Consider the following 54,209-nt stretch of genomic DNA (forward strand, 5'->3'; position numbering starts at 1 on the left):
GGCAAGGCGCCCAGCGCGCTGCAGCTTGCCGGCCGCGCCAGGAATGGAATGCACGGGGGCCGCCTGACCGGGCGGCCCTTTTGCTGTCGGGCGCCGGGACGGCGCAGCTCAGCCGTCGATTTCGCGTCCGATGATCGCGATGGCCTGCTGATAGACGCTTGCCGCGTTCCAGCCCTGCAGGGCGCGGAAGTTCGGCTCGCCGGGCTGATAGCCGGCGCCGGGACGCCAGCCATGGGCGCGCAGGAAGTTGGCGGTGGAGGCAAGCGCATCCGCCGATGAGCCGATCATGTCCACCCGCCCGTTGCCATCGCCGTCGACTCCGTATTTCAGCGCGTTGCCGGGCAGGAACTGGGTCTGGCCGATCTCGCCATGGGCGGCACCCACCGCGCGGGGGTCGAGCATGCCGCGCTCCACCAGCGTCAGCGCCGCATAGAGATGGCCGGTGAAGAACTCTGATCGCCGGCAGTCATAGGCAAGCGTGGCGACGGATGAGAGGATGTGCTGGTTGCCGAGAAACCGTCCAAAGCCGGTCTCCATGCCCCAGATGGCAATCAGCGGTCCCGGCGGCACGCCATAGCCGCGCTCGATGGCGGCGAGAAGGCCGGCATGGCGCTGCTTGAGCTTCCGGCCCTGCGAGATGATGACATTGGCGCCGCGCTTCTTCATGAAGGCGTCAAGGGTGAGCTTGAAGCTTTTCTGGCTCCGGTCGGCGGCGATCGTCTTGGAGGCATAGCGCGTGCGCCCCAGCGCATCGAGCGCGCGGGGGCCGACGCCGCGCGCGGCTGCCTCCTGCGTGAACTGCGCCTTCCAGTGCTCGAAGCCGCCGGCGCCATTGCCGCAGCTGGCCGCTTCCGCCGCGCCAAGCGCCCACGCATATGCAAGCAGCGCGGCCGCCAGCAATCTCCCTCTGCCTGCCATTCCCCTCTCCGTCGAATCGCGCAAAACCGCCCGCGCGGACTATGCCAGCATGGCGCGCTCTTGTCACCCGCTGCAGGTCGCCAGGGTTGCAGCACCTGCCCGGGCCATGCACCGGCGCGGCAGAGCGCCGCCATTGGCTCTCGAAACTGCCACAGGAAAACGCTATATGCGCGGCAAAGGACAGGCAATGATCCACATGTACCAGACACGCGCCTGGCACGACCAGCTTTCCCCCTCTCTCGCCGAGTTCGAGCGGCTGGCGATGGAGACCTATGCCAATCTGCCGGAAGAGTTCCGCCGGCTGACCGGGGACATCATCATCCAGGTGGCCGAGTTCCCGACCGAGGAGATCATGGACGATCTGGCGCTGGAAACGCCGTTCGACCTGCTCGGCCTGTTCGAGGGACGCGGCATCGCCGAGCGCTGGAACCCGGCCACCGGCGAGGGCCCCAACCGCATCACGCTCTATCGCCGCGCCATTCTGGACTATTGGGCCGAGAACGAGGAGACCCTGGGCGACATCGTGGCGCATGTGCTGATCCACGAGATCGGCCACCATTTCGGCCTGTCGGACGAGGACATGGAGCGCATCGAGGAAGGCGCGGGGGACTGGCCGTCACCCGGCTCGTGACCCTCGCGGCACCGCGCTTCGCCCAATCGGCCTGCCCTTGCCGGGCCGATGCACCGGGGCGGGAGATGCCCCGCGAGGGGTCAATAATCTCCCAGCTTCATCTCCGGCGTGTAGTCCACGCCTTCCACCTCCTTGTAGACGGCCTGGCCGCAGCGCATGGTCTGCGTCTTTGCGTCGAAGGCATAGGTCGGGCCGCCGTGCAGCAGCCAGCCCTTGTTGAGCGCCGCCGTGACCTTGTGGCAGAAGCTGGAATCATCCGGTCCCGTCAGGAAGCGATAAAGCCTCATCCGTCCTTCTCCTCGATCCGTTTTGCGCGGGCGATCAGCGCCTCGGCCATCCTGAGATGCAGTCGCTCGACCATCCGCCCGCCCAGCGAGACGACGCCGCGCCCCTGGTTCTCCGGTCTGGCGAAGGCGGCGACGATGGCCTGCGCCTCCGCCACTTCCGCCGCCGTCGGCGCGAAGGCCGAGTTGGCCGCGGCGATCTGTGCTGGGTGGATGAGCGTCTTGCCGTCGAAGCCCATGGCGCGGGCGGCCGCGCACTCGCCGGCAAAGGCGGCGAGGTCGCGAAAGTCGTTCGACACGCCGTCGAGCACGCCGAGAGAGCCGGCGCGGGCGGCCAGCACGATCTGCATCAGCCACGGCTTGAGGTTGGCGCGCTCGGGGCCGGGGTCGATGCCTGTTTCCTTCACCAGGTCGTTCGTGCCTGCCACCAGGCAGGAAAGCCGCGCATCGGGCGCGCGGCCGAGCGCGGCGATGGCGCCCGCCTGCATGAGCCCGCGCGGCGTTTCGATCATCGCCCACAGGCGGATTGCGCGCGGCGCGTCGGTCTCCTCCAGCGCCGTCTCGGCCTGCGCGATGTCGGCCGGCTCCTCCACCTTGGGCAGCAGGATGGCATCGGGCCTGACGGCACGCGCGGCCAGGAAGTCTTCCGTGCCCCATGCGCCGGAAAGGGCATTGATGCGCACGGCGATCTCGCATTCGGGGCGGCGGGGGCCGGCGAGGAAGGCGCGCAGACGCTCGCGCGCCGACGCCTTCTCTTCCGGGGCCACGGCATCCTCCAGATCGAAGATGATCGCATCGCAGGCAAGCGCAGCACTCTTGAGCAGCGCTCGTTCGTTGCCGGCCGGCACGTAAAGGACGGAGCGGCGGAGGGGAAGGGCGGGGTCGTGCATGGCTGTTTCATGGCCGAGCGGGCGCGCCGAGGCAAGAGTCTTTGCTTGGGCCCGCGCATGATGTAAATGGGAGCCGACCCACTCTGCAAGCTTCAGACAGGCATCAGGCCCATGGAAAAGTTCACCACGCTCACCGGCGTCGCCGCCCCTCTGCCCATCGTCAATGTCGATACCGACATGATCATCCCCAAGGATTACCTCAAGACGATCAGGCGCACGGGGCTCGGCAAGGGCCTTTTCGCCGAGATGCGCTACATGGAGGACGGTTCGGAGAACCCGGACTTCGTGCTCAACAAGCCGGCCTACCGAAACGCCAAGATCCTGGTGGCCGGCGACAATTTCGGCTGCGGGTCGAGCCGTGAGCACGCGCCCTGGGCGCTGCTCGACTTCGGCATCCGCTGCGTCATCTCGACGAGCTTTGCCGACATCTTCTACAACAATTGCTTCAAGAACGGCATCCTGCCGATCACCGTGAGCCCGCAGGAGCTGGAAAAGCTGATGGACGATGCCGAGCGCGGCTCGAACGCCACGCTGACGGTGGATCTGGAAGCCCAGGAGATCCGCGGACCCGACGGCGGCGTCATTCGCTTCGAGATCGACGCCTTCAAGCGCCACTGCCTGCTGAACGGCCTCGACGACATCGCCCTGACGCTGGAGAAGGCGCCGGCGATCGACTCCTTCGAGCGCCGATATTCCGAAAACAGGCCCTGGGCATAGAGGGCGGCCCCTTGCGCCGCCTCGTTTCAACCGGCTCGCCCTTCGAGAAGACCGCCGGCTACAGCCGGGCGGTCGTGGATGGTCCGTGGTGCTTCGTCTCCGGCACGACCGGCTACGACTATGCCACCATGCAGATGCCGCCGGGCGTCGAGGAGCAGGCGAGAAACTGCCTCGCCACCATCCGTGCCGCGCTCGAAGAGGGCGGCTTTGCCATGGAAGACGTGGTGCGCGCGCATTACTACGTGACCGACCGCGCCTATGTTGACCGTGTCTTTGCCATCGTGGGCGAAGCCTTCGGCGACATCCGCCCGGCGGCCACACTGGTGGTGTGCAAGCTCGCCCGGCCCGAGATGAAGATCGAGATCGAGGTCACGGCGCTGAAGCGCGACCGCGAAGGCGGCTGAGAAGACCGCGCGGGCGGCGGCATCTTGCGCAAAGCCGCACTGCCGTTTAGCAAAGGCGCCACGTCAACCTGCAAGAGGCACCCATGGCAACGCGCAAGCTCCTCCTTCTTCCCGGCGACGGCATCGGCCCCGAGGCGATGGCCGAGGTCTCCAAGCTCATCGCGGTGATGAACGCGGAATTCGACGCCGGCTTCGAGACGGAGTCAGGCCTTGTCGGCGGCGCGGCCTATGACGCGCACGGCCAGGCCATTTCGGATGCCGATATGGAGCGCGCGCTCGCCGCCGATGCGGTGCTGTTCGGCGCCGTCGGCGGGCCGAAATGGGACGGCGTGCCCTATGAGGTGCGCCCCGAGGCCGGGCTGCTGCGCCTGCGCAAGGAGCTGGAGCTGTTCGCCAATCTGCGCCCGGCCATCTGCTATCCGGCGCTGGCCGCCTCTTCCTCGCTGAAGAAGGAGCTGGTGGAAGGGCTCGACATCCTGATCGTGCGGGAGCTGACGGGCGGCGTCTATTTCGGCGAGCCGAAGGAGATTGTCGATCTCGGCAACGGCCAGAAGCGCGCGGTGGACACCCAGGTCTACGACACCTTCGAGATCGAGCGCATTGCCGGCGTCGCCTTCGAGCTTGCGCGCACGCGGCGCAACAAGGTCTGCTCGATGGAAAAGCACAATGTGATGAAGTCGGGCGTGCTCTGGAAGGAGGTGGTGGCCGCCACCCACCAGGCCAAATATGCCGATGTCGAGCTCACGCACATGCTGGCCGATGCCGGCGGCATGCAGCTCGTGCGGCAGCCCAAGCAGTTCGATGTCATCGTCACCGACAATCTGTTCGGCGACATGCTTTCCGACGTGGCGGCGATGCTGACGGGCTCGCTCGGCATGCTGCCGTCGGCCTCGCTCGGCGCGCCGGACCCGGCGACCGGCAAGCGCAGGGCGCTCTACGAGCCGGTGCACGGTTCGGCGCCGGACATTGCGGGCCAGGGGATCGCCAATCCCATCGCCATGATCGCCTCCTTCGCCATGTGCCTGCGCTACTCCTTCAACATGATCGAGGAGGCCGATCGCCTGGAAGGGGCGATCGCCGCGGTCCTTGAGGATGGCCTGCGCACCCGCGACATCCTTTCCGAAGGCGGCCGGGAGGTCAGCACCAGCGCCATGGGAAGCGCCATCGTGGAGAAGTTCCGCGCGCTCGCGGCCTGAGCCCGGCACAGGCGGTTTTCAGACAAAGGCGATTCAGCGCCCGGCGAGCAGTGCTGCAAGCCAGATCGAAAGCGAAAACGCTGCGCCGAGCTTCAGCCCGGCGCCGATCTCGCCTTCGGTCGTTGCCTGGCGCCAGCCGGCGCTGCAGCGCACCGCAAGCGCATTGGCCGTGCCAAGGGCCACGAGGGAGACCTTGGCGAGGAAGGCGGGGTTGGCGGCATATTCCAGCGGCTGTACCGAGAACAAGAGAAAGCCCGTCACCGCGGCAAGCAGCAGACCGAAGGCGGAGACCGCCGCCATCGCCCGCAGAAAGGGGGCGGCGGCGAGGCGAGGAAACAGGCCCAGAATCCTCAGATCGGCCGGCAGGATGGCGCCGATGAGAAGCGCCAGGGCCAGGATATGGGCCGCGTTGACCAGCGGATAGACATAGAGCGAACGGCGCAGCAGCGCCGCCACCGGCCAGTCGCCGAGCGCCTGCAGCCACTCCACCGGCATGGCCGCTCAGTGGCCCGGCACTCGGGCCGGATAGACGTCATAGGTGTTGCCGCCGACGATGACGCGCGCCGCCTTCATGCTGAGCGTCGAGGGATCGCGCGAGCGGAAGCCGATGCACGTGACGGCCTCGCCGATCTCGGCCGCGTTTTCGTCGAACCCGGCCCGCAGGCTGCGCGCCAGGGGCGCCAGATCGACATGCCACACGCCTTCCGCGGTCCGCACCTGCAGGGTAACATGCGGGTTGCCGACATAGATTTCCTCGATCGTGCCGGTCAGCTCGAAGGGTTCGTCCTCGGTCCACGCCCAGCCATGGTGGGCGAGCGCCGGTGGTGCCGCACCCGCGGCAAGGCCCGCTGCCAGGGCAAGGACGCAAAGCGCCGACTGTCTTCCAGACCTCATGGCCGTCTCCCGATCTCGTCCCGCCGGCGGCCAGCCTATGACGGGTCGGCGCATGGCCAAAATCACGTTCCGGCGAGCAGCCGGCCAAGGATACAATTGACTCCGCGACAATTCAGCGTAAAACGCTCACGCGGAAACGGAGACTGGACGGCTCATGCGCGCTCTTTCATCTGCGCACCTCATTGCCAGCCTGAATCGTGCCGCCGGAAACGGCGGCGCCGGTTTCGCTCTTGCCAAATCGACGGCCAAAACGACCGCCAAGACGGTCTGATCTTCCTTGGCCCGCTCGCTCTCTCCCCGAGCCAGGCCGGGGAGGCAAAGCCCGCGTGGCCGGCGGGCCTCAGCAGAAGCCAAGCGGAGAGAGACAGGAGTTCACCCCATGGGTTTCAAGATAGCCGTTGCCGGCGCCACCGGAAATGTCGGCCGGGAAATGCTCAACATTCTTGAGGAGCGCGGCTTTCCCGCCGACGAGGTGGTGCCGCTTGCCTCGCGCCGCTCCGTCGGCACGGAGGTCTCCTATGGCGACAGGACGCTGAAGGTGAAGGCGCTCGACACCTATGACTTCTCCGACACGGATCTCTGCCTGATGTCGGCGGGCGGCTCCATCTCCAAGGAGTTCGCGCCGAAGATCGGCGCTCAGGGCTGTGTGGTCATCGACAATTCCTCCGCCTGGCGCTACGACCAGGACGTTCCCCTGATCGTGCCGGAGGTCAACCCCGATGCGGTGGAAGGCTTTTCCCGCAAGAACATCATCGCCAATCCCAACTGCTCCACCGCGCAGCTCGTGGTGGCGCTGAAGCCGCTGCACGACAAGGCGCGCATCAAGCGCGTGGTCGTTTCCACCTATCAGTCGGTCTCCGGCGCCGGCAAGGAGGGCATGGACGAGCTTTTCGAACAGACGCGCGCCGTCTTCGTGGCCGATCCGATCTCCAACAGGAAGTTCACCAAGCGCATCGCCTTCAACTGCATTCCCCACATCGACGTCTTCATGGAGGACGGATACACCAAGGAGGAATGGAAGATGGTGGCCGAAACCAAGAAGATGCTCGACCCGAAGATCAAGCTCACGGCCACCTGCGTGCGCGTGCCGGTCTTTATCGGGCATTCGGAGGCGGTCAACCTGGAGTTCGAGCAGCCGATCTCGGCCGAGGAGGCGCGCGACATCCTGCGCGAGGCGCCGGGTTGCCTGGTCGTCGACAAGCACGAGGATGGCGGCTACGTCACGCCCTACGAGAGCGCCGGCGAGGACGCCACCTACATCAGCCGCATCCGCGAGGATCCGACCGTGGAGAACGGGCTCGCCATGTGGGTGGTCTCCGACAATCTGCGCAAGGGCGCTGCCCTCAACACGGTGCAGATTGCCGAGCTGCTCGTGGCGCGCGGCCTCATCACCCCGAGGAAGCAGGCGGCCTGAGGCGCGCCTGCCTTGCACCGGCAGGCCCCGCGGCCTCGTTTGAAAAGCAAAGCCCGGCAGGGAGGCAAGCCATGGCTGAGGAGGCGCTCGTCGTCGTCGATGTCCAGAACGATTTCTGCCCCGGCGGCGCCCTTGCCGTCGAGGCAGGCGACGAGGTGGTGCCGGTCATCAACCGCCTCATCCAGCGCTTCGATCATGTGATCCTGACGCAGGATTGGCATCCTGCCGGGCATTCCAGCTTCGCCTCCTCGCATCCCGGCAGAAGGCCCTTCGAGACAGTCGAAATGCCCTACGGCCCGCAGACGCTCTGGCCGGACCATTGCGTGCAGGGCACGCCGGGCGCGGCCTTCCATGCGCAGCTCGAATGGACGCGCGCCGAGCTGGTCATCCGCAAGGGGTTCCGCAGGGCGATCGACAGCTACTCGGCCTTTTTCGAGAACGATCATCGGACTCCCACGGGCCTCACCGGCTATCTGCGCGAGCGCGGCATCGCGAAGGTGACGCTGGCCGGCCTCGCCACGGATTTCTGTGTCGGCTTCTCGGCGCTCGATGCGCGCCGCCAGGGCTTCGAGGCGACGGTCGTGCTGGAGGGCTGCCGGGGGATCGACATCGACGGTTCCCTGGATGCGATGATGCAGCGGATGCGCGAGGCCGGCGTGGTGCTGGCATAGGGCGCCGGCGCGCGGGCCGTACCCGACGATTGACTGGGGAGGAAAAACGGGCAAAGTTTGCGCGTCCCGCGGCAGAAGCGGCGGGACGCTTTTTCCAGGCGGACGGGAGGAGGCTGCCTTTGCTGCGGCACGCTTGGATCGTCCGCGCTCCTTGACACCAACCAGCTTCGACCGAGGGGCGGTCTCTTGAAATATGCAATCGTAGGCACGGGCGCGCGGCATCAGATGTTCCGGCGCGCCATTACCGAAACCTATGGCCACCAGAACGCACTGGTGGGCCTGTGTGACACCAATGACAGGCGGCTGGCGCTTTCGGCCGCGGCCGTTCCCGACCAGCGGGGTAACGGCATCCCCACCTACAAGGCGCCGCAGTTCCTGCTGATGCTGGAGGAGCAGAAGCCAGACAAGGTGGTGGTGACGGTGCCGGACCATCTGCACCACGAATACATCGTTGCCGCCATGCGCGCAGGCTGCGACGTCATCACGGAAAAGCCCATGACGACGGATCTCGGCCGGCTGAAGGCCATCCTCGACGCGCAGGAGGAGACCGGCCGCTCGATCGCCGTCACCTTCAACTACCGCTACACGCCGGCGCGCACGCAGATCAAGGACATGCTGCAGGCGGGCGCCATCGGCACCGTCACCGCGGTCGATTTCAGCTGGCATCTGGACCGCGTTCACGGGGCCGACTATTTCCGACGCTGGCACCGCTACAAGGACAGGTCCGGTGGCCTTTTGGTGCACAAGTCGACTCACCATTTCGACCTGGTCAACTGGTGGCTCGATTCCTCCCCGCGAACGGTCAGCGCGCAGGGCAAGCGTGCCTTCTACCGGCCGCAGACGGCGCGGCATCTGGGCCTTGAGGACCGCGGTCCGCGCTGTCACGGCTGCCCGGCGGCGGCGCGCTGCGATTTCCGCCTCGATCTGGCCGCCGACGAGGCGCTCAAGGCGTTGTATCTGGAGGCGGAGGAGATCGACGGCTACTTCCGCGATCGTTGTGTCTTCGACGACGACATCACCATCGAAGACACGATGCAGGTGCAGGTGGGATATGAAAGCGGCGCATCGCTCAACTACACGCTGTGCGCCTACAGCCCCTGGGAGGGACTGGAGGTCCGCTTTCACGGCACCAAGGGGGAGATCGTTCACCGCCATGTGGAGGTTCACGGCGTCTTCGGCGGCAAGCGCGAAAGGCCATCCGAGGATGCCATCACCACCGTCCTCCATGAGGCCGGCAAGCCGCCGCAGAAGATCGAGGTGTGGACCGGTGAGGGCGACCATGGCGGCGCAGACCCCATCATGCTGGGTTACCTCTTCAGCCCCGACAGCATGGAGGAGGACCGCTACGGCCGCTCATCCACCCATGTGGATGGCGCCTGGTCGATCCTCACCGGCATCGCCGCCAACGCCTCCATCGCCAGCGGCGAGACCACCCATGTTGCCCGGATGTTGAGCGAGAGCGGAATCGCGCTGCCGCGGCGCTGAGGCCGCCTGCCCGCCCCTCGGAAGGGGGGCACAATGCGGCGCCGGGAATCGGCTATGCGGGCGAGGGGTTGTCGAGCTGGCCGCCAAGCCTCTCGCTCCAGCGCAGAAGCCTTGCGGACTCCAGGCGCTCGGCGACGAAGCGCGCGGCCTTGATCTCGGTTTCCGCACCTGCCGGATTGCCCTGTTCGACCAAGCGCTCGGCCAGCCGCAATCGCACCTCCGCGGCGTTGTAGGCAGCGCCCGCCCTGCTCCACAGATGGCGGGCGATCTCGAGTTGTTCGATGGCTGCCGCCAGAGTGCCCTCCTGCGCGAAAAGATCCGCCTTCGCCTCGGCGACGACGGCCCGTATCGATGGCGTCGTCCAGCGGCCGGGCTCGCTTTCGATCTCCCTGATGACGTTCCATGCCCGCGCGTCCATCCCGTTGCGCGCCGCGATGAGCGCCAGATGCGCAAGAAGCAGCCCCCGGCGCTGCAATGTGGGCCAGGCTCGGCCCACCATGGCGCGCTCCAGCCCCGACAGGGCGGCGGCGCCATTGCCCTTCTCGTGCTGCAGCAGCGCCAGTCCGGGCTGCGGGTCCCAGCCGACCGCACAGGCGCTCTCATAGGCGCGTTCCGCCTTGTCCAGTTCCCCCTTGATGCGGTGGATGTCGCCCAGCACGCGATAGGCGTCGCCGATCGCCCAGGGCGCATCGCAGGAGAGCGTCTCCAAGGCACCCGCGATGAGCTGCTCGGCCTGCGCAAGGGTTCCCTGGACGCCCAGGAGTTCGGCGCGGTGAAGCTGGCACGATCCCGTGAAATTGTGGATGCCGCAATCGCTGCACCACTTCTGATAGCCCAGCGTCCACTGGCTGGCGCGCTCCCAATCGCCGAAATTGCGGCACGCCCACAGGATGTTACAGTAGATCGTGCTGCCGGTGACCGGGTCCAGACCGCTCGAAAGCGCAAGGGCCGCGGCATGGTCCTGATCCTCAAGGCCGCTTTGCGTGTCTCCCAGGCACAGCTTGTAGAAGCCGCGATAGATGAGCCCCAGCGCCTCGATTTCCGCCTCGCCCAGGGAGCGGCCGATTTCATAGGCCTGGTTGCTGAGTGCCAGCGCGCGCTCGGGTTCGCCGTCCGCCGCGGCGAGGCGGGCCCCCATCCAGCACAGCAATCCGTATTCGCGGTTGTCGCGCTCCTCGCCGATCAGCTTCGCGGCACGGGCGTGCCATCCCCTGGCGGCCGCCGTTTCGTTGCGCTCCAGGTGGATTTTGGCGATGGAAAGTGCCGCCTTGGCCGCTGCCCGGTGGTTGCCGCCCATGTCATGGGCGATGGCCGAACGCCTCAGAATGTCGATGGCCATTTCCGGCGTGCCGGCACATTCGAGCGCCAGCGCCCATTGCTCCAGATCGGCCGCGTTCAACTGGTCCGCCAGATCTGCCTTCTCAAAGGCGGCCGCCGCTTCCGCCCAGCGGCGTTGGCGCATGAGGGAGCGCGCCAGCCCGGCAGGCCCGATCTTTTCATCCGCCGCTGCCGCGGTTTGGACAGGGGCATCCTCCCTCGCGTCGGTGACGGTTTCGCAGAAGCGGTATCCGATTTTCGGAAAGCTGCGGATGGCACCATCCATCCCGCCCTCGCGCAGGGCATTGCGGGCCAGGCTGACGAGGCGCTGCAGCGACGCCTCGGTAACGGTGACGCCCGGCCACAGGGCGGACATCAGCTCGTCCTTCGTGACGACGCGGTTGTGGTGGCGCAGAAGAAACGTCAGCAGATCGAACACGCGCGGCTGCATCGGCACTTCGACGCCCCGGCAATGGAGCGCGCGGCCCTCCTCGCTCAACTCGTAATCGCCAAAGCGAAACGACGCCATTCCTCCGCTCCTGACGGGAGTCCCATGCCTTCAGAATAAAAGCTCAGGAGAAGATCAGCAAACGATCAGCGCGCGATAAGGACTTCGCCTCGCCCCCGGCGCTACGTTCATCCTGCATCGCAACCGCCCTGCCGGTCGCTCCTTGAGCGGCCGCCGGCCCGGCGGTCTGCGACGAACCCCTCAGGAGGCAGCGATGGAACGGCCGCACACAGAGCATGAACCGATGACGATTTTTTCCGTGCGTCGCCGCCGCGCCTGGGTGGAGCCTTCGCAGCTGGAGGCCACGGCCGTCAAGTCCGAGCGCATCGCCAATGGGCAGATGCGCGGGCGGTTGCGCTGGATTCGCAGCTACATCCTGCAGGAGGCCGACGGCAGCCTGGGCAGCATATGCATCTACGAGGCGCACAGCGCCGAGGTGATCGCGCAGCATGCCCGCCTGGTCGGCATGCCGGCCGACGAGATCACGCCGATCCGCAACACCGTGATCGTTCAAGACGACCCGATCCGCCGTTCCAGGCCCGAGACGGATGCCTGGAGCACACGCAATCCAAACCGACAGGAAAGGACCGAACCATGACGAAAACCGCAACTTTACTATGCGCCGCGGCGATGGCCGCGCTGGCCTGCGGCGGCACGCTGGCCGACGAGGCGGCGCACCGGGAGATCGACACGGCGCGCCAGGCGGCCGCCCGCTACGCCGACATCGAGGTGGCGCTGGCGGAAGGCTTCGAGCAGCTCTTCGAGTGTACGGCCCACGAGAAACACGGCACCATGGGCGTGCACTTCATCCATCCGGGGCGGGCCGGAGACGGCAGGCTGGTCCTCGAGGAGCCCGAGGTCCTGATGTACGAGCCCCAGCCTGACGGCTCGATGCAGCTCGTCGGCGTCGAGTACATCGTCTTCGAGAAGGATTGGACGGGCCGGGATGCCCCACGGTTCCTCGGTCAGACGCTCAAGCGCAAGACGGCTGTCGGCAGGCACGAGGTCGATCCGTTCTACGAAGTCCATGTCTGGCACTGGCGGCACAACCCGCTCGGCATGTTCGCCGACTGGAATCCGTTCGTGAGCTGCGCGCACGAGCGCGGCTGACACACCCATCTGCCGCCGCAGGCGGCCGATGCCCGAGGGGCCTTCGGGCCCCTTCCAACCTTGAAACCGAAAGGAGAACCATGATGAAACGGTATGTCATCGAGCGCGACATTCCCGGCGTTGGAAGCCTCAATGCCGAGCAGCTCAAGGAGGCCGCACGGACCTCGAACGCGGCGCTGGCCAAGCTCAACGGCAAGGCCCAATGGGTGCAGTCCTTCGTGGCCGGCGACAAGACCTTCTGCGTCTATCTCGCCGAAAGCGAGGAGGCGGTGCACGAGCATGCGCGCGTCAGCGGCTTTCCCGCAAGCCGGATCACGGAGGTCAACGGCGTCATCGACCCGATGACCGCCATCTGAAGGGCGGCGCCCGCCGCGTCGCCGGCGGGCGCGCTGCCCGGCGCCAGAAAGCAGAGGAGGGCACAAGGATGAACGGCGATGAGAAAACAACCGTGCCGGCGCGCGCGGGGGGCGTGCGCTGGGCCGATCTGGCGACCGGCGATCCCGATCGTGCGGCGGCCTTCTACTGCGCGTTGTTCGGTTGGAAGGCCCACGAGCACCGGGCGAACGGAGGCACGCTGACCAAGCTTTGCCGTGGGACAGATCCCGTCGCCTCGATCTACCGGCTGAGCAAGATGCAGCTTCAACAGGGCATCCCGTCCCACTGGACGCCATATATGGGCGTTCCAGACCTGGAGGCGGCGGCCCGGCGGGCCGAAGCGCTCGGCGGCACCGTGCTGGTCGCACCCTTCGCCGTGGACGGCATGGCGCGCATCGCACTGATTCTCGATCCGGTCGGAGCGGCCATGGGGCTGTGGCAGGACGACGCCCCCCGATCCCGCGATTGAGAAACAGACATTCCGTCGCGTTTCCCGGCTTCCTTCGCCGCCCCGCCGATGCCCGCGTCTCGGGATGCGCTGGATCGCGACCGCAACCAGCAGCCTTGCCCGCCCGTTTTCGCAAGGCTGAAAAGCACGAGAAGCCTCAAGCAGAAGGCCACCAAGCGACTGATTTTCTTAGGATAACTGGAGCGGGCGAAGGGATTCGAACCCTCGACCCCAACCTTGGCAAGGTTGTGCTCTACCCCTGAGCTACACCCGCTCGTGCGGCAACGCCGCAAGCGGCGCTTATATGGCCGATGTGGCGGCCGATTGCAACAGGGAATTCGCGGTGTTTTCACATTCATCGGCGGCGGCGGGGCAAGGTGCCGTGCCGCCGCCGCTGCGGCGCTTGCAAAAGGGCCGCAGGAAAGCCTACATCGGCATGGCGCGAAACCGTTGGAAGCGAGGGGCCATGGCAACGTCGCCGGAAGAGGAACTGATGCGCTGTCTGGCGGAGCTCGGCATTGCGGTGACGATGCACCGCCACCCGCCGCTCTTCACGGTGGAGCAGTCGCGCCACCTGCGGGGGGAAATCCCCGGGGCGCACACCAAGAACCTGTTCCTGAAAGACAGGAAGGAGCGCTATTTCCTGGTGACGGCGGAGGAGGATGCCGAGCTGGACCTCAAGTCCATCCATCGCCTCATCGGGGCATCGGGCCGTGTCTCCTTCGGCAAGCCCGACATGCTGATGGCGCTGCTGGGTGTGGTCCCCGGCGCCGTCACCCCGTTCGGGGTGCTGAACGACCACGAGGGCAGGGTAACGATGGTTCTGGACGAGGCGCTGATGGACAGCGAGATCATCAATGCGCATCCTCTCCACAACGAGGCCACGGTTTCGCTGCGCAGGGACGACCTGCTGCGCTTTCTGGAGGCTACCGGGCACCCGCCGCTGATCTTGAAAGTTTCGCAATGATCGCCACATCACGCTCTCTGCCCATGCCCGCAAGGATGACGCCCGGGTGGCGTGCGGGCGGGCAGGAGCGCCAGGCATTGAGAAGGGGCAGAGGATGAACAATCACGACAATCCCTATGGCGGCGCCAGCGGCCCGATGACGGCCGGCGTCAGCTTCGGCGAGGCGGGGCCTGAGCGGGGGGCGGACGGGCTCATCAAGGACACCTCCACCGCCTCCTTCGCCGCCGACGTGATCCAGGAATCGCGCCGCCAGCCGGTGCTGGTGGACTTCTGGGCCCCATGGTGCGGCCCCTGCAAGCAGCTTGCCCCGGCGCTGGAGAAGGTGGTGCGCGAGGCGGGCGGCGGCGTGAAGCTGGTGAAGCTGAACATCGACGAACATCCGGCCATTCCCGGCCAGCTCGGCATTCAATCGATTCCCGCCGTCATCGCCTTCAAGGACGGGCAGCCTGTCGACGGCTTCATGGGAGCGGTGCCGGAGAGCCAGATCCGCGCCTTCGTCAAGCGGCTTTCGGGCGGCGGCAACCGCATCGAGGAGGCGCTGGCGGCAGCGGCGGAGATGCGCAAGGCCGGTGATGCCCAGCAGGCCGCGCAGCTCTATGCGGCCATCCTGCAGCAGGAGCCGGAGCATGTGGAGGCCCTGGCCGGGCTCGCCGATCTTCTCTTCGAGGCGGGGCAGGTGGAGGAGGCGCGCGCCACGCTGGAGCGCGTGCCGGAGGCCAAGCGGGAGGCCGCATCCGTCGCTGCGGTGCGCGCCAAGATGGCGCTGGCGGAGCAGGTGGCCGGGCTCGGCGACCCGGCGGAACTGGAACGGCGGCTCGAGGAAAACCCCGCCGACCACCAGGCACGTTTCGATCTGGCGCTCATCCGCAACGCCCAGGGAAGGCGCGAGGAAGCGGCCGATCACCTGCTTGCCATCGTCAGGGCAGATCGCGGCTGGAAGGAGGATGCGGCACGCACCAAGCTTCTGGAGCTGTTCGATGCCTGGGGCATGAGCGATCCGGCGACCCTGTCGGCGCGGCGCAGGCTTTCCTCGCTGCTGTTTTCCTGAGCCGGCCGCGGCATGACGGTGGCGAGGGGGCAGACAGGGGAGGCCGCTTCCAATGGCTGAGGGGGAGCGCCGAGCTTCCATCGAGCCGAAATTTCTGGAGCTTCTGGTCTGTCCGCTCACCAGAGGGCCTCTTACATGGGATGCGCAGCGCAGCGAGCTGGTGTCGAAGAAGGCGCGGCTTGCCTATCCGGTGCGCGATGGCATTCCCGTCATGCTGCCGTCGGAGGCGCGCCCGCTCGACATGGAGGAGAGCTGAGAAGCGGGGCGCTTCGTCCTCCGCCATGTGACTGCGCGCCTGCGCCGCTCTGCCCGGTGTCGGCGGCCGCTCGCACATGCCCGTCAATGAAAGTTCCGCCCCTTGGGCATGACGGTCGCGGCCTGCAGAGGAGATGAAAGCGCGGGCCTTGCCGGCGGCTGCTCCCCGGCGTGCCGGGCTTCCTGCGGCGGGCCGTTTTCGAGCAGGCTGTCGAGCCTGGCGCTCAAATCCTCGATCCTTTCGGCGATGAGGTGAACGACGCCCGAGGCGACCTGCAGGCGGCCGGTCACGCGCACGAAGCGGGCACCCAGAACCTGAGGGCGGAAGCGCTCGAAGATCTTCTTCCAGACCACGATATTGGCGATGCCGGTCTCGTCCTCCAGCGTCATGAAGATGACACCCTTGGCGGTGCCGGGGCGCTGGCGGACGAGCACCAGGCCGGCCACGGCGAGGCGGCGGCCATTGCCGATGTCTGCGAGGCGGGCATTTGCGATCGTGTCTTCCGCCGCGAGCCGGGCGCGCAGGAAAGAGACCGGGTGGGCGCGGAGCGACAGGCCCAGCCAGCGATAGTCGTGCACCACATGCGTGCCCGGCGGCATGGCGGGCAGCGGCATCCGCGGCTCCTTGCCGGCGGCGCTCGGGCCCGGCCCGTCGAAAAGCGGCATCCGCGCGGCAAGCTCGCCCTCGTCCAGCGCCTGCACGGCCCAAAGGGCGCTGCGCCTGTCAAGGCCGAGGGAGCGGAAGGCATCGGCCTCTGCCAGGCGGACGAGGACTCCCTTGCGCAGGCCGGAGCGCAACCAGACGTCGCGCACCGAAGCATAACCCCTGCCCCGGCCCCGCACGAGCTGCTCCATCTCCCCTTCCGACAACCCCTTGACCTGCCGAAAGCCGAGGCGCACGGCATGCCGCGTCCTGATCGAGCCGCGCATCGCGGCGTGCCGCTTCTGCACCCGCGCCGGATCAAAGGGCGCCTCCTCCAGCGTGCAGTCCCAGGCGGAATGGTTGACATCCACGGGGCGCACCTCGACACCGTGTTCGCGCGCATCGCGCACGAGCTGCGCCGGCGCATAGAAGCCCATGGGCTGGGCGTTGAGAAGCGCGGCGCAGAAGACGTCCGGGTAGAAGGCCTTGAACCAGGCCGAGGCATAGACAAGCAGCGCGAAGGAGGCGGCGTGGCTTTCGGGAAAGCCGTAATCGCCGAAGCCCTCGATCTGCTTGAAGCAGCGCTCGGCAAAGGCGCGCGGATAGCCGCGCGAGACCATGCCCTCGATCATCCTGCGGCGGTAGTTGTGGATGGTGCCCGTGCGCCGGAAGGTGGCCATGGCACGGCGAAGCTGATCGGCCTCGCCGGGGGTGAAGCCGCCGGCCTCGATGGCAATCTTCATCGCCTGTTCCTGGAACAATGGCACGCCGAGCGTCTTTTTCAGGATGGCCTCGAGCTCCGGGCGCACATATTCGGGTTTCTCCTGGCCGTTGCGCCGCCTGAGATAGGGGTGCACCATGTCGCCCTGGATGGGGCCGGGCCGCACGATCGCCACCTCGATGACGAGATCGTAGAAGTGCTTCGGCTTCAGGCGCGGCAGCATCGACATCTGCGCGCGGGACTCGACCTGGAAGACGCCGATCGTGTCGGCGCGGGAAAGCATTGCGTAGACGGGCGCCTTCTCCTTCGGGATGGTGGCCAATGTCAGCTTCTCGCCGCCTTCGCGCAGATAATGTCTTTCGTGAAGATCGAAGGCGCGGCGCAGGCAGGACAGCATGCCGAGCGCCAGAACATCCACCTTGAGAAGGCCGACCGCGTCCAGATCGTCCTTGTCCCACTCCACCATCTTGCGTTCATCCATCGCTGTCTTGACGACCGGCACGATCTCGTCGAGCCGGTCCCTCGTGATGACGAAACCGCCGACATGCTGGGAGAGATGGCGCGGAAAGCCCATGATCTCGTTGGCACGCGCGAGCAGATGCCGGGTGCGCGGATCCGCGCTGTCGAGGCCGGCCGCCGCCGTCTCCCTCTCGCCCAGCCCAGCGCTCGACCAGCCCCAGATGGAACCCGAAAGCGCGCTCATCGTGTCCTGGGAAAGGCCCAGCGCCTTGGCCACCTCGCGCAGCGCCGAGCGGCCGCGATAGGAGACCACCGAGGCCGCGAGTGCGGTGTGCTTCTCGCTGTATTTCTCGTAGATATAGGCGATGACCTCCTCGCGCCGCTCGTGCTCGAAATCGACGTCGATGTCCGGCGGCTCGTCACGCTCGACGGAGATGAAGCGCTCGAGCAGATGGTCCATGATGTCGGGGCCGACATCGGTGATGCCGAGACAATAGCAGATGAGGGAATTGGCCGCCGAGCCCCGCCCCTGGCACAGGATGCCGCGCGAGCGGGCGAAGCGCATGATGTCGTGGACGGTGAGGAAGTAGCGCGCATAGTTCTTCTCCGCCACCAGCGCCAGCTCCTTGCGCAGGAGGCTTGCCACCTTGTCGGGAATGCCGTCCGCAAAGCGCTTTTCCGCCCCCTTCCAGGTCAGCCGTTCCAGCTCCTCCTGGGCGGGAAGGCCGGATTCCGTAGGCTCGTCGGGATAGTTGTGCTCAAGTTCCCCGAGCGAGAAGGAAAGGCTTTCGGCAAAACGGATCGTCTCGTCGAGCGCCTGCGGACAATGGTGGAAGAGGCGCGCCATCTCCCGCGCCGGTTTCAGGTGGCGCTCGGCATTGGCATGCAGGGCAAAGCCTGCCTCGGCGACGGGCACATTGAGCCGGATCGCGGTGAGCACATCCTGCAGGGGGCGCCGCGCTGCCACATGGTAGAGCACATCGTTGACCGCCATCAGCGGCGTGCCCGCCGCCTCCGCCATGCATGCAGCCTGCGCCAGCCGGAACCGGTCGTTGCCGCCATGGGAAGGCGCGACGGCAAGCCGGACGGCATCGCCGAACCGCACCTTCAGGCGCTTCACGAAGGCAAGGTCTTCCTGCGCGCCCGCTTCGAGCCGGGGAAGGACGGCAAGGGAAAGCCTGTCCCCCCACGCGAAGAGATCTTCCGCCAGGACGAGCGGCGCCCCCTTGGCGCTTTCCTCGCGCAGATTGGCCTGCGTCAGCAGGCGGCAGAGATGCGCCCAGCCCTGCCGGTCCTGCGGATAGGCGAGCACATCCGGCGTGCCGTCGCCAAAGACGAGCCGGCAGCCGGGGTGATAGGCGATCCGGGTGGGCGCGGCATCCTCCTCCAGCCTGATGCATCTGGACTGGCTCCAGGCGCGCACGACGCCTGCCACCGTGTTGCGATCGGCAAGACCGATGGCCGCATGGCCGAGCCGCCTTGCCTCGACCACCAGCTCCTCGGGATGGGCGGCCCCGCGCAGGAAGGAGAAATTCGACTGCACGGCGAATTCGGCATAGGCGAGAGGCGCGCTCATGCGAAGATTCCATGCATGAACCAGCGCGGAGCCTCTGCCACCGCCCCGTAAAGGCCCTGGCGGAAGAGCCAGAAACGCCGGCCTTCGGCATCCTCGATGCGGAAATAGTCGCGCTCGGGCGCGTCTTCCATCTCGCGCCACCATTCCGGCGCCAGGCGCTCCGGGCCTTCTGCGCGCGCCACATGATATGTGGCGCGCCGCCAGCGGAAACGCAGCGGTGGCCCCTCCGGCACCTCGGCGGCCACAACGTCCACCGGCTCGGGGCGGGCAAAGAGGCGGATCGGCCGTTCCCCGCCGGCCGGGCCTTGTGCCGGCTTTTTCTGCTGGCCGGCGGCGAAGGGGACCATGCGCACGGCGCGTTCGGGGACATGGCTTTCCACGGGCACGGGCCGTCGCAGCGCCGTCTCGCCGAGCCGGGCGGCGAGGCGATCGGCGAAAAGGGCAAGCGCTGCCTCCGCCTCTCTGCTCTCGCCGGCCAGATCCGTCTGGACAATGGCGAAGGGAGAGGCTTCGAGCACGGAAAGCCGCACCAGCTCGAAGCCGTATCCGGTATCGAGCTCCTCCCCGGTGGCTGCAAGCTTCTCGCGGAACAGCCTGCGGATTGCAGCCGGGTCGCGCACGGGACGTGCGGTGCGCACCACGAGCCTGTGCACCGCGCCATCGACCCGGAAAAGGGAAAGCTGCAGCGCGTCGGCCCCCTCGCCGCGGCGCTCCAGTTCCTGGCGCAGGGTGAGGGCGAGCCGATGGGAAAGAGCCTCGATCTCCTCGACCTGCATTATCGGCTCGGCCAGTTGCCGCTCCACCGAAAGAGGGGGGGCAGGCCGGCGCGGGCAGATGGCTTCCTCGGCCTGCCCCAGCGCCTGGTCCAGCCGCCGCACGAGCCCGGCCCCGAAGCGCCGCACCAGGGGCGCGCGCGGTGCATCCAGGATGGCGCCCACCGTATGGAGACCGACGCCTTGCAGGCCGGCGCGGGCCCGCGCGTCGATGCGCAGGGCGGACAGGGGGAGAGGGGCAAGCGCCTGCCGCTCCGCACCGGGTGGAACGATCGCCGGGCCTGAAAAACGCGCCACGGCCCAGGCAGCCCCAGGGCAGGAGGCAAGCCCCGCCCGCGCATCGAAGCCCTGGGACAGGAGGCGTGACAGGATGTCCCGCATCATCGCCTGCTCGCCGCCGAAGAGGTGGGCGCAGCCGGTGATGTCGAGAAACAGGCCGTCGGCCCCGTCGAGGGCGACAAGCGGCGTGTAGCGGTCGCACCACTCGGCAATCTCCTCCAGCAGGCGGCGGTCGGCCTGCGGGTCTGCCTCGACGATGGCGAGCGAGGGATGCATGGCCCGCGCATCGGCCAGGCCGAGGCCGGGCCTCAACCCCAGCGCTTCAGCCCGTTCGTCGAGGGCGGCGATGCGCTGAGCGCCCTTCTCGCGGTGGCTGACCGCCAGGGGCGGATGGCACGCTGGCGCGCCGCAACGCCACGACCGCCCCACCCGCCTGCGCAGGATGCGGTCGGTGGCCAGATGCGGGAACCACAGCGCGAGCACGCGCCGGGCGGACTTCACGGAGGCTGAGGGCATCGGGGTTCCACTCCACAACGAAACTTTCCTGCAGGCCGGCACGGCTTTTTCCGATGGCGACGGCGAAGGCGGGATGACCGATCGTCCCCTCCAGGGGGGCGGCAAGGGTTGCGCGTGGCGCGGCCGGGGCAGCGCCCACCTCAAGGCGCAGCGGCGCCGCCGTCGGCTCCGCCAGTGCCCATTCGCGCAGCAGAAGGACGGGGCGCCCCGCCTCCTGCGCGCGCCGGTGGAGCCGGCGGGTGGCCGTCAGGTCGAGACGTGCGGGATTGCCCCGCACTTCCAGGATGACGGCGCAAAGCTCGTCCACCCGCGCCGCCTCCTCCGCCGCCCACAGCGCATCGGCGAGGTGCCGGGCGGCGCAGAACAGGAAGGCATCCGCCTCCACCCCGAAAAGCCTTTCCAGACCAGGCGCGTAGGGATTTCCCGCCTCGCGGAAAAGGTCTCTCCCGCCGATCCAGAGCAGCGGACGCCGCCGCCCGCTTTCCTCCTTGCGGACAAGGGCGGCCAGGGCGAGGGCAAAGCCCGCCGCCGCGCCCGCATCGCGGGTCTGCCGGCCGTGGATCTCGATGAGCGCGGCCAGCGGCACGCCGCCGCCCAGCGCGGCGTCGAACCTGGCGACGCCCGTCTCCAGAACGCCGGCGGCAGCGGCCCGGCGGGCGGCCATGCCGCCGTGACGCAGCACGTCGCTGCCTTGCCCGCCCGGCATGGCGAGCGGCTCGGGCAGCGTGCCCTCGATCCTGGCGATTTCCCGGCGCAGGGCGCAAATGGTCTCCCGCGCCATGGCAGTGCGTGCCATGCCGTTCACTCCGGCCCATCATTTGTTCTCTATATGTTCTTATCGATTCCAGAGCTTTCCCCGCGAGTCAAGGGGATTTCGCCCCTTGCTGCAGGCGGCGCTTCTGCACCCTCAGTAGCCGCGGTTGAGCTGGTTGACGCGCCGGTAATCGATCTTGAAGACGCTGGGGTCGAAGGTGACGCCCTGCTGCACATTGTAGATCATCACCGTGGTGTCCCGCCCCTGGGCGTCGGTGATCGTCCATTGGCGCAGCGCGTAGGATTCGGCGTCGAACATCATGGTGATGGTGGAGCTGCCGAAAGCCCGGCGGTCGGCCAGCCGGATGGTGGCCAGCTCCTCGTCCTCTTCGACACTCTGCACCTTGTCGCCCGACAGGTCGATGCGTCTGTCGAGCAGCAGCTTCAGCGGCGTTTGCGACAGCGGATAGACGTCCGCCGTGTTCATCTTCTTGTTCCACACCACGACGGAGGTGCCGTCGGAGATGACGCGAAAGCCGGATGAGCCCTCATAGTCGAAGCGCAGCTTGCCGGGCCGCTCGATATAGAACTTGCCGCCCGTCTGTTCGCCACGCGGGCCGAACTGCACGAAGTCGCCGGTCATGGTGCGCACGCGGGAGAAGTGATCGGCGATGCGCTGGGCGGTGTCGGCCGCCGCCTGCCCGGTGCCGGCGGCCAGCGCTGCGAGCACGAGAAAGGCGGGGAGGATCAGGGTGAGGCTTCGCCTGGCGAATGCGGCCATGCTGTCCAATGCTCCGAAACGGTTCCTCATTGCGCGACAGCCTAGAGACGGTTAGGGGCCGAATTTGGGCCTTCGCGCGGCGTTTCTCTTCAGGCGTCTTCCTGTTCCGTGGGCACCAGGATCTCGCGCTTGCCGGCATGGTTGGCCGGGCCGACGATGCCCTCCTGCTCCATGCGTTCGATGATGGAGGCCGCCCGGTTGTAGCCGATGCCGAGGCGGCGCTGGATATAGCTGGTCGAGGCCTTGCCGTCGCGCAGCACCACGGCGACCGCCTGGTCGTATGGATCGTCGGAATTGCCCAGATTGCCGCTGCCGGCGGAGGAAGAAGAGGCTTCTTCCCCGTCGTCCTGCGTCACCGCCTCGAGATAGTCCGGCGCGCCCTGCGTCTTCAGATGCGCCACGATCTCCTCCACCTCCTGATCGGAGACGAAAGGCCCGTGCACGCGCTGGATGCGCCCGCCGCCCATCATGTAGAGCATGTCGCCCTGGCCGAGCAGCTGCTCGGCACCCTGCTCGCCGAGGATGGTGCGGCTGTCGATCTTGGAGGTGACCTGGAAGGAGATGCGCGTCGGGAAGTTGGCCTTGATGGTGCCGGTGATCACGTCCACCGATGGGCGCTGCGTGGCCATGATGACGTGGATGCCGGCGGCGCGCGCCATCTGGGCCAGCCGCTGCACCGCGCCTTCGATGTCCTTGCCGGCGACCATCATCAGGTCCGCCATCTCGTCGATGATGACGACGATGAAGGGCATCGGCTCCAGATCGAGCTCCTCGCTCTCGTAGATCGCCTCTCCCGTCTCGCGGTCGAAGCCGGTCTGCACCGTGCGGGTGATCCTCTCGCCCTTCTTCTTGGCGGCGGCCACACGCTGGTTGAAGCCCTCGATGTTGCGCACGCCCACCTTGGACATCTTGCGGTAGCGGTCCTCCATCTCCCGCACCGTCCATTTGAGCGCCACCACCGCCTTCTTAGGATCGGTGACGACCGGGGTCAGCAGATGCGGTATGCCGTCGTAGATGGACAGCTCCAGCATCTTCGGGTCGATCATGATGAGCCGGCACTGCTCCGGCGTCATGCGGTAGAGCAGCGACAGGATCATGGTGTTGATCGACACCGATTTGCCCGAGCCGGTGGTGCCGGCCACCAGCAGGTGGGGCATCTTGGCAAGGTCGGCGATCACCGCGCTGCCGTTGATGGTCTTGCCCAGCGCCAGAGCCAGCTTGCACTTGGTGGCCTCGAATTCGCGGCTGGCCAGAAGCTCGCGCAGGAACACCGTCTCGCGTGTCGCGTTGGGCAGCTCGATGCCGATGGCGTTGCGCCCCGGAACCACGGCCACGCGGGCGGCGATGGCGCTCATGGAGCGGGCGATGTCGTCGGCCAGGCCGATGACGCGCGAGGACTTGATGCCGGGTGCCGGCTCCAGCTCGTAGAGCGTGACGACCGGCCCGGGTCGCACGTGAATGATCTCGCCCTTGACGCCGAAATCCTCCAGAACGCCTTCGAGCAGCCGTGCATTCTGCTCCAGCGCCTCCTTGGAAAGACTCGGATCCCTGGTCGAGGCTTTCGGCTCGGCCAGAAGGTGCAGGGAGGGCAGCGTGAACTCGCCCGAATCCAGGAAAGAAGGCTGCGCCTCGCGGCGCACGCGCGCCCCCGGTGCCGGCCGCGGCGCGGGGTTGTCCACGCGGGCGGCAGGTTGCGGCGGCTGCAGCCGCGGCGCAGCGGGAACGGCAGGCGGCGCGATCTCGAGACCATCGGCGTCGAAATCGGGCTCGATGCGCATGTCCTCCGGCATCCCTGGCGCGGCCGGCGGCATGGGCGTGTCCAGCTCCGGCGGCAGCTCGTCCTCGTGGACGGCAAAGCGGCGACGCCAGAAGGCACGAATCGACAGCCACCAATGGGCGAGCACGCCGAGCGCGATGAAGCCGCCTTCGTCGTCTGCGTCGTCGATCTCCTCGTCGAGGGCGTCGGGCTCCTCCTCCTGCACGGCGGGCGCCGGGCGCGCCGTCCGGCCGAAGACGCCGGCGCCATAGAGGGTGAGCCAGACCGCCGGGCCGGCAAGCAGGGCGGCAATGGCGGCGCCGAACAGACCGGCAGGATAGGTGCCGCCGAGAAGGGCAGGGGCGGCCAGCACCACGTCGCCGAAGACCCCGCCGAGCCCGGTCGGCAGCGGCCAGGTCTGCGGCGGTGTCGCGCAGCCGGCCATGCCGGCGGCCAGCACCGCCCCGCCGAACCAGGCAGCCAGCCGGCGCCCCGGCTTGTCGATGCCGCGCGCGGTGAGCAGGAAGATGCCCCAGAAGACGGCCGGCACCAGCCCCACCACCGATGCGAGGCCGAAGAACTGCATGGCGATGTCGGCATAGACGGCGCCGGGATAGCCCATCGCATTGGTCACCGGGTTGTCGGTGGCGTAGCTGAAGCTCGGATCGGCCACATTCCAGGTGGCGAGACTGGCCAGGCAGAAGGCGACAAGGGCAAGCGACAACAGCCCCAGCCCGCGCGCCGCCTGCCGCCGCAGGAAACCGTGCACCCCGAAGCTGCCTTCGTGCATGGCATATGTCGCGAAAGAACCGGAACTCATTCGCATTTCCCTGTCCAAACGTCATCGACGGCGCGCCAGACGCGCCGGCACCGGCCTCACCCTAGCCGGGCGAAGGTTAAGGCGGCATTAACCATGGCAGGCGGGCGTGGCGGCGGGAAAACAAAAAAAGAGGCCCGGATCGCTCCGGGCCAGGAGGCAGCAAGACGGCTTGCTGCGACGGGAGTCTGTGATCTCCGGCCGGACGGGCCGCCCGGCCGGAGGAGCGTGCTGCAGGCGTCTATCTCACGCGCGAGGCGATGAACTCGGGATAGGCTTCGACGCCGACCTCGCCGACGTCGAGGCCCGTCTGTTCCTCTTCGGGGCTCACCCGCAGGCCCATCGTGGCCTTCAGGACGGCCCAGACCGCCAGCGAGACGACGAAGGTGAACACGCCATAGGCGATGATGCCGACGATCTGCACGCCGAAGCTGGTCTCGGCATTGGTGAGCGGCACGGCGATCGTGCCCCAGATGCCGGCGATCAGGTGGACGGGGATGGCGCCGACCACGTCGTCGATCTTGAACTTGTCGAGCAGCGGCACCGTGAAGACGACGATCACGCCGCCGATGGCGCCGATGACGATGGCCATGAAGGGGCTTGGCGTCAGCGGTTCGGCGGTGATGGAGACGAGACCGGCCAGCGCGCCGTTGAGCACGAAGGTGATGTCCACCTTCTTGTAGACGATCTGCGTGAGGATCAGCGCCGCCACCACGCCGCCGGCGGCGGCCAGATTGGTGTTGGCGAAGATGCGGCTCACATCCGAGGCATCGGCGTTGGAACCCAGCGCAAGCTGCGAGGCGCCGTTGAAGCCGAACCAGCCGAGCCACAGGATGAAGGTGCCAAGCGTGGCGAGCGCCATGTTGGAGCCCGGAATCGGCTGCACCTGGCCCTGCGGGCCGTATTTGCCCTCGCGCGCGCCCAGCAGGATGGCGCCGGCAAGGGCCGCCCAGCCGCCCACCGAGTGCACCAGCGTCGAACCGGCGAAATCGGAAAAGCCCATTTCGGAGAGCCAGCCGCCGCCCCACTGCCAGGAGCCGGCGATGGGATAGATGAAGCCGGTCAGCACGACCACGAAGACGAGGAACGGCCACAGCTTGATGCGCTCGGCAAGCGTGCCGGAGACGATCGAGGCGGCCGTGGCCACGAAGACCATCTGGAAGAACCAGTCGGAGGCCACCGCGTAATCGCCCTCGTTGGCCACGCCCGCATCGGGCCAGCCATAGGGCCAGAAGGTGCCGAAATAGCCGTTCACATCGACATACATCAGCGAGTAGCCGACGACCCAGTACATCAGCCCGGCGATGGAATAGAGCGCGATGTTCTTCAGAAGCTGCATGGAGACGTTCTTGGAACGCACCATGCCCGCCTCCAGCATGGCGAAGCCCGCCGCCATCCACATGACCAGAAAACCGCCCATGAGGAAGAGAAGCGTGTTGAAGACGAAGGCCGTCTCGCCGGATACGCCTGCCGCCGCCGCTTCCGCCGCTTCCTCGGCCGCCTCCTGCGCGAAGGCCGGCAGCGTGGCGAAGGCGGCAAACGCCAGGGCCCCCAGCCCCGCACCGCATGTGGCGAATGTCATTTTCGGAAATCTCATTTCATCGTTCTCCCTGAAAAGGCCGGCGCTGATCACAGCGCGTCCGCGTCGGTTTCGCCGGTGCGGATGCGCACGGCTTTCTCGATGTTGTGGACGAAGATCTTGCCGTCGCCGATCTGGCCGGTCTTGGCGGCGGTGGTGATGGCATCCACGGCCTTGTCGGCCATGCTGTCCTCGACGGCCACTTCCACCTTCACCTTCGGCAGGAAGCTCACCGCATATTCGGCGCCGCGATAGATTTCCGTATGCCCCTTTTGCCGCCCGTAGCCCTTCACCTCGGTAACGGTCAGCCCCTGAATGCCAAGCTCGGTCAGCGCTTCGCGCACTGCCTCCAGCTTGAACGGCTTTATGATTGCCATGACGAGTTTCATCAGGATTCACCTCTGCCTCTGCGGACGGACCGCGTTGCAAGTGCCGCCGACCCCCAGAAGGTGCGGCCGGCAGCAACAAGAGAATCAAGCGGCGTGCCAACCGCGCGCAGATGCGCCTAACGCGCTTGAATCGCAGAGGAAAACTGGCGCCGGCAGCAGGCGATGCCGGCATATCCCGAGGCGGGGAGCCTAATGAATGGGCAAATTTTCAGATTTGCCTATTTTTTGCGCAACCGTATGAGCCCCTCCTGGGCCACCGAGGCGACGAGCCTCCCATCGCGGGAATAGATGCTGCCGCGCGACAGTCCGCGCGCCCCGCGGGCCGACGGGCTGTCCTGCGTGTAGAGCAGCCAGTCGTCGAGCGGGTGCGGACGGTGGAACCACATGGCGTGGTCGAGGCTGGCCATCTGCAGCTCAGGATCGAACACCGAGCGCCCATGGGCGAATGTGGCGGTATCGAGCAGCGTCATGTCCGACAGATAGGCGAGCACGGCGGCCTGGATGGCACGGTCGTCGGGCACCGGCCCGGTGGCCCGCATCCACACGTGCTGGCAGGGCGGCAGCTTCTTGCGCGTCGTGTAGTGTTCCACATGGACGGGGCGGATTTCCACCGGCCGCTCCCGCTCCCAGTAGCGGCGGATGAGCTCCGGCACGCGCTCGCCAAAGGCGGCGAGGAACTCCCGCTGCGAGCGCAGCGTCTCCGGCGCCGGCACGTCGTGCGGCATCGGCATCTGGTGTTCCAGCCCCTCCTCGTCGATCTGGAAGGAGGCGGCGAGCGAAAAGATGGCCGCCCCGTGCTGGATGGCGACGACGCGCCGCGTGGTGAAGCTGCCGCCGTCTCGGATCCGGTCCACCTCGTAGATGATGGGCACCGAGGGGTCCCCCGGCCGCAGGAAATAGCAATGCAGCGAATGCACGTGGCGGTCTGCCGCAACGGTGCGCTGGGCGGCCACCAGCGCCTGGCCGATGACCTGGCCGCCGAACACGCGCTGCCAGCCCACCTGCGGGCTGCGACCGCGAAACAGGTTGTGTTCGAGCGCTTCGAGATTAAGAATGTCGAGAAGCGCCTCAATGGCCGACGGCATGTGAGCGACCTCCTGGCGGAGTGTTGCGGGACAGCAGCGACAAACCGGAGGGCGCGGCGCAAGTCAAGCGGCAACGCAATGGAGGACACCCCATGGCCGGTAGCAAAGAGGCCGAGCGCAGCTTCGACCGTCTCGACGTGGTGATTGCCGGGGCAGGCTATGTCGGTCTGGCGATTGCCGTGTCGCTGGTCCAGGCGCGGCCGGCCCTGAAGGTGCTGGTGGTCGATGCCGCGCCGGAGGATGCATGGCAGCGCGACGGGCGCGCCTCGGCCATCGCGGCGGCGGCGGCGCGCATGCTGCGCCGGCTCGGCTGCTGGGAGGAGATCGCGCCCGAGGCCCAGCCCATTGTCGACATGGTCATCACCGATTCGCGCACCGGGGACCCGGTGCGCCCGGTCTTCCTCACCTTCGGCGGGGAAGCCGCACCCGGCGAGCCCTTCGCGCACATGGTCATGAACCGCGATCTGACGGGAGCGCTGCGCCGGCGGGCGGCGGCGCTCGGCATCGACATCCTTGAGGGCGTGGCGGTGGAGGGCTTCGAGACGGCGCCGGCGGAGGTCTCGATCCGCCTTGCCGACGGTGCGGGGCTGGCCGCGCGCCTTCTGGTGGCCGCCGATGGCGTGAAGTCGCGCCTGCGCGCCATGGCGGGCATCCGCACGCTGCACTGGGAATACGGACAGTCGGGCATCGTCTGCACCGTCGCCCACGAGCGTCCGCATGGCGGCCGGGCGGAGGAGCACTTCCTGCCCGCCGGCCCCTTCGCCACCCTGCCGCTCAAGGGCAACCGATCGTCGATCGTATGGACGGAGCGGACGGAAGATGCGGAGCGGCTGGTGGCCGAGGACGATCTCGTCTTCGAGCACGAGCTCGAACAGCGCTTTGGGCTCAAACTGGGCGAGATCCGCGTCGAGGGGCCGCGCCGCGCCTGGCCGCTGGGGCTTACGCTTGCCCGCGATTTCGTGCGCCCGCGCTTCGCGCTTGCCGGCGATGCCGCTCATGGCATCCACCCCATTGCCGGCCAGGGCCTCAATCTCGGCTTCAAGGATGCTGCCGCCCTTGCCCAGGTGGTGGTGGAGGCCGACCGGCTGGGCGAGGACATCGGCGCGCTCGACGTCCTGCAGCGCTACGAGCGCTGGCGCCGCTTCGACACGGTGCAGATGGGCGTGACGACGGATGTGCTCAACCGCCTTTTCTCCAACGACATCGCCCCCGTGCGGGCGGTGCGCGACATCGGGCTCGGTCTTGTCGACCGCCTGCCGGGCATGAAGGGGTTCTTCGTGCGTCAGGCCTCGGGGCTTACCGCCGGTGCGCCGCGCCTTCTGCAGGGAGAGGCCATCTGAAGACGGAACACAGGGAGTTGAAGAGATGAAGCGTCACGCAGAAGTTTCCTGGAAAGGTTCGCTTACGCAGGGTTCCGGCCGCCTTCTGGGCACCCAGAGCGGGGCGCTCGGCGACCTGCCGATGGGCTTCAAGGCCCGCTTCGAGGACGAGACGGGCAAGAGCGGCACCAACCCGGAAGAGCTGATCGCTGCCGCCCACGCAAGCTGCATCGCCATGCAGCTCGCCCATCTCCTGGCCGAGAACGGCACGCCTGCCGAGAGGCTGCATTCCAGGGCCGAGGTGGAGCTGCAGCCGGCCGAAGGCGGCGGTTTCGAGATCCGTTCGAGCGCCATCACCATGACCGGCAGCGTGCCCGGCCTGGAGGAGGAGAAGTTCAAGGAAATCGCCGCCAGGGCGAAGGAAATCTGCCCCGTTTCCAAGGCCCTCGGCGCCATCAAGGTCACGCTGGACGCCCGTTTCGCCTGAAGGCGGGCCCAGACGACAGTTTCGTGATGGTTTTCCGCCGCGTGCGCAATGGTCGGTCGCGGCGGCACCTCACTTCGCAACCAAAAATCGCGCACGGCACCTACATTTATGGGCAGATGAGTCGTTCGGGAGGAACGCCATGCTGCACGTCCGTGAACCGAGAACGCTGAAAAAGCCCGCCGGCGCATCGACGCTCACCATCTCCGACATAACGGAAGATGCCGCCCGTCTTGCCGCCTATGACGGTCACGAGCGGGTCTGGTGCGGCCGTGACGAAAGCCGCGGGCTCATTGCCATCGTCGCCATCCACAACACGGTGCTCGGCCCCGCGCTCGGCGGCACGCGGGTGTGGGCGCACGAGAGCTTCGAGGCCGCGCTGACCGACGCGCTGCGCCTGTCGCGCGGCATGACCTACAAGTCGGCAATTGCCGGCACGCCCTTCGGCGGCGGCAAGGCCGTCATCCTGGCCGACCCGAAGACGCAGAAGACGCCGGCGCTGCTGGCGGCCTATGGCGAGATGCTGGCGGCGCTCGAAGGGCAGTTCTTCACCGGCGAGGATGTGGGGCTTACCGTGGCCGACGCCGATTTCCTGTCCACATGCGCCAGCAATGTGCTCGGTACCGGGCGCGGCAGCGGCAATCCCTCGCCGGTGACGGCGCATGGGGTCTTCCTCGGCATCAAGGCAGCGCTGAACCACCGCCGCGGCTCGCAGCAGCTTGAGGGTGTACGGGTGGCCGTGCAGGGGCTGGGCTCGGTCGGCTGGGCGCTGTGCGAGAAGCTTCACGGGGAGGGCGCGGCCCTCATCGTCGCCGATATCGACGCGGAGCGCGTGGAGAAGGCGAAACGGCTGTTTGGCGCCACCGCCGTGCCGGCCGGGGAAATCCTCGCCGCCGGGGCAGACGTTTTCGCGCCTTGCGCGCTTGGCGGGGTGATCGCGCAGCAGACGATCTCCATGCTGAAGGCCGGGATTGTCGCAGGCTCCGCCAACAACCAGCTCGCGCGCCACGAGGATGCCCGCCTTCTGATGGACGCCGGCATCCTCTATGCCCCGGACTATGTCATCAATGCCGGCGGGCTCATCAACGTGGCGGCCGAGCTGGCGCCCGGCGGCTACGACCGCGGTGCCGTCATGGCCAAGGTCGGGGAAATCCCCGGCACGCTGGGCGACATCTTCACCCGCGCCGAGGCGCAGCGCCGGCCCACCAACGACATTGCCGCTGAGATTGCCATGGAGCGCATCGCGGCGGCGGCGCGCAAGAGCCGGACATAGGCCCGGGCGCAGGCGCCGCCTATTTGCCTGCGATCCCCCGCAGGGCGCTTTCGCCCCACACCTGCCGCAGGCGCGCGTCGCGTCCGCAGCCTTCCCGGTAGCCCTTGTAGGCAGCGGCCTTGGTGACGAAGCCGAAGCGGGTGAGGATGCGCTCGTTGCTGCGATAGTAGTCCTGGTGGTAGTCCTCGGCAGGCCAGAAGGCCGTCGCCGGCAGGATGGGCGTGACCACGGGCTGGCCAAGCTCGGCCTCGGCCGCCTTCTTCGCTTCCTCGGCTGCCTTCTTCTGTGCCTCGTCGAGCACATAGATGGCCGTGGTGTAGCCGTGGCCGCGGTCGCAGAACTGGCCGCCGCCATCGGTGGGGTCGACGGAGTGGAAGAAGACGTCGAGCAGGTGCGCATAGCTCACCTGGCTGTCGTCATACCTGATCTCGACCGCCTCGCGGTGGCCTCCGGCCTGGTAGTTGCGATAGCTGGGGTTTCGCGCCTCTCCGCCCGTATAACCGGAGACGGTGGAGAGCACGCCTTCCACCTTGTCGAAATCCGCCTCCACGCACCAGAAGCAGCCGCCGGCGAAAATGGCGGTCTTCGTTTCCGCCATGGCCGGCAAAGGCCCGGCGAGCGAGGCGGCAAGCGCGAGTGCGGCGACAAGAGATGAGCGGATCATGGCGGGTCTCCCTTTTCCGCGAGAAGACCTACCCCTTCGGCGGGGAATTTGAAATTCAATCCGCTACACGCTTGCGTGAGCGGCGGTTCACATCCGCCGCTCGACCATCATCTTCTTGATTTCGGCGATCGCCCTGGCCGGGTTCAGCCCCTTGGGGCAGGCCTGCGTGCAGTTCATGATGGTGTGGCAGCGATAGAGCCGGAAGGGGTCTTCAAGATTGTCGAGCCGCTCGCCGGTGGCCTCGTCGCGGGAGTCGATCAGCCAGCGATAGGCCTGCAGAAGCACCGCCGGCCCCAGATAGCGCTCGCCGTTCCACCAGTAGCTGGGGCACGAGGTCTGGCAGCAGAAGCACAGGATGCACTCATAGAGCCCGTCGAGCTTGGCACGGTCCTCGTGACTCTGGCGCCATTCGGTGGCCGGCTCCGGCGTCACCGTCTGCAGCCAGGGCTGGATCGAGGAAAGCTGGGCATAGGGCACGGAGAGATCGGGCACCAGATCCTTCACCACGGGCATGTGCGGCAGGGGATAGATGCGCACCGCATCCCTGATCTCGTCCATGCCCTTGGTGCAGGCGAGCGTGTTCGCCCCGTCGATGTTCATCGCGCAGGAGCCGCATATGCCCTCGCGGCAGGAGCGGCGGAAGGTGAGGGTGGGGTCCACCTTGTTCTTGATCCAGATGAGCCCGTCGAGAACCATCGGCCCGCAATCGTCCAGATCGACGTAGTAGGTGTCGACGCGCGGGTTCTCCTCGTCGTCCGGAGACCATCGATAGATGCGAAACTCGCGCAGCCTCGTGGCCCCTTCGGGCTTGGGCCAGGTCTTGCCCGGCTTGACCTTTGAATTCTTGGGGAGGGTGAGTTGGACCATTTCGGATCGCCTATCCGTTTGCTGCCTGTTCGATTGCCGGTCCCAGATCGTTGTTTTCCTCGATGCGAAGCATCCGCATGTCCCGGACCGAGGGGCGGAACCAGGGAAAGCGACGGGTCAAATCCTGGACCGCGAGCACGCAGCTCACGGCATTGACCGTCTCGTTTCCGAAATAGACACTTCCCTGCTGCCAATCAAAACCATGTTTACGCAACTCGTTGCGGATGTCCGCATATGCGTTCCTCCATGAGGCATTGCCGTAGCTCTGCTCAAGCGTCTGGGTATCGAGATCAAACGTTATCGCATACATGGTTCCGCGCCGTCCGCTGTTATGCCCCATCATGCTCATGGCGACGTCCTTTCGCCGAAGGTTCATACAACCCCAATCTAGTATACCCGCTTCTTCGGTGCGATCTTTTCGGGGTCGATGCCGCCCTCTTCGGGTTTGAGCAGAGGCTCCGTGTGGACCGGCCGATAGGCGAGGCGCACTCGGCCTTCCTCGTCCACGTGAGCAAGCGTGTGCTTGCGCCAGTTCCTGTCGTCGCGCTCGGTAAAGTCCTCGCGGGCATGGGCGCCGCGGCTTTCCTTGCGGGCTTCGGCCGAGTAGACGGTGGTGATGGCATTGGCCATCAGGTTCTCAAGCTCCAGCGTCTCCATCAGGTCGGAGTTCCAGATCATCGAACGGTCGTGGACCTTGATGTCGGAAAGCCCGCTCCAGACCTCCGAGATGCGCTTGCAGCCCTGCTCCAGCGTCTCCTGGGTGCGGAAGACGGCGGCGTCCTCCTGCATGGCGCGCTGCATCTTCTCGCGCAGGGCGGCCGTCGGCGTGCTGCCGTTTGCATGGCGGATGCGGTCGAAACGGTCCATGATCTTCTCGCATGCCGCCTTGTTCAGCGGCGGCACCTTGGCGTCCCTGTCCACCACCTTGCCGGCACGAATGGCGGCGGCGCGGCCAAACACCACGAGGTCGATCAGCGAGTTGGAGCCGAGGCGGTTGGCGCCGTGCACGGAGGCACAGGCCGCCTCGCCGACGGCCATCAGGCCGGGGGCTACGGCATCCGGGTCGTCGCGGGTCGGGTTCAGCACCTCGCCCCAGTAATTGGTCGGGATGCCGCCCATGTTGTAATGCACCGTGGGCAGCACCGGAATCGGCTCGCGGGTCACATCGACCCCGGCGAAGATGCGCGCCGATTCGGCAATCCCCGGCAGGCGCTCGTGGATGACCGCCGGGTCCAGATGGTCGAGGTGGAGATAGATGTGGTCCTTCTCCTTGCCCACGCCGCGCCCTTCGCGGATCTCCACCGTCATGCAGCGAGAGACCACGTCGCGCGAGGCGAGATCCTTGGCCGAAGGCGCATAGCGCTCCATGAAGCGCTCGCCCTCGGAATTGACGAGGTAGCCGCCTTCGCCGCGCACGCCTTCGGTGATGAGACATCCGGCGCCATAGATGCCGGTGGGGTGGAACTGAACGAACTCCATGTCCTGCAGCGGCAGGCCGGCACGCGCGATCATGCCGTTGCCGTCGCCCGTGCAGGTGTGCGCCGAGGTGCAGGAGAAATAGGCGCGCCCATAGCCGCCGGTCGCCAGCACCACCATCTTGGCGGCGAAGCGGTGGATGGTGCCGTCCTCGAGGTTCCACGCCACCACGCCGGTGCACGCGCCGTCCGTCATGATGAGGTCGATGGCGAAATACTCGATGAAGAACTGCGCATGGTTCTTCACCGACTGGCCGTAGAGCGTGTGCAGAATGGCGTGGCCCGTGCGGTCGGCAGCGGCGCAGGTGCGCTGCACCGGCGGGCCGTCGCCGAAATTCTGCATGTGGCCGCCGAAGGGCCGCTGATAGATCCGGCCGTCCTCGGTGCGCGAGAAGGGCACGCCATAATGCTCCAGCTCGTAGACGGCGGCCGGCGCCTCGCGCGCCAGATATTCCATGGCGTCCACGTCGCCCAGCCAGTCGGAGCCCTTGACCGTGTCGTAGAGATGCCACTGCCAGTGGTCGGGCCCCATGTTCTGCAGCGAGGCGGCAATGCCGCCCTGGGCCGCCACGGTGTGCGAACGGGTGGGGAAGACCTTGGTGATGCAGGCCGTCTTCAATCCCTGCTCGGCCATGCCGAGCGTGGCGCGCAGGCCGGCGCCGCCGGCCCCCACCACCACCACGTCGAAGGCATGATCGACATATTCATAGGCCGCACCGGCCTTCTTCACAGTTGCGTCAGCCATCGTGGTTTCAGGCTCCGAATGCGATCTTGAGCAGGGCGTAGAGGGCGGCCGCCCCGAGAAGGAGGGGGAAGAAGACGTTGAGCACGAGGAGGGCGATCTTCATGCCCTCGCCATGCACATAATCCTCGATGACGACCTGCATGCCGAGCCGCATGTGATAGAGCGCGGAGAGAACCGCCAGGGCAATGAGCAGCGTCACCACGGGCTGGGCGAGCGCGGCGCGCACCTCTTCGTAAGGGGCGCCGTTATAGGCGATGACGAAGCCGACGAAAAACAGCACGAGCGGCACGTTTGCAATCGCCGTCAGCCGCTGGCGCCAGAAATGCTCCGTGCCTTCCCTGGCCGAACCGAGACCGCGGACACGGGCAAGCGGCGTGCGCATGTCGGCCATCTCAGAACCCTCCCCTCAGCATGTAACCGGCAATCCAGACGACCAGCGTCAGGATGATCGAAGCGATCAGATTGGCGGTGGCGATCCGCGTGGCGGTGCGCTTCTCCAGTCCGCGCGCAGTGTCCCACACGAGATGGCGGATACCGCCCAGAAGATGGTGAAGAAGCGCCCAGGTGAAGCCGAAGAGCACCAGCCGGCCGAGAAGCGAGCCGAACAAGGCGTTGACGAGGTCGAAGGCCTCGCGCGAGCTTGCGGCCGCCACAAGCCAAACGACGAACAGCACCATGCCGAAATAGAGCGCTCCGCCCGTGATGCGGTGCAGGATCGACATGGCCATGGTGGGCGTGAAGCGGTAGATCTGCAAATGCGGCGAGACCGGCCTCGCCCGGGTGGCTGTAGACTTGCTCATGGCTTCCCCGTTCTGTCGCCGGGGGATCCGGGCCCTGCGGGCAGACCCCGCGTGGCCCAGGCCTCCGGCAGGTCGCTTTCTAATGCGCTTTTCGCAGTGCGTCAAAGCCGCAGAAGCGATCCGCCGGGCCTGAATCGATTTGAGACGGGAAAGCCGGCTCAGTTCTCCATCGCCCGCCTGCGCCGCCCCGCGGATGGGTGAGGTCCGCCCCCCCCCCCCGACATGCCGGTTCCGAAGAGCCCCGCCGGCTCAGCGACCGGCAAAGCGAATCACGTGGCTGGTCCAGTCGGCCGGTGCCGCCACCTGCCCAAAGAGCCGCCGCCCTTCCTCGGGCCGGCGCGGCGCGTTCAGCACCAGCCGCGTCCAGCCCCGTTCCTCCGCCTGGTCGCCCACCACGTCGATCAGGGCCCGGGCGATGCCCTTGCCGCGATGGTCGTGATGCACATAGACATGTTCCAGCAGCCCGTAGCGCATACCGGAGACGGGGTCGGGCAGGTCGTAGAAGATGGCGAAGGCCACCAGCGTGCCGTCGATGCGCGCTCCGACCACTTCCGCCACCCGGTCCTGCAGCAGCGTTTCGGCATAGAAGGCATCGGGCCGGCGCGGCGCACCGCGCATGAGCGATTGCGTGTAGGCCGCAAGAAGCGGTGCCAGCGCCTGCGCATCCTTCAGCCGCAGCGGCGCGATGTCGATCCTGGGCTTGTCGCTCATGGCATCGGGATCCTTCTTCTTCGCCATCATTCGGCGAAATTAACCATATCTGTCAACGGCCGGAAAAGATGGCGGCAGGCGGCGTGACAATGGTTAAGAAACCATTAATCTTGACGGCGAGGAGGCCCGCGATCCTGAGAGGAGCGTTGCGCATGTTTTTCAGCGGACTCTTGCCATCCGGCCGCGGCCTCGCCGCCATTGCCCTGTTTGCCTGGGCCGCCGTGCCGGCCTTTGCCGGCGGCGAGATCAGCTATTCCGACAGCTTCGGAAACCTGGTCGTCCACAGTCCGGGCGGCTACAAGCGAATCGTCGTCGGCCGGGGCCACCTCGCCGCCGGTCCGCGCGCCCAGGGGCCCAAGGTCGTCTATCTGGAGGAGCGGGACGGCGCGCTCTACCTGCGAGAGCGCCGGCGCTGCCGCCATGGGGTGCGGCTGCACGGGCGCAGCTATATGTACGGCCTGCCGGAGAACGTTCTGCCGGTGCCTGCCGCCTCCTGCCGGTAGCCGGCGATGAGCCTGCCGGCCCGTGACATCGCGGCCATGCCGCACGCGGCATCCCCGTCCCGCCCTGCGCGCGCGTGGGAGGCGGTGCTTCTGCCGCGCCTTGCCGTGCTGCTGGTTCTTGCCGCTGCCGTCCTCTTCGGCATGGGCCTGCGCGAACTGGTCGATCGGCGTGGCGGTGTTGCGGGCGGCGTCGAGCCGCTTCTGCATCGCCTCTGGCCGGTCTCCGCGCCGGGCCATGCGGAGCCCCTGGCCGACAGGCAACGCCTGCACGCACCGATGTCCTTCGCGCTTGTGGCAGACGGCACGCTCAGGGCCACGGGCAGCATCGCGCCGGGCACGGCGGCCCTGTTCGAGGCCGCGCTCGACGCCCATGGCGGGGCGATCGGCCAGGTGAGCCTGCACTCCCCCGGCGGCACGCTGGACGATGCGCTGGCCATGGCGCGCGTGCTGCGCCGTCGCGGCATTGCCACGCTGGTGGAGGACGGGGCCGTCTGCGCCTCCTCCTGCCCGCTGGTGATGGCCGGCGGCGTGGAGCGCAGCGCCGGCGCGCAGGCGACCATCGGGCTTCACCAGTTCTATCTGGCGGGAAGAACGCCTGACGATCCGGCGCAGGCCATGATCGACGCGCAGATGACGACGGCGCGCGTCGCCCGCCATCTCGACAGGATGGGGGTGGACCCGGCCCTGTGGCTGCACGCGCTCGATACGCCTCCGCACATGCTCTACTATCTGAACCGCGAGGAGATGCGCCGCTACCGCCTCGTCACCACACCGTGGCCCTATCGCTCCAGCCGGGCGGCGACGGCGCTCATGCGCGAGAGCATGTCCTGAAGCCCGGCGGCGATGCGCCGGTGCAGCCTGACCGCGGTCTCCGGAAATTCCTCCAGGATGCGGCGGAACATGGACCGGTTGAGGCGAATCACCTTCACATCCGTCTGGGCCACGGCGCTGGTCAGGCGCACGCTCTCGGCGATCAGCGCCAGCTCGCCCAATATGGCACCGGGGCCGTGGACGGAGATGATCTCCCGCTCCTCTCCCCGCTGATGGTAAAGGGCAACCTCGCCTGCCGCCACCACGAAGGCGCAATCGGCCGGCGCACCCTCGGCATAGAGCTTGTGGCCGGCGCCGAGCGTGATGGTCTCGGCGCCGAAAGCCATGAGGCGTAGCTGCTCGCGCGTGAAGCCCTTGAAGAGTCCCACGCCGGACAGAACGCGGATGTCATCGTCCAGCGCCATGCGGTCGTCCCCGCTCGCTTCTGCTTGTGCCCGGTGCCCGCCTGCACCGAATCATCTCAGGGAACGAGCTTGTATCCGCCGCTTTCTGTCACAAGAATTTCGGCTTTGGAAGGATCGCGCTCGATCTTTTGGCGTAGCCGATAGACGTGGGTTTCCAGCGTATGGGTGGTTACACCGGAGTTGTAGCCCCAGACTTCTTCGAGAAGCACGTCGCGCGTCACCACCTTCTGCTCGGCGCGGTAGAGATACTTGATGATGGCCGCCTCCTTCTCGGTCAGCCGGATCTTGCCGCCGCGCTCGTCGATCAGCAGCTTCTGGCCGGGCTTGAAGGTGTAGGGGCCGACGGTGAACTTGGCATCCTCGCTCTGCTCGTGCTGGCGAAGCTGCGCGCGGATGCGCGCCAGGAGCACGGCGAAGCGGAACGGCTTGGTCACGTAGTCGTTGGCGCCGGCTTCCAGGCCCAGAATCGTGTCGGAATCGGTGTCCTGCGCCGTCAGCATGATGATCGGCGCGCGATAGCCGCCCTTGCGCAGCAGCTTGACGGCCTCGCGCCCGTCCATGTCCGGCAGGCCGACATCCATGATGGTCAGGTCCACCATGGCATTGCGCGCGGCGTGAATGCCCTTGGTCGCCGTCGCTTCCTCGAGGATGTCGAACTCCTCGTAGAGGGAAAGCTGCTCGACGAGGGTGGCCCGCAGGTCGTCGTCGTCGTCAACGATCAGGATGGTTCGTGGCGTCATATGTCAATCCGTTGATTTGCAAGCCGGTGCCGTTGACCCCGCCGCCATTTTCATCGAACCTCCCCTTTACGCTCCACGGCGCCGGTATGAAAGACGGTCACGGCTTTTTGTTCGCAACGTCAACTATAGCCCAGAAATGTGGCCGCGACAGCGCATCCCCGGCGGGATGCCTCATCACGGTGCGCGCGCGCCCCGGAAAGCCCGACCAGGGCCTCCTCTCCGTGGAGGGGCGGGTCTTCGCCTGCGCCTTGGGGCGCGGGGGAATCGGTGCGATGAAGCGGGAGGGCGACGGCGCGACGCCGCTTGCCGCCATGCGGCCGATGGGCGTGTTCTACAGGCGCGAGCGCCGGCACGCCGCCCTTGCGCACACGCCGCTGGCGACCCGTGCCATACGCGCCGACATGGGCTGGTGCGACGCCCCGGCGGATGCGAACTACAACCGCCCGGTCCGCCTGCCCTTTCGGGCCTCGCATGAAAGGATGCTGCGCGATGACACGCTCTACGACGTGTGCGTGGTGCTGGACTGGAACGTGCGCCCGCGCCGGCGCGGGCGGGGCAGCGCCATCTTCCTGCATCTCGCGCGGCCCGGCATGGCGCCCACCGAGGGCTGCATCGCCGTTTCCCTGCGCACCATGGCCCGACTTTTGCCGCTTCTTTCCCGGCATACCCGAATCGTGGTGAGACGCTGACGGTGCCTGCGGCATCCTGCTGCAACGATAAGAGGAATCTTTACCACATGTCGCAATCATGGGATTGTCCGGCGGGCGGGCAGGGTAAACAGCAGCAGAGCACAGGGACAGGGAGACCCGCATGACGGCGAAGGCAAAGCGCGCAAAAACCCCCAAAACCCGCCCGGCCGAAGCGAAGGCGCTCGACACGGCACGCCTGCGCGAACTGTTGATTTCCCGCGCGCCGGCGGAGGACCTGGAAAGCTACGACCGCGCCGCGATCGACCGCGCCGTGGAGCTGGTGGCGGCGGCGCTGAAGAAGCACAAGCCCGGCAAGAGCGTCGTGGAGGTGGAGGCGGCGTCGGGGATCGAGCGGGCCGGACGCATCCTCACCGCCGTCACCCTCGTCAACGACAACATGCCCTTCCTGTTCGATTCCGTGCTCGGCGAAATCACCGAATCGGTCGGTGAGCCGACGCTCATCATGCATCCGGTGCTGCTTGCCCGCCACGGCAGGAACGGCATCAGCGAGGTGCTGGGCGATGCCGCCACCAAGGCGGTGCGCGATGCCGTGCAGGTCAGCCTCATCCATGTCCACCTGCCGCGGCTTTCCAGCGAAAGGTGCGAGGAGCTGAGGGCGCGGCTTGCCCATATTCTGGGCCAGGTGCGCGCCGCCGTCAGCGACTGGAAGCCGATGCTGGCCCGTCTCGACCAGGAGATCACGCAACTGCGCTATGCGCCGGTGCCGCTCGACGCGGAGGCGGTGGCCGAGGCCATCGCCTTTCTGGAATGGCTGCGCGACGACAATTTCACCTTCCTCGGCATGCGCGAGTTCCGCTACACGGGCGGCGAGAAGAACGGCATGCTCGAACGCGCTCACAAGAAGGGCCTCGGCATCCTGGCGGACCCCAACGTGCTGGTCCTGCGGCGCGGCAGCGAGCCCGTCTCCACCACGCCGGAAATCCGCGCCTTCCTGCATGGGCCGGAGCCGCTGATCGTTACCAAGGCCAATGCCAAATCGGTGGTGCACCGCCGCGCCTATCTCGACTATATCGGTGTCAAGACCTTCAGTGACGAGGGCAAGCTCACCGGCGAGCTGCGCATCGTCGGCCTGTTCACCTCCACCGCCTACACGCGCTCGGTGATGAAGATCCCCTATCTGCGCTCCAAGGCGCAGGCGGTCATCGCGCGCTCCGGCTTCGCGCCCACCGACCACTCGGGCAAGGCGCTCATCAACGTGCTGGAGTCCTATCCCCGCGACGAGCTCTTCCAAATCAGCGTGCCGACGCTGCGCAAGCATGCCGAGGCCATACTGGCACTTGCCGACCGGCCCCGCGTGCGGGTGCTCTACCGCATCGACCAGTTCGACCGTTTCGTCTCCGTCATCGTCTTCGTGCCGCGCGATCATTACGATTCGCGCGTGCGTGTGGAGATCGGGGAGTATCTGAAGACTGTCTTCGACGGGCGGCTGTCGGCCTACTATCCGGCCTTTCCCGAGGGCGCCCTGGCGCGCGTGCACTTCATCATCGGCCGGTCGGGCGGCAGGACGCCGCGCGTCGAGACGGAGGTTCTGGAGGCGGCGGTTCGCGACATCGTGCGCACCTGGGAGGACGCGCTGCGCGAGGCGGTGGAAGATACGGGAGCGGCCGACACCATCGCTGCCCTTGCCCAGGGCTTTCCCGAAAGCTACCGCAACAGCTTCGAGCCGGCGACGGCGCTCGTCGATGCCGAGCGCATTGCCGCGCTTTCCGCCGCGCAGCCCATAGCGATCGACTTTCACCGCCACGAAGACCAGAAGCCCGACCAGGCGGCGCTGAAGATCTATCACCATGGTACGCCCGTGGCGCTCAGCCGTCGCGTGCCGCTTCTCGAGAACATGGGCTTCCGCGTCATCAGCGAGCGTACCTTCGAGCTTGGCGGGCCGGACGGGGCGCCGGTCTTCCTGCACGACATGGAGCTGGAAAACACCTTCGAGGGGCCGATCGACCTGTCCGACGACGGGGCGCTGTTCCAGGAGATGTTCCTCGCCATCTGGCGCGGCGAATATGACAATGACAGCTTCAACGCGCTGGCCCAGACGGCGCGGCTCAGAGTATCGGAAATCGCCGTGCTGCGCGCCTACAGCCGCTTCCTGCACCAGGCGAAGATCCCGCAAAGCCAGGGCTTCATCGCCGCCACGCTGAACCGCTATCCGCAGATCGCGCGGATGCTTTTCGAGCTGTTCGTGGTCCGGTTCGACCCGCATCGGCGCGCGGCTGCCGGGCGAGAAGGAGAGATCGAGGCGGCAATCGGCAGCGCGCTCGACGACGTGCCGAGCCTCGACGACGACACCATCATCCGCCGCTTCCTCAACCTCATCAAGTCCACCCTGCGCACCAATTTCTTCGCCATGGGCGAGGGGTCGGGTGGGCGCTCGCTGGCCTTCAAATTCGATTCGCGAGCCGTCGAGGGGCTGCCGCAGCCGCGCCCCTGGCGCGAAATGTTCGTCTACGGGCCGGAGGTGGAAGGCGTGCACCTGCGCTTCGGTCCGGTGGCGCGCGGGGGCCTGCGCTGGTCCGACCGGGCGCAGGACTACCGCACGGAGGTCCTGGGCCTGGTGAAGGCCCAGCAGGTGAAGAACGGCGTCATCGTGCCGGTGGGCGCGAAGGGCGGCTTCTATCCGCGCCAGCTGCCGGCGGGCGGCGACCGCCAGGAGGTGTTCGAGGCGGGGCGGCGGGCCTATATCAACTTCATTTCCACCATGCTCTCCATCACCGACAATCTGGAGGGCGACAAGGTGGTCACGCCGGAAGGCGTGGTGCGCCACGATGGCGACGACCCCTATTTCGTGGTCGCCGCCGACAAGGGCACGGCCACCTTCTCCGACACCGCCAACGAAATCAGCCAGAAGCACGGCTTCTGGCTCGACGATGCCTTCGCCTCCGGCGGCTCGGCCGGCTACGACCACAAGAAAATGGGAATCACCGCACGCGGCGCCTGGGAGGCGGTGAAGCGGCACTTCCGCGAGATGAACCGCGACATCCAGACAGAGCCCTTCACCGTGGTGGGCGTGGGCGACATGTCGGGCGACGTGTTCGGCAACGGCATGCTCCTGTCGCGCGCCACGCGGCTCATCGCGGCCTTCGACCATCGCGATATCTTCATCGACCCCGATCCCGACCCGCAGGTCGCCTATGCCGAGCGCAAGCGGCTGTTCGAGATGGGCCGGTCGAGCTGGCAGGACTACGACAGGTCGAAGCTTTCCAAGGGCGGCATCGTCGTCTCGCGCAGCCGCAAGCAGATCGAGCTTTCGCGCGAGGCGGCGGATGCCATCGGCCTGGACAGGACCACCGGCTCGCCCACCGAGATCATGCGCGCCATCCTGAAGGCGCCGGTGGATCTTCTGTGGTTCGGCGGCATCGGCACCTATGTGCGCGCTTGCGACGAATCGAACGCCGATGTGGGAGACCGGGGCAACGATGCCATCCGGGTCGCGGCGCGCGAGGTGCGCGCCAGGGTGATCGGCGAGGGCGCCAATCTGGGTGTTACCCAGCGCGGGCGCATCGAGTTCAACCTGGCGGGCGGACGCTGCAACTCCGACGCCATCGACAATTCCGGCGGCGTCAACTCCTCCGATCTCGAGGTCAACATCAAGATCGCGCTGGCCAGCGCCATGCGCTCCGGCACGCTGGCGCGCCCGGCGCGCGACAAGCTGCTCGCGGCGATGACCGAGGAAGTGGCCGCGCTGGTGCTGGAGAACAACTATCGCCAGACGCTCGCCATCTCGCTGGTCGAACGGCGCGGCCTGGCCGAGCTGCCCCACCAGGCGCGCATGATGACGCTCTTCGAAAACCAGGGCCATCTCGACCGGGCGGTCGAGTTCCTGCCCGGCCCGCAGGCCCTTGCCGAGCGCGAAAGCCGCGGCGAGCCGCTGACGCGGGCGGAGATCGGCGTGCTGCTGGCCTATGCCAAGATCGTGCTGTTCGACGAGCTGGTGGCCAGTCCGCTGCCTGACGAGAAGCATTTCGAGGCGGATCTGTTCGCCTATTTCCCCGAGCGGATGCGACAGAAATACGCGGCCGAGATCCGCGGCCACCGGCTGCGCCGGGAGATCATCGCCACCGAACTCGCCAACGACGTGATCGACTGGGGCGGACCGACCTTCATCACCCGCCTTCAGGACATGACGGGCCGCCCGCCGCACGAGATCGTCGGCGCCTATGCGGTGGTGCGCGACGGTTTCGACCTGCGCACGCTGCAGAAGGCCATCGACGGTCTCGACAACCGGATCGACGGCAACGTCCAGCTCGCGCTCTACCAGCGTCTCTGCCGGCTGATCGTCTCGGCCACCGCATGGCAGCTCAAGAACGGCGGAAGCGAGGCGGAGGTGGGCAGCCGCATCGAACGGCTGCGCGCCGCGCGCGGGACACTGGAGCCGAAGCTGGGCTCCCTGATGCCCGACTTCCTGCGGGAGCGGACGGGCGCGGAGGAAGAACGCCTGACCGCCGAGGGCGCGCCGGAGTCGCTGGCCCGCCGCCTTGCGCTCCTCGACATCTCCGCCATGGTGCCGGACATCGCGCTTGCCGCCGACAAGGCGGAGGCCGATCTCGTGAAGGCGGCCAGCGCCTTCTTCACCGTCACCGAGACCTTCCGAATCGGGCGCATCGAAACCGCCGCACAGTCGATCACCCCGGCAGACTATTATGACGGGCTGGCGCTGGCCCGCGCCCTCGACACGATCGACGCGGCGCGCCGCAGCATCACCATTACGGCCCTGCGCAGCCACCGCGATGCCGAAGACCCGGCCGCACAATGGCGGGAAGCCGGCGGCGAACGGGTGGGCCGCGTGCGCGAGCGGCTGCAGACGCTGACGGATGCCGGCGATGTCACCGTCTCGCGGCTGACCGTCGCTGCCGGCCTTCTGGCCGATCTGAGCGCCTGAGGCGGCCTGTGGTGACGGGGGAGGAAAGCACGCAGCGGGCGAGCCGCGCAGGGATCTGGGGCTGGATGCTGTTCGACTGGGCGCAGCAGCCCTTCCACACGCTGGTCATCACCTTCGTCTTTGCGCCCTATTTCGCCGCCGCCGTGGCGCCCGATGCGGCGCGGGGGCAGGAGCTGTGGGGCCTGGCGACAGGGATCGGCGGCCTGATGATTGCGCTTGCCTCTCCCGTGCTGGGCGCCATTGCCGACGCCTCGGGGCCGCGCAAGCCTTGGGTTCTGGGCTTCTCAGTGATTGGCGTTCTGGCCTGCGCGGGACTGTGGTTTGCCACGCCCGGCACGGAAAATCTGCTGCCGGTGCTGGTGCTGGTGGCGCTTGCCGTCTTCGGCATGGAGTTTGCCGCCGTGTTCAACAATGCGATGATGCCGGGCCTCGTGCCGCGCGCGCAGCTCGGCCGCCTTTCCGGCTCGGCCTGGGGGCTCGGCTATGTGGGCGGGCTCGTCTCCCTGGTGCTGGTGCTGGGGTTCATGGCCGCCGTGCCGGAGACCGGGCGCACGCTTCTGGGGATCCAGCCTCTTTTCGGCCTCGATGCGGCGGCCCGCGAGGGCGACCGAATGGCCGGCCCTTTCACGGCCTTGTGGTATGCGCTGTTCGTGATTCCGATGTTCCTGTTCACACCCGACCGGCCGCGCCGCCGGGTGGTCGGGGCGGTGCGCCAGGGGCTTTCCCGCCTTGCTGCCACGCTGCGCGGCCTGCCCCGGCAGGTCAGCTATTTCAGCTTTCTGGCCGCCTCCATGTTCTATCGCGACGCGCTCAACGCGCTCTACGCCTTCGGCGGCATCTACGCCGCCGGCGTTCTCGGCCTGTCCATCGTGCAGATCGGGCTGTTCGGCATTCTGGCCAATGTGACCGGCGCCCTGGGCGCCTGGCTCGGCGGCCGCATGGACCAGGCGCACGGGCCGAAGGCCGTCGTCACCGTTTCGATCCTCGTCCTGAGCCTGTGCTGCCTCGTGGTGATCTCCACCACCAGGAGCGAGGTGATGTTCGTCCCGCTCGGCACGGCCGACTCGTCGCTTCCCGTGCTGGTCTTCTTTGCCGCTGGCGCCTTCATCGGCGCGGCGGGCGGTGCCATCCAGGCCGCCTCGCGCACGCTGCTTGTCGATCAGGTGCCGCGCGAACAGGTGACGGAGGCGTTCGGCCTCTATGCCCTTTCCGGCAAGGCGACCACCTTCATCGGGCCGCTGTCGGTGGCTGCCGCCACGGCCTATTTCTCCGGCAGCGCGCTGGGGCTTTCGGCGGAGAGCGCGCAGCGCCTGGGAGTGACGCCGATCCTGGCCCTGTTTCTGTTGGGGCTCGTGCTGCTGCCGCTCGTCAGAAGCGCCCCGAGGGCCGTGGCGGAATAGATGCCGGCGTCAATGGCGGAAGTGACGCATGCCGGTGAAGACCATCGCGATGCCGTTCTCGTCGGCGGCCTGGATCACCTCCTCGTCGCGCATCGAGCCGCCGGGCTGGATGACGGCGGTGGCGCCCGCTTCCACCGCCGAGAGCAGCCCGTCGGCGAAGGGGAAGAAGGCATCGGAGGCGACGACGCACCCCCTGGTCAGCGGTTCGCCGCCGGCCGCCGCTGCCGCGTCCTCGGCCTTGCGCGCGGCGATGCGCGCGGAGTCGACGCGGCTCATCTGCCCCGCCCCGATGCCCACCGTGGCGAGGTCGCGCGCATAGACGATGGCGTTCGACTTCACGTGCTTGGCAACGCGGAAGGCGAATTTCAGGTCCGCCATCTCCCTTTCGCCGGGCGCGCGCTTCGTCACCACCTTCAGCTCCAGATCGTCGACCACGCCGTTGTCGCGCGACTGGATGAGCAGCCCGCCGGCCACGGTCTTCGCCGATAGTCCGGGCTGGCGCGGATCGGCCACACCGCCGGTGAGAAGCAGGCGCAGGTTCTTCCTGGCCGCGATGATGGCCTGTGCCTCCTCGCTGGCGTCGGGGGCGATGATGACCTCGGTGAAAATCCTGGCGATCTCCTCGGCAGCTTCCGCGTCAAGCGGGCGATTGAGCGCCACGATGCCGCCGAAGGCGGAGACGGGGTCGCATGCAAGCGCCCTGCGATAGGCTTCGGCAAGCGAGGCGCCCTCCGCCACGCCGCAGGGATTGGCATGCTTGATGATGGCCACGGCGGCGCTCCTGGCGGGATCGAACTCCGAGACCAGCTCGAAGGCGGCATCCGTGTCGTTGATGTTGTTGTAGGAGAGCTGCTTGCCCTGCACCTGGCGCGCGGTGGCCACGCCCGGCCGCTTCTCTCCCGTGACGTAGAAGCCCGCTTGCTGGTGCGGGTTCTCGCCATAGCGCATCACCTGCGCGAGCCTGCCGCCCAGGGCGCGCCACTGCGGCTGTGGCATGGAAAGGGCCTCGGCGAACCATTGCGAGATCGCCGCATCATAGGCGGCGGTGCGCGAAAAGGCTTTCGCCGCCAGCTCCTGGCGCAGCCGGTAGGGCAGCGCGCCGTCGTTCTCGGCCAGCGCGGCAAGCACCCGCGGATAGTCCGCCGGGTCGGTGACCACGGCCACATAGGCGTGGTTCTTGGCCGCCGCGCGCAGCATGGCCGGCCCGCCGATATCGATGTTCTCGACGGTCGCGGCATAATCGCCGCCGCCGAAGCGGACCTCCTCGAAGGGGTAGAGGTTGATGACCACCAGGTCGATGGGCTGGATGGCATGCGCCTCCATCGCCGCCTTGTGCTCCGCGTCGTCGCGGATGCCCAGAAGGCCGCCATGCACGGCCGGGTGCAGGGTCTTCACCCGCCCGTCCATGATTTCGGGAAAGCCCGTCAGGTCCGAGACGTCGCGCACGGCAAGGCCGTGCCCGGCCAGCGTCGCTGCCGTGCCGCCGGTGGAGACAAGCTCGACATTGCGTTCGCCGAGCGCGCGGGCGAACGCCACGATGCCCGTCTTGTCCGAGACGGAAATCAGCGCGCGGCGGACCGGCACGCGATCGGGAGCGGGGATGTTCTTTGCCGAAACGGTCATGGGCGTGCTTTCCTTGCTGGCGGGCCGATGCGCGGATCCAATATCCTACAGCGTCCTTCGTGCGTCCCGAAGGATGCACGGCGCTGTAGCACAGGGGACGCTCGAATCAAGCCGCGCGGGCGCTTCAGCCCCATTCCATGATGCTGTTGGTGCGCTGGAACTGCCAGCGCACCTCCGGTATCGCCGGTACGGTGATGTGCAGGACGATCTGGCGGCTGCGGCTGGCTCCGGCGACACCGGCGAAGAAGATGGACTCCTCCACCACCGGCTCCACGCCGTCGCAGGTGAACACCCAGGTGTCGGTGTCCCGGCCCGCCAGGATGAGCCGTCCCTCGTCGTCCTGGTAGAGCTCGATGTCGGGATGGATGTGGAAGCGCACGGCGACCGCGTTTTCCCCCCCGGCCGAAACGCCGTCGGCAGGCTGAAAGCGGTCGGCCCCGGTCAGCAGCCCGCCTTCCCGCGAAAGCGCCAGCGTCCGCTCGTGCACCAGGCCGAAGCGCCGGGCATAGCCGTCGTGGCTGGCGGTGAAGGATTGGATGCCGGCACCATCGGTGCGCCGCCGCTCCACCCTGCGCGGCCCGCCGATGAGGGGGGTGCCGATCCAGGCGTCCCAACCGGCCGGCAGGGCGAAGCGTGCCTGCGAGGTGTCGTTCACCGTCGCTGTCGAATGCGCTGCCGTGGCCCGGCCCAGGAGCCGGAACGCCTCGACGCCGGAGCTGTCGACGCCGCAATTGACGATGAACTGGTGCCGCCCGGACGACATCTCGAAGGAAAGGCATCCCGCATGGGCGAGGCTGGACAGCTCCGGCGGCGGCGGCGCGGTATCGGCGATCACCGTGGTGCTGCCCATGGCCAGCCGCTCGTAGCCCGAATAGGGCGCCTGGGAAAGCGGCGCGCCCCCCGTGTCGTCATAGCGCAGGATGGCGGCCACGCGGTCGTGCACGGTCACGCCCATGCCGTTGAAGCGGGCCAGGCTGCCGTCGCGGTGGCGGAAGAAGCGCAACGCCGGCAGCATCCGCTCCACCGCGCCGACCAGCGCGTCGGGCGGCGATTCGGCCTGGTTGGCGTAGGTCTGGCGCAGCGGCAGAAGGTCGGTCAGCAGCTCCATGACGGCCTGCGGATTGCGCGAGATGTGCCCGCCGTCGGGCAGGATCTGGCGGTCGAGCTCCATCGCCAGATTGCGCGTGGCGCTGCGCAGGGCGGAGATCGGCACCGGCAGCGACAGGGCGGCAAAGGCAAGCGCCACACGGGCGCGCAGCTTTTCTTCCCCGTCCGGCATCTCCGGCGCCATGGAGCGCAGATAGCGCACCTGGATGGCGAGCATCCTGAGGAACTGGCGGTAGAAGGCGAGATCCGCCCCCTGCAGCACCACCGCCGAATGCTGCAACCACGACATGATGCGTCTGGCTGTGACGGGGGGAGACCAGGCAAGGCCCGCGATGCGCCGGCCGTGCACGCCCATCCAGTCCGCCACCAGAGCGCGCGCATTGGCCGCGGCAAGCTCCGAGCGGGCGGCATTGAGATGGCGCAGCCAGCGGAAGCCGTGCAGGCTCTCCAGCCAGGCGTGGTTGCCGATGTCGAGGTGGAACGGCGACTGGCCTCCCGTCTCCACCAGATGGCCGGCAAGCAGGAAGCGCCCGTGGTAGATCTCGCGGGCCACCTCCGGGTCTGCCAGCCGCAGGTCCGGCGGCGCGATCAGCAGGCGTTCCGGCGTCCGTCCGGTATAGCGCCAGCGATAGACGGGACCGGCGCGCAGCCGCCGGCGCAGGCGCCGCCAACCCTCCTTGACCGCCAGATTCCACAAAAGCGGTCTATCGCCGCCGACCGTCGTCACTGAAGACACCCATACTCGAATGGCCCCACCCTGTTGAAGACTCTAAGCGATTCAACGGTTTGTGCGAAGGAGAAATCTGACTAGCGAAGCCGGCGCAGGCGCACGGCAAAAAAACCATCGACATCGGCAAGCGCCCCGCCCCCGGCGGGCGTGGTGCGCAGCCAGCCTTGCGGGGCGATGAAATCCTCCGCGCCCGGCAGTTCCCCGGGCTGGATGGGGTCGAGCGTCACGTCTTGGCGCCGGGCAAGCAGCGCCTCCACCAGCGCCTCGCCCTCGGCGGGATCGAGCGAGCAGTTGGAGAAAACCAGGGGGCCGCCGGGCCGGACCAGAAGAAGGGCGCTTTCCAGAAGCTGTTCCTGCACCTGCGCCATCGTGGCGATGTCCTCCGGCGTCTTGGTCCATGCGACGTCCGGGTGTCGGCGTATGGTGCCGGTGGAGGAGCAGGGAGCATCCAAAAGCACGGCGTCGAAGGGGCGCTCCGGCCGCCAGCGTCTCAGATCGGACTCGACAAGCGTGGCGGCCAGGCCGAGCCGCTGCAAGTTGGCGTTCAGGCGCGCCAGGCGGCTGGCCGACTGGTCGAGCGCCGTCACCTGCGCGCCGGCCAGGGCAAGCTGCGCGGTCTTGCCGCCCGGGGCTGCGCACAGATCGGCCACCGCACGCCCCGTCACGTCGCCCAGAAGCCGCGCCGGCAGGCTGGCTGCGGCGTCCTGCACCCACCATTGGCCCTCGGCATAGCCCGGCAGATCCGGCACGGGCGCAGGCAGCCGTTCCACGCGCACCGAGCCGTTGGCCAGCACCCGGCCGCCCAGGCGCTCAGCCCAGAGGGAGGGATCGGTCTTCACGGTAAAGTCCACGGGTGGCTCCCGCCGGTGCGCTTCCATGATGGCGCGGGCCTGCACCGCGCCATAGACGGCGGTCAGCCGTTCGGCCAGCCAGTCCGGCGCGTCGCAGGTCTGCGCGAGGGCGCGGGGCAGGGTTTTCTGCCGGTCGCGCGCGAGCCTGCGCAGGACGGCGTTGACGAGCCGGGAAAAGCGGGCCGCCCGCGGGTCCGCCGCGGCATGGCTTACCGCCAGATCGACGGCGGCGCTGTCCGGCACGTCGAGAAAGAGAATCTGCGCAGCCCCCACATGCAGGATGTGCGAGAGGGCGTGCGCGCCGGCTGGCAGGGGGCGCTCCAGATAGCCCTGGAGCAGCGTCTCGATGGTGCGGCGATGGCGCAGCGCGCTGGCCAGAATGGCACGCACCAGCGCGCGGTCGCGCGGCGCGAGGGCCAGGAAATGCGGATGGCCGTGTTCGCCATCCGTCAGCGCGTCGAGCGGCGTGTGCGCGTCGACCACCGCGCCGAGCAGGCGGGCGGCGGTCCGGCGGGCGGCCAGCCCCGGCTTTTCGCCCTCCGGGCGGGTGGGCGGACGTCTTCCCCGGTGTGTCTTGCGCAGCGTGCCGCTGCCCGGTCCCTTCACGACCAGGGGCCCCCGCGCCCGCCCGCGCCACCCCACGGGCCGGCGGTGGACCCGCCGTCCCACGGTCCCTGCGTCGGACGCGGCCGGGCGTCGGCGGCACCCACCTGACGGGCCATCGCCTGAAGGGCGGCGATGCGGTTTTCCGTGTTGGGATGGGTGGAAAACAGGTTGTCCATGTTCTGCCCGGAAAGCGGGTTGACGATGAACATGTGCGCCGTGGCCGGATTGCGCTCGGCATCCGGGTTGACGACCTGCCGGGCGCTGCGGGCGATCTTGGCGAGCGCGGAGGCAAGCCACAGCGGCTGGCCGCAGATCTCGGCGCCGCGCCGGTCAGCGGCATATTCGCGGGTGCGGCTGATGGCCATCTGCACCAGCATGGCCGCCAGCGGCGCCACGATCATGGCGACAAGCACGCCGACAATGCCCAGAGGATTGTTGTTGTTGCGCCCGCCGCCAAAGAACAGCGCGAAATTGCCCAGCATGGAGATGGCGCCGGCCAGCGTGGCGGTGATCGTCATCGTCAGCGTGTCGCGGTTCTGGATGTGCGCAAGCTCGTGCGCCATGACGCCGGCCACCTCCTCCGGGGTCAGGCGTTCGAGAAGGCCCGTGGTGGCGGCAACGGCCGCGTTCTGCGGGTTGCGGCCGGTGGCGAAGGCATTGGGCTGCGGGTTGTCGATGATGTAGACGCGCGGCATGGGAAGGCCGGCATTGGCGGCAAGGCCGCGCACCATGCGATAGAGCTCGGGGGCGGAGCGCTCGTCCACTTCCCGCGCATGGTGCATTCTGAGCACCATCTTGTCGGCGTTCCAGTAGCTGAACAGGTTCATGCCCGCGGCGATGACGAGCGCGATCATCATGCCGCCCGTCCCGCCGACGAGATAGCCGACGCCCATGAAGAGCGCCGTCATGAACGCCAGAAGCATTGCCGTGCGAATCATGTTCATGGCCCGTGGCTCCATTCCCGCCCGCCCCTCTCCGGGGGTGGGGCGCATCACCCGTCTGCCGCCGTTTTGCCGTGGCGGCCGTTTCGCCTATATGATGGGAAGGCAGCCATGCATATTCAACAAATGCGCCATCCTGACGCGAAAGGACGATGCCGGTGAGCGAAGAGACCAAGAGGACGGAGGCGAGGCGCGACCTGCCGCCCGCCGCGCAACGGGCGTTGAAGGAGGCGGAGGAGCGCCGCCGCCAGGCTGCCGCGCGGCAGCCGGCACCACGCGAGATCGGCGGGCGGGACGGGCCTGATCCCGCCCGCTACGGCGATTGGGAGGTGAAGGGAATCGCCAGCGACTTCTGACCGGGCTCAGCCCACGAAGGCGCGCTCGACCACGAAATCGGCCGGCGCGGCATTGGAGCCTTCCTTCAGGCCGGCCTTCTCTACCAGAGCGCGCACGTCCTTCAGCATATCCATCGAGCCGCAAATCATGACGCGGTCGCTGGCCGGGTCCAGGGGGGGCGTGCCCAGCGCCCTGAACAGGGCTCCATTCTCGATCAGCGCCGTGATCCGGCCCATATGGGCCGAGGGCTCGCGCGTGGTGGAGGCGAAATAGTGCAGCCGGCCGGCAGTGAACTCGCCGATCAGCGGATCCTCGCGGGTGGCCGCGATCAGCTCCTCGCCATATTTCAGCTCCGCCACCTCGCGGCAGGTGTGGGTGAGAATCACCTGCTCGAACTTCTCATAGGTCTCGGGATCGCGGATGAGGCTGGCGAAGGGCGCGATGCCGGTGCCCGTCGAGATCATGTAGAGGCGCCTGGCCGGGGTGAGCGCGTCGTTGACCAGCGTTCCGGTCGACTTCTGGCGCATCAGAACGGTGTCGCCGGGCTCAATCTTCTGCAGGTGCTGGGTGAGCGGGCCGTCCGGCACCTTGATGGAGAAGAACTCCACCTCCTCGTCCCAGTTGGGGCTGGCGATGGAATAGGCGCGGAAGACCGGCTTCTCCGCATTCGGCAGGCCGATCATCACGAACTCGCCGGAGCGGAAGCGGAAGGTCTGCGGGCGCGTGATGCGGAACGAGAAAAGCCTGTCCGTGTAATGCCGCACCGAGACCACGCGTTCGGCATAGACGCCGGGAGGAATGGGAAACTCCAGCGCCTGGACGGCCTCGGTGTTGGGCATCGCAGCGGTGTTCATGGGCTGATCCTTTGTCCGTCGCGGTTCCAGCGTCCGCAAAGACCTATTTCAAAATGCGGCCGGGAAAAAGGTTTTGCATTCCGGATTTGCGGCGCGCGGGAGAAAAGCGGCACGGATTTGCGCCGTGCCGTAAAAGCCGCGCGCCACGCAACGGCCTCAGCTTGCCGCTTCCTCGGCCGGGGCTTCAGCCGCAGCCGCGGCCTCGGCGGCCGCCGCCCTGGCTTCCTCTTCGGCCTGGCGGGCGGCTTCGAGCCGCTCCTGCGCCTTCTTGCCGGGCAGCGCCTTCTTCGGGTTGTTGCGCGCCGGGCGCTTGGCAAGGCCCGCCTGATCGAGGAAGCGCAGCACGCGGTCAGTGGGCAGCGCGCCGTTGGAGAGCCAGTGCTTGATGCGCTCCTCGTTGAGCTTCACGCGCTCGGCTTCCTTGGGCAGCATCGGGTTCCAGGAACCCAGCTTCTCGATGAAGCGCCCGTCGCGGGGGGCGCGAACATCGGCCACCACAATGTGGTAGTAGGGACGCTTCTTGGAGCCCGCGCGGGCCAGTCGGATCTTCAGTGCCATGTGTCTTCCTTTCGATGATGGCTTTCAGGCCGGCACCATGTGCCGGAAACGCAAGCGCGGCTCGCCGCGCAGGGTGGTGGGCGGCAGGGGCGTCGCCCCCAGCCTTTTCGCTACCGCCTGGGACGGCAGATTCTCGGGATGCACGAAGCTCATCAGCGGCGGCAGGCCGCGGTCGCGCGCCCAGCACAGCACCCGCCGGGCGGCCTCCACCGCATAGCCCTTGCCCTCGAAGCCGGCATAGAGGCTCCATGCCAGCTCCGGCTCTTCGAGGTAGGCGGGGTGCCAGAGACCGGCGAAGCCCACCGTCGCGCCATCCTGCTTGCGGTCCAGGGCAAAAAGGCCGTAGCCGTTGAGGGCCCACTCGCCGGGCATCGAGGCAAAGCCGGTCCATGCCTGCCACGCGTTCTTCGGCCCGCCGATGTAGCGCGTGCGCTCCTCGTCGGCGTAGAAGGCGGCAAAGGCGGGAAAGTCTTCCTTCCGCCAGCCGCGCAGCACCAGGCGTTCGCTTTCCAGGACAGGGGTCATGCCTGCGCCTCGCCTCCCGTCGGCACGCCGTTGTGCTTCTCGGCAATCGCCTCGTGATGGCGGATCACCTCGTGGATGATGAAGTTGAGGAACTTCTCCGCGAAATCGGGATCGAGCTGCGCATCCTTTGCCAGCCGGCGCAGCCGGGCAATCTGCTGGCGCTCGCGCTCGGGATCGGCGGGCGGCAGGTTGTGCACGGCCTTGAGCTGCCCCACCGCCTTGGTGCAGCGGAAGCGCTCGGCCAGCATGTGAACGAGGGCGGCGTCGATGTTGTCGATGGAGGCACGCAGCTCCAGAAGCTGCGCCTTGACCGGATCCGTTTCAGCGCCCATCTCTTCCGCCCCTCATTTCTTCCGCCGCAGGCCGGGCAGGCCCGGCAGGCCGTCGCCCCCGGGCAGGCCCGGAAGCCCCCTGGGCAGGCCCCCCCGCGGAAGGCCGCCCGCCCCGCCCAGCTGCTTCTGCAGCGCTTCGAGCTCCTTCGGGTCCATCCTGGACAGATCGGGCATTCCGCCCATGCCCGCGGGCATTCCGCCGAGGCCCATCTTCTGCGCCATGCCGCCCATCAGCCCGCGCATCATGCCGCCCTTCCTTCCCTTGCCGCCCATGGCCTTCAT

The 54,209-nt window shown here is 67.6% G+C and carries 55 protein-coding genes and 1 tRNA gene (1 of these 56 cut by a window edge); 23 read left to right on the forward strand and 33 right to left on the reverse strand.

Translation table 11 applies throughout. From position 1 onward, the window contains the following. Positions 1 to 108: 108 nt before the first annotated feature. Positions 109 to 918, reverse strand: coding sequence for a lytic murein transglycosylase (locus tag NYR58_RS12805; protein ID WP_261521252.1), 810 nt, complete (start codon positions 916 to 918; stop codon positions 109 to 111). 187 nt (positions 919 to 1,105) lie between these two features. Here NYR58_RS12805 and NYR58_RS12810 point away from each other — a divergent pair, with 187 nt between their 5' ends. Beyond that, on the forward strand, positions 1,106 to 1,549 hold the full coding sequence (locus NYR58_RS12810) for a metallopeptidase family protein (RefSeq protein ID WP_261521341.1): 444 nt from the start codon (positions 1,106 to 1,108) through the stop codon (positions 1,547 to 1,549). A gap of 80 nt (positions 1,550 to 1,629) precedes the next feature. On the opposite strand, the gene NYR58_RS12815 is transcribed toward NYR58_RS12810, so the two are convergent. Then, positions 1,630 to 1,836 carry a DUF1737 domain-containing protein gene (locus tag NYR58_RS12815; protein WP_261521253.1) on the reverse strand — a complete coding sequence of 69 codons (207 nt, stop codon included), beginning with the start codon at positions 1,834 to 1,836 and terminating at the stop codon, positions 1,630 to 1,632. Next, complete coding sequence (locus NYR58_RS12820) at positions 1,833 to 2,723, reverse strand: HpcH/HpaI aldolase/citrate lyase family protein (RefSeq protein ID WP_261521254.1); 891 nt, start codon at positions 2,721 to 2,723, stop codon at positions 1,833 to 1,835. The genes NYR58_RS12815 and NYR58_RS12820 overlap by 4 nt, the downstream gene beginning before the upstream one ends. 111 nt (positions 2,724 to 2,834) lie before the next feature. Here NYR58_RS12820 and leuD point away from each other — a divergent pair, with 111 nt between their 5' ends. From leuD to leuB, 3 genes are all read left to right on the forward strand, one after another. Next, positions 2,835 to 3,440 (forward strand): 3-isopropylmalate dehydratase small subunit, encoded by a 606-nt coding sequence (gene leuD, locus NYR58_RS12825; protein WP_261521255.1) that lies wholly within the window; start codon positions 2,835 to 2,837, stop codon positions 3,438 to 3,440. 11 nt (positions 3,441 to 3,451) lie between these two features. Next, the gene (locus NYR58_RS12830) at positions 3,452 to 3,844 is read left to right on the forward strand and encodes a RidA family protein (RefSeq protein ID WP_261521256.1); all 393 of its coding nucleotides are present in this window, start codon (positions 3,452 to 3,454) and stop codon (positions 3,842 to 3,844) included. A gap of 83 nt (positions 3,845 to 3,927) precedes the next feature. Next, a complete protein-coding gene (leuB, locus tag NYR58_RS12835; protein WP_261521257.1) occupies positions 3,928 to 5,040 on the forward strand; it encodes a 3-isopropylmalate dehydrogenase in 1,113 nt (370 codons plus the stop codon). Between the two features lie 33 nt (positions 5,041 to 5,073). Here the strand turns inward: leuB and NYR58_RS12840 are convergent, their stop codons facing one another. Both NYR58_RS12840 and NYR58_RS12845 read right to left on the reverse strand, forming a co-directional pair. Beyond that, positions 5,074 to 5,535: a DUF2214 domain-containing protein gene (locus NYR58_RS12840; RefSeq protein WP_261521258.1), complete on the reverse strand. Its 462-nt coding sequence runs from the start codon at positions 5,533 to 5,535 to the stop codon at positions 5,074 to 5,076. 6 nt (positions 5,536 to 5,541) lie between these two features. Further along, positions 5,542 to 5,934 carry a DUF6152 family protein gene (locus tag NYR58_RS12845; protein WP_261521259.1) on the reverse strand — a complete coding sequence of 131 codons (393 nt, stop codon included), beginning with the start codon at positions 5,932 to 5,934 and terminating at the stop codon, positions 5,542 to 5,544. A 379-nt stretch (positions 5,935 to 6,313) separates the two neighbouring features. Between NYR58_RS12845 and NYR58_RS12850 the strand changes: the two genes are divergently transcribed. The 3 genes from NYR58_RS12850 to NYR58_RS12860 all read left to right on the forward strand — a co-directional run bounded on the left by NYR58_RS12850 (position 6,314) and on the right by NYR58_RS12860 (position 9,504). Next, a complete protein-coding gene (locus tag NYR58_RS12850; RefSeq protein WP_261521260.1) occupies positions 6,314 to 7,348 on the forward strand; it encodes an aspartate-semialdehyde dehydrogenase in 1,035 nt (344 codons plus the stop codon). A gap of 71 nt (positions 7,349 to 7,419) precedes the next feature. Continuing rightward, positions 7,420 to 8,019: a bifunctional nicotinamidase/pyrazinamidase gene (gene pncA, locus NYR58_RS12855; RefSeq protein WP_261521261.1), complete on the forward strand. Its 600-nt coding sequence runs from the start codon at positions 7,420 to 7,422 to the stop codon at positions 8,017 to 8,019. A 186-nt stretch (positions 8,020 to 8,205) separates the two neighbouring features. Further along, on the forward strand, positions 8,206 to 9,504 hold the full coding sequence (locus NYR58_RS12860; RefSeq protein WP_261521262.1) for a Gfo/Idh/MocA family protein: 1,299 nt from the start codon (positions 8,206 to 8,208) through the stop codon (positions 9,502 to 9,504). A gap of 52 nt (positions 9,505 to 9,556) precedes the next feature. Here NYR58_RS12860 and NYR58_RS12865 read toward each other — a convergent pair whose 3' ends face one another. Continuing rightward, the gene (locus tag NYR58_RS12865) at positions 9,557 to 11,350 is read right to left on the reverse strand and encodes a winged helix-turn-helix domain-containing protein (RefSeq protein ID WP_261521263.1); all 1,794 of its coding nucleotides are present in this window, start codon (positions 11,348 to 11,350) and stop codon (positions 9,557 to 9,559) included. Positions 11,351 to 11,573: 223 nt separating this feature from the next. On the opposite strand from NYR58_RS12865, the gene NYR58_RS12870 reads away from it, so the two are divergent. From NYR58_RS12870 to NYR58_RS12885, 4 genes are all read left to right on the forward strand, one after another. Then, positions 11,574 to 11,927 (forward strand): DUF4242 domain-containing protein, encoded by a 354-nt coding sequence (locus NYR58_RS12870; RefSeq protein ID WP_261521264.1) that lies wholly within the window; start codon positions 11,574 to 11,576, stop codon positions 11,925 to 11,927. Then, a complete protein-coding gene (locus tag NYR58_RS12875) occupies positions 11,924 to 12,439 on the forward strand; it encodes a hypothetical protein (RefSeq protein WP_261521265.1) in 516 nt (171 codons plus the stop codon). The genes NYR58_RS12870 and NYR58_RS12875 overlap by 4 nt, the downstream gene beginning before the upstream one ends. 83 nt (positions 12,440 to 12,522) lie before the next feature. Next, positions 12,523 to 12,795 carry a DUF4242 domain-containing protein gene (locus tag NYR58_RS12880; protein ID WP_261521266.1) on the forward strand — a complete coding sequence of 91 codons (273 nt, stop codon included), beginning with the start codon at positions 12,523 to 12,525 and terminating at the stop codon, positions 12,793 to 12,795. A gap of 68 nt (positions 12,796 to 12,863) precedes the next feature. Beyond that, complete coding sequence (locus NYR58_RS12885; RefSeq protein ID WP_261521267.1) at positions 12,864 to 13,283, forward strand: VOC family protein; 420 nt, start codon at positions 12,864 to 12,866, stop codon at positions 13,281 to 13,283. A gap of 178 nt (positions 13,284 to 13,461) precedes the next feature. On the opposite strand, the gene NYR58_RS12890 is transcribed toward NYR58_RS12885, so the two are convergent. Beyond that, positions 13,462 to 13,536: transfer RNA gene (locus NYR58_RS12890), tRNA-Gly, on the reverse strand. 192 nt (positions 13,537 to 13,728) lie between these two features. Here NYR58_RS12890 and NYR58_RS12895 point away from each other — a divergent pair. The 3 genes from NYR58_RS12895 to NYR58_RS12905 all read left to right on the forward strand — a co-directional run bounded on the left by NYR58_RS12895 (position 13,729) and on the right by NYR58_RS12905 (position 15,533). Continuing rightward, positions 13,729 to 14,229, forward strand: a complete 501-nt coding sequence (locus NYR58_RS12895) for a prolyl-tRNA synthetase associated domain-containing protein (RefSeq protein WP_261521268.1) — start codon at positions 13,729 to 13,731, stop codon at positions 14,227 to 14,229. Positions 14,230 to 14,323: 94 nt separating this feature from the next. Continuing rightward, positions 14,324 to 15,277 carry a thioredoxin gene (gene trxA, locus NYR58_RS12900; RefSeq protein WP_378074623.1) on the forward strand — a complete coding sequence of 318 codons (954 nt, stop codon included), beginning with the start codon at positions 14,324 to 14,326 and terminating at the stop codon, positions 15,275 to 15,277. A gap of 52 nt (positions 15,278 to 15,329) precedes the next feature. Then, positions 15,330 to 15,533, forward strand: coding sequence for a Trm112 family protein (locus tag NYR58_RS12905; RefSeq protein WP_261521269.1), 204 nt, complete (start codon positions 15,330 to 15,332; stop codon positions 15,531 to 15,533). Positions 15,534 to 15,616: 83 nt separating this feature from the next. On the opposite strand, the gene NYR58_RS12910 is transcribed toward NYR58_RS12905, so the two are convergent. From NYR58_RS12910 to tesB, 8 genes are all read right to left on the reverse strand, one after another. After that, the gene (locus NYR58_RS12910) at positions 15,617 to 18,931 is read right to left on the reverse strand and encodes an error-prone DNA polymerase (RefSeq protein ID WP_261521270.1); all 3,315 of its coding nucleotides are present in this window, start codon (positions 18,929 to 18,931) and stop codon (positions 15,617 to 15,619) included. Continuing rightward, positions 18,928 to 20,412, reverse strand: coding sequence for a Y-family DNA polymerase (locus NYR58_RS12915; protein WP_261521343.1), 1,485 nt, complete (start codon positions 20,410 to 20,412; stop codon positions 18,928 to 18,930). The genes NYR58_RS12910 and NYR58_RS12915 overlap by 4 nt, the downstream gene beginning before the upstream one ends. Next, positions 20,306 to 21,295 carry an ImuA family protein gene (locus NYR58_RS12920; protein WP_261521271.1) on the reverse strand — a complete coding sequence of 330 codons (990 nt, stop codon included), beginning with the start codon at positions 21,293 to 21,295 and terminating at the stop codon, positions 20,306 to 20,308. The genes NYR58_RS12915 and NYR58_RS12920 overlap by 107 nt, the downstream gene beginning before the upstream one ends. A gap of 111 nt (positions 21,296 to 21,406) precedes the next feature. Further along, a complete protein-coding gene (locus NYR58_RS12925; protein WP_261521272.1) occupies positions 21,407 to 22,033 on the reverse strand; it encodes an outer membrane lipoprotein carrier protein LolA in 627 nt (208 codons plus the stop codon). A gap of 89 nt (positions 22,034 to 22,122) precedes the next feature. After that, the gene (locus NYR58_RS12930) at positions 22,123 to 24,609 is read right to left on the reverse strand and encodes a DNA translocase FtsK (RefSeq protein ID WP_261521273.1); all 2,487 of its coding nucleotides are present in this window, start codon (positions 24,607 to 24,609) and stop codon (positions 22,123 to 22,125) included. Between the two features lie 238 nt (positions 24,610 to 24,847). After that, positions 24,848 to 26,188: an ammonium transporter gene (locus NYR58_RS12935; RefSeq protein ID WP_261521274.1), complete on the reverse strand. Its 1,341-nt coding sequence runs from the start codon at positions 26,186 to 26,188 to the stop codon at positions 24,848 to 24,850. Between the two features lie 47 nt (positions 26,189 to 26,235). Further along, complete coding sequence (locus NYR58_RS12940; RefSeq protein WP_261521275.1) at positions 26,236 to 26,574, reverse strand: P-II family nitrogen regulator; 339 nt, start codon at positions 26,572 to 26,574, stop codon at positions 26,236 to 26,238. Between the two features lie 218 nt (positions 26,575 to 26,792). After that, positions 26,793 to 27,659, reverse strand: coding sequence for an acyl-CoA thioesterase II (gene tesB, locus NYR58_RS12945; protein ID WP_261521276.1), 867 nt, complete (start codon positions 27,657 to 27,659; stop codon positions 26,793 to 26,795). A 92-nt stretch (positions 27,660 to 27,751) separates the two neighbouring features. Between tesB and NYR58_RS12950 the strand changes: the two genes are divergently transcribed. The 3 genes from NYR58_RS12950 to NYR58_RS12960 all read left to right on the forward strand — a co-directional run bounded on the left by NYR58_RS12950 (position 27,752) and on the right by NYR58_RS12960 (position 30,735). Then, positions 27,752 to 28,999, forward strand: coding sequence for a ubiquinone biosynthesis hydroxylase (locus NYR58_RS12950; RefSeq protein ID WP_261521277.1), 1,248 nt, complete (start codon positions 27,752 to 27,754; stop codon positions 28,997 to 28,999). A 25-nt stretch (positions 29,000 to 29,024) separates the two neighbouring features. After that, the gene (locus NYR58_RS12955) at positions 29,025 to 29,465 is read left to right on the forward strand and encodes an OsmC family peroxiredoxin (protein WP_261521278.1); all 441 of its coding nucleotides are present in this window, start codon (positions 29,025 to 29,027) and stop codon (positions 29,463 to 29,465) included. Positions 29,466 to 29,604: 139 nt separating this feature from the next. Continuing rightward, positions 29,605 to 30,735: a Leu/Phe/Val dehydrogenase gene (locus NYR58_RS12960; protein WP_261521279.1), complete on the forward strand. Its 1,131-nt coding sequence runs from the start codon at positions 29,605 to 29,607 to the stop codon at positions 30,733 to 30,735. A 19-nt stretch (positions 30,736 to 30,754) separates the two neighbouring features. Here the strand turns inward: NYR58_RS12960 and msrA are convergent, their stop codons facing one another. The 7 genes from msrA to NYR58_RS12995 form a co-directional block, all read right to left on the reverse strand. Beyond that, positions 30,755 to 31,399, reverse strand: a complete 645-nt coding sequence (gene msrA, locus NYR58_RS12965; protein WP_261521280.1) for a peptide-methionine (S)-S-oxide reductase MsrA — start codon at positions 31,397 to 31,399, stop codon at positions 30,755 to 30,757. A gap of 87 nt (positions 31,400 to 31,486) precedes the next feature. After that, positions 31,487 to 32,266, reverse strand: a complete 780-nt coding sequence (locus NYR58_RS12970) for a succinate dehydrogenase iron-sulfur subunit (protein WP_261521281.1) — start codon at positions 32,264 to 32,266, stop codon at positions 31,487 to 31,489. Positions 32,267 to 32,276: 10 nt separating this feature from the next. After that, entirely contained in the window at positions 32,277 to 32,615 is a 339-nt protein-coding gene (locus NYR58_RS12975; protein WP_261521282.1) for a virulence factor, read from the reverse strand. A gap of 38 nt (positions 32,616 to 32,653) precedes the next feature. Beyond that, positions 32,654 to 34,486 (reverse strand): succinate dehydrogenase flavoprotein subunit, encoded by a 1,833-nt coding sequence (gene sdhA, locus NYR58_RS12980; protein ID WP_261521283.1) that lies wholly within the window; start codon positions 34,484 to 34,486, stop codon positions 32,654 to 32,656. A gap of 7 nt (positions 34,487 to 34,493) precedes the next feature. Continuing rightward, entirely contained in the window at positions 34,494 to 34,877 is a 384-nt protein-coding gene (gene sdhD / locus NYR58_RS12985) for a succinate dehydrogenase, hydrophobic membrane anchor protein (RefSeq protein WP_261521284.1), read from the reverse strand. A 1-nt stretch (position 34,878) separates the two neighbouring features. After that, complete coding sequence (sdhC, locus tag NYR58_RS12990) at positions 34,879 to 35,286, reverse strand: succinate dehydrogenase, cytochrome b556 subunit (protein WP_261521285.1); 408 nt, start codon at positions 35,284 to 35,286, stop codon at positions 34,879 to 34,881. Positions 35,287 to 35,535: 249 nt separating this feature from the next. Further along, positions 35,536 to 35,997, reverse strand: a complete 462-nt coding sequence (locus tag NYR58_RS12995) for a GNAT family N-acetyltransferase (RefSeq protein WP_261521286.1) — start codon at positions 35,995 to 35,997, stop codon at positions 35,536 to 35,538. Positions 35,998 to 36,149: 152 nt separating this feature from the next. Here NYR58_RS12995 and NYR58_RS13000 point away from each other — a divergent pair, with 152 nt between their 5' ends. Next, positions 36,150 to 36,500 (forward strand): hypothetical protein, encoded by a 351-nt coding sequence (locus NYR58_RS13000; RefSeq protein ID WP_261521287.1) that lies wholly within the window; start codon positions 36,150 to 36,152, stop codon positions 36,498 to 36,500. A 6-nt stretch (positions 36,501 to 36,506) separates the two neighbouring features. Next, the gene (locus NYR58_RS13005; protein WP_261521288.1) at positions 36,507 to 37,331 is read left to right on the forward strand and encodes a COG3904 family protein; all 825 of its coding nucleotides are present in this window, start codon (positions 36,507 to 36,509) and stop codon (positions 37,329 to 37,331) included. Here NYR58_RS13005 and NYR58_RS13010 read toward each other — a convergent pair. Next, positions 37,280 to 37,735 carry a cyclic nucleotide-binding domain-containing protein gene (locus NYR58_RS13010; protein WP_261521289.1) on the reverse strand — a complete coding sequence of 152 codons (456 nt, stop codon included), beginning with the start codon at positions 37,733 to 37,735 and terminating at the stop codon, positions 37,280 to 37,282. The two genes, NYR58_RS13005 and NYR58_RS13010, sit on opposite strands and share 52 nt — an antisense overlap. Before the next feature lie 56 nt (positions 37,736 to 37,791). Further along, on the reverse strand, positions 37,792 to 38,475 hold the full coding sequence (locus NYR58_RS13015) for a response regulator transcription factor (protein ID WP_261521290.1): 684 nt from the start codon (positions 38,473 to 38,475) through the stop codon (positions 37,792 to 37,794). Positions 38,476 to 38,561: 86 nt separating this feature from the next. On the opposite strand from NYR58_RS13015, the gene NYR58_RS13020 reads away from it, so the two are divergent. The 3 genes from NYR58_RS13020 (at position 38,562) to NYR58_RS13030 (ending at position 45,464) form a co-directional block, all read left to right on the forward strand. Continuing rightward, the gene (locus NYR58_RS13020) at positions 38,562 to 39,164 is read left to right on the forward strand and encodes a L,D-transpeptidase family protein (RefSeq protein ID WP_378074622.1); all 603 of its coding nucleotides are present in this window, start codon (positions 38,562 to 38,564) and stop codon (positions 39,162 to 39,164) included. Positions 39,165 to 39,285: 121 nt separating this feature from the next. Continuing rightward, on the forward strand, positions 39,286 to 44,064 hold the full coding sequence (locus NYR58_RS13025; RefSeq protein WP_261521291.1) for an NAD-glutamate dehydrogenase: 4,779 nt from the start codon (positions 39,286 to 39,288) through the stop codon (positions 44,062 to 44,064). Between the two features lie 65 nt (positions 44,065 to 44,129). Beyond that, positions 44,130 to 45,464 carry an MFS transporter gene (locus NYR58_RS13030; protein ID WP_261521345.1) on the forward strand — a complete coding sequence of 445 codons (1,335 nt, stop codon included), beginning with the start codon at positions 44,130 to 44,132 and terminating at the stop codon, positions 45,462 to 45,464. A gap of 9 nt (positions 45,465 to 45,473) precedes the next feature. Here NYR58_RS13030 and purH read toward each other — a convergent pair whose 3' ends face one another. The 4 genes from purH to htpX all read right to left on the reverse strand — a co-directional run bounded on the left by purH (position 45,474) and on the right by htpX (position 51,325). Then, positions 45,474 to 47,087: a bifunctional phosphoribosylaminoimidazolecarboxamide formyltransferase/IMP cyclohydrolase gene (gene purH / locus NYR58_RS13035; protein WP_261521292.1), complete on the reverse strand. Its 1,614-nt coding sequence runs from the start codon at positions 47,085 to 47,087 to the stop codon at positions 45,474 to 45,476. A gap of 124 nt (positions 47,088 to 47,211) precedes the next feature. Beyond that, the gene (locus tag NYR58_RS13040; RefSeq protein WP_261521293.1) at positions 47,212 to 48,921 is read right to left on the reverse strand and encodes a heparinase II/III family protein; all 1,710 of its coding nucleotides are present in this window, start codon (positions 48,919 to 48,921) and stop codon (positions 47,212 to 47,214) included. Positions 48,922 to 49,001: 80 nt separating this feature from the next. After that, entirely contained in the window at positions 49,002 to 50,387 is a 1,386-nt protein-coding gene (locus NYR58_RS13045) for an RsmB/NOP family class I SAM-dependent RNA methyltransferase (protein ID WP_378074627.1), read from the reverse strand. Next, positions 50,378 to 51,325: a zinc metalloprotease HtpX gene (gene htpX / locus NYR58_RS13050; protein WP_261521294.1), complete on the reverse strand. Its 948-nt coding sequence runs from the start codon at positions 51,323 to 51,325 to the stop codon at positions 50,378 to 50,380. The genes NYR58_RS13045 and htpX overlap by 10 nt, the downstream gene beginning before the upstream one ends. Positions 51,326 to 51,474: 149 nt before the next feature. Between htpX and NYR58_RS13055 the strand changes: the two genes are divergently transcribed. Next, positions 51,475 to 51,678, forward strand: coding sequence for a DUF1674 domain-containing protein (locus NYR58_RS13055; RefSeq protein ID WP_261521295.1), 204 nt, complete (start codon positions 51,475 to 51,477; stop codon positions 51,676 to 51,678). Positions 51,679 to 51,684: 6 nt separating this feature from the next. Here NYR58_RS13055 and NYR58_RS13060 read toward each other — a convergent pair whose 3' ends face one another. The 5 genes from NYR58_RS13060 to ffh all read right to left on the reverse strand — a co-directional run. After that, positions 51,685 to 52,512, reverse strand: a complete 828-nt coding sequence (locus NYR58_RS13060; RefSeq protein WP_261521296.1) for a ferredoxin--NADP reductase — start codon at positions 52,510 to 52,512, stop codon at positions 51,685 to 51,687. A 156-nt stretch (positions 52,513 to 52,668) separates the two neighbouring features. Further along, positions 52,669 to 53,070, reverse strand: coding sequence for a 30S ribosomal protein S16 (rpsP, locus tag NYR58_RS13065; protein WP_261521297.1), 402 nt, complete (start codon positions 53,068 to 53,070; stop codon positions 52,669 to 52,671). A 24-nt stretch (positions 53,071 to 53,094) separates the two neighbouring features. Next, a complete protein-coding gene (locus NYR58_RS13070) occupies positions 53,095 to 53,595 on the reverse strand; it encodes a GNAT family N-acetyltransferase (protein WP_261521298.1) in 501 nt (166 codons plus the stop codon). After that, positions 53,592 to 53,927 (reverse strand): chorismate mutase, encoded by a 336-nt coding sequence (locus NYR58_RS13075; protein WP_261521299.1) that lies wholly within the window; start codon positions 53,925 to 53,927, stop codon positions 53,592 to 53,594. Before NYR58_RS13075 ends, NYR58_RS13070 begins: the two co-directional genes overlap by 4 nt. 12 nt (positions 53,928 to 53,939) lie before the next feature. Further along, positions 53,940 to 54,209: the 3' end of a signal recognition particle protein gene (ffh, locus tag NYR58_RS13080; RefSeq protein WP_261521300.1), read on the reverse strand. It continues 1,278 nt past the right edge of the window; the window shows 270 of its 1,548 coding nt (coding positions 1,279–1,548); its start codon lies beyond the right edge, outside the window; its stop codon occupies positions 53,940 to 53,942.

Source organism: Chelativorans intermedius (assembly GCF_025398255.1).
GTDB lineage: Bacteria > Pseudomonadota > Alphaproteobacteria > Rhizobiales > Rhizobiaceae > Chelativorans > Chelativorans intermedius.

What these genes read in the sequence shown, in the direction of transcription:
- NYR58_RS12805 (WP_261521252.1), bottom strand. Translation starts at nt 918, where the DNA reads ATGGCAGGCAGAGGGAGATTGCTGGCGGCCGCGCTGCTTGCATATGCG.
- NYR58_RS12810 (WP_261521341.1), top strand. Translation starts at nt 1,106, where the DNA reads ATGATCCACATGTACCAGACACGCGCCTGGCACGACCAGCTTTCCCCC.
- NYR58_RS12815 (WP_261521253.1), bottom strand. Translation starts at nt 1,836, where the DNA reads ATGAGGCTTTATCGCTTCCTGACGGGACCGGATGATTCCAGCTTCTGC.
- NYR58_RS12820 (WP_261521254.1), bottom strand. Translation starts at nt 2,723, where the DNA reads ATGCACGACCCCGCCCTTCCCCTCCGCCGCTCCGTCCTTTACGTGCCG.
- leuD (WP_261521255.1), top strand. Translation starts at nt 2,835, where the DNA reads ATGGAAAAGTTCACCACGCTCACCGGCGTCGCCGCCCCTCTGCCCATC.
- leuB (WP_261521257.1), top strand. Translation starts at nt 3,928, where the DNA reads ATGGCAACGCGCAAGCTCCTCCTTCTTCCCGGCGACGGCATCGGCCCC.
- NYR58_RS12840 (WP_261521258.1), bottom strand. Translation starts at nt 5,535, where the DNA reads ATGCCGGTGGAGTGGCTGCAGGCGCTCGGCGACTGGCCGGTGGCGGCG.
- NYR58_RS12845 (WP_261521259.1), bottom strand. Translation starts at nt 5,934, where the DNA reads ATGAGGTCTGGAAGACAGTCGGCGCTTTGCGTCCTTGCCCTGGCAGCG.
- NYR58_RS12850 (WP_261521260.1), top strand. Translation starts at nt 6,314, where the DNA reads ATGGGTTTCAAGATAGCCGTTGCCGGCGCCACCGGAAATGTCGGCCGG.
- pncA (WP_261521261.1), top strand. Translation starts at nt 7,420, where the DNA reads ATGGCTGAGGAGGCGCTCGTCGTCGTCGATGTCCAGAACGATTTCTGC.
- NYR58_RS12865 (WP_261521263.1), bottom strand. Translation starts at nt 11,350, where the DNA reads ATGGCGTCGTTTCGCTTTGGCGATTACGAGTTGAGCGAGGAGGGCCGC.
- NYR58_RS12870 (WP_261521264.1), top strand. Translation starts at nt 11,574, where the DNA reads ATGACGATTTTTTCCGTGCGTCGCCGCCGCGCCTGGGTGGAGCCTTCG.
- NYR58_RS12875 (WP_261521265.1), top strand. Translation starts at nt 11,924, where the DNA reads ATGACGAAAACCGCAACTTTACTATGCGCCGCGGCGATGGCCGCGCTG.
- NYR58_RS12880 (WP_261521266.1), top strand. Translation starts at nt 12,523, where the DNA reads ATGAAACGGTATGTCATCGAGCGCGACATTCCCGGCGTTGGAAGCCTC.
- NYR58_RS12885 (WP_261521267.1), top strand. Translation starts at nt 12,864, where the DNA reads ATGAACGGCGATGAGAAAACAACCGTGCCGGCGCGCGCGGGGGGCGTG.
- NYR58_RS12895 (WP_261521268.1), top strand. Translation starts at nt 13,729, where the DNA reads ATGGCAACGTCGCCGGAAGAGGAACTGATGCGCTGTCTGGCGGAGCTC.
- trxA (WP_378074623.1), top strand. Translation starts at nt 14,324, where the DNA reads ATGAACAATCACGACAATCCCTATGGCGGCGCCAGCGGCCCGATGACG.
- NYR58_RS12905 (WP_261521269.1), top strand. Translation starts at nt 15,330, where the DNA reads ATGGCTGAGGGGGAGCGCCGAGCTTCCATCGAGCCGAAATTTCTGGAG.
- NYR58_RS12910 (WP_261521270.1), bottom strand. Translation starts at nt 18,931, where the DNA reads ATGAGCGCGCCTCTCGCCTATGCCGAATTCGCCGTGCAGTCGAATTTC.
- NYR58_RS12920 (WP_261521271.1), bottom strand. Translation starts at nt 21,295, where the DNA reads ATGGCACGCACTGCCATGGCGCGGGAGACCATTTGCGCCCTGCGCCGG.
- NYR58_RS12925 (WP_261521272.1), bottom strand. Translation starts at nt 22,033, where the DNA reads ATGGCCGCATTCGCCAGGCGAAGCCTCACCCTGATCCTCCCCGCCTTT.
- NYR58_RS12930 (WP_261521273.1), bottom strand. Translation starts at nt 24,609, where the DNA reads ATGAGTTCCGGTTCTTTCGCGACATATGCCATGCACGAAGGCAGCTTC.
- NYR58_RS12935 (WP_261521274.1), bottom strand. Translation starts at nt 26,188, where the DNA reads ATGACATTCGCCACATGCGGTGCGGGGCTGGGGGCCCTGGCGTTTGCC.
- NYR58_RS12940 (WP_261521275.1), bottom strand. Translation starts at nt 26,574, where the DNA reads ATGAAACTCGTCATGGCAATCATAAAGCCGTTCAAGCTGGAGGCAGTG.
- tesB (WP_261521276.1), bottom strand. Translation starts at nt 27,659, where the DNA reads ATGCCGTCGGCCATTGAGGCGCTTCTCGACATTCTTAATCTCGAAGCG.
- NYR58_RS12950 (WP_261521277.1), top strand. Translation starts at nt 27,752, where the DNA reads ATGGCCGGTAGCAAAGAGGCCGAGCGCAGCTTCGACCGTCTCGACGTG.
- NYR58_RS12955 (WP_261521278.1), top strand. Translation starts at nt 29,025, where the DNA reads ATGAAGCGTCACGCAGAAGTTTCCTGGAAAGGTTCGCTTACGCAGGGT.
- NYR58_RS12960 (WP_261521279.1), top strand. Translation starts at nt 29,605, where the DNA reads ATGCTGCACGTCCGTGAACCGAGAACGCTGAAAAAGCCCGCCGGCGCA.
- msrA (WP_261521280.1), bottom strand. Translation starts at nt 31,399, where the DNA reads ATGATCCGCTCATCTCTTGTCGCCGCACTCGCGCTTGCCGCCTCGCTC.
- NYR58_RS12970 (WP_261521281.1), bottom strand. Translation starts at nt 32,266, where the DNA reads ATGGTCCAACTCACCCTCCCCAAGAATTCAAAGGTCAAGCCGGGCAAG.
- NYR58_RS12975 (WP_261521282.1), bottom strand. Translation starts at nt 32,615, where the DNA reads ATGAGCATGATGGGGCATAACAGCGGACGGCGCGGAACCATGTATGCG.
- sdhA (WP_261521283.1), bottom strand. Translation starts at nt 34,486, where the DNA reads ATGGCTGACGCAACTGTGAAGAAGGCCGGTGCGGCCTATGAATATGTC.
- sdhD (WP_261521284.1), bottom strand. Translation starts at nt 34,877, where the DNA reads ATGGCCGACATGCGCACGCCGCTTGCCCGTGTCCGCGGTCTCGGTTCG.
- sdhC (WP_261521285.1), bottom strand. Translation starts at nt 35,286, where the DNA reads ATGAGCAAGTCTACAGCCACCCGGGCGAGGCCGGTCTCGCCGCATTTG.
- NYR58_RS12995 (WP_261521286.1), bottom strand. Translation starts at nt 35,997, where the DNA reads ATGAGCGACAAGCCCAGGATCGACATCGCGCCGCTGCGGCTGAAGGAT.
- NYR58_RS13000 (WP_261521287.1), top strand. Translation starts at nt 36,150, where the DNA reads ATGTTTTTCAGCGGACTCTTGCCATCCGGCCGCGGCCTCGCCGCCATT.
- NYR58_RS13005 (WP_261521288.1), top strand. Translation starts at nt 36,507, where the DNA reads ATGAGCCTGCCGGCCCGTGACATCGCGGCCATGCCGCACGCGGCATCC.
- NYR58_RS13010 (WP_261521289.1), bottom strand. Translation starts at nt 37,735, where the DNA reads ATGGCGCTGGACGATGACATCCGCGTTCTGTCCGGCGTGGGACTCTTC.
- NYR58_RS13015 (WP_261521290.1), bottom strand. Translation starts at nt 38,475, where the DNA reads ATGACGCCACGAACCATCCTGATCGTTGACGACGACGACGACCTGCGG.
- NYR58_RS13020 (WP_378074622.1), top strand. Translation starts at nt 38,562, where the DNA reads ATGAAAGACGGTCACGGCTTTTTGTTCGCAACGTCAACTATAGCCCAG.
- NYR58_RS13025 (WP_261521291.1), top strand. Translation starts at nt 39,286, where the DNA reads ATGACGGCGAAGGCAAAGCGCGCAAAAACCCCCAAAACCCGCCCGGCC.
- NYR58_RS13030 (WP_261521345.1), top strand. Translation starts at nt 44,130, where the DNA reads ATGCTGTTCGACTGGGCGCAGCAGCCCTTCCACACGCTGGTCATCACC.
- purH (WP_261521292.1), bottom strand. Translation starts at nt 47,087, where the DNA reads ATGACCGTTTCGGCAAAGAACATCCCCGCTCCCGATCGCGTGCCGGTC.
- htpX (WP_261521294.1), bottom strand. Translation starts at nt 51,325, where the DNA reads ATGAACATGATTCGCACGGCAATGCTTCTGGCGTTCATGACGGCGCTC.
- NYR58_RS13055 (WP_261521295.1), top strand. Translation starts at nt 51,475, where the DNA reads ATGCCGGTGAGCGAAGAGACCAAGAGGACGGAGGCGAGGCGCGACCTG.
- NYR58_RS13060 (WP_261521296.1), bottom strand. Translation starts at nt 52,512, where the DNA reads ATGAACACCGCTGCGATGCCCAACACCGAGGCCGTCCAGGCGCTGGAG.
- rpsP (WP_261521297.1), bottom strand. Translation starts at nt 53,070, where the DNA reads ATGGCACTGAAGATCCGACTGGCCCGCGCGGGCTCCAAGAAGCGTCCC.
- NYR58_RS13070 (WP_261521298.1), bottom strand. Translation starts at nt 53,595, where the DNA reads ATGACCCCTGTCCTGGAAAGCGAACGCCTGGTGCTGCGCGGCTGGCGG.
- NYR58_RS13075 (WP_261521299.1), bottom strand. Translation starts at nt 53,927, where the DNA reads ATGGGCGCTGAAACGGATCCGGTCAAGGCGCAGCTTCTGGAGCTGCGT.